Genomic DNA, 46,535 nt, shown 5'->3' on the forward strand with positions numbered 1-46,535 from the left:
CAATGCGGGAGAGTAGGATGCCGCCGCCTTTCATGTTGCCGCCCGCCGGGTTCATCCCCGGTCGGGCGGCATTTTTTGTATCCTCGCCAGCGGCCCCGGCCGCGCATCCCATCCCCCAGGTCTGCTGGGGGCGGCCACGCTGGCCGGATTGCTCCATTGCGCCGGCAGCCGTAAGTGTCGCGGACGCCGCCGCAGCTGCGCCCGATAGGGCTGATGCGGTGCGCTGATGCATTTGTCTGAGAGGCCTGAGCTTTTCAGGTTATGATTGTACTTTAATAAATTGTCTCCTGCTTATGACATAGGCAGTTTTTGTAAAAGTTGCGCTTTGCAACCGTCTTTCAATCTGATATCACACGACTTTCATGAGTCCCGAAGTTTTGTGATGTAACGTGAAGACAGCGTGAAGCACAACATATAGGCTGATTTGATAATATGGTCAGAGCGTCCATGTGCTTAGCATGCAGTAAGAAATATAATATAAAGAAAGAAAATGATAGTATTATTGCTAAAAATCTTTCGATTTGTTTGTTTGTTTGTGTTATTTTGATTAACTTTGCAGTTGTAAAGTAACTTAATTATGGAGAATATGTATATTAATCTATTACAGCTTATTGATATTATTCTACTGCCAGAGATGAAAGGGAGTGGGGAAATAGGCGTGTAATTATGACTCAGATATAGTTTCAGACCTTTTTCACTTCCATTAGTGAGAAAGGTCTTTTAGTTGGATAATACTTAAAATGAATATGATGAGTGACAGATTGTTTATTTTTGACACAACGCTTCGCGACGGCGAGCAAGTGCCAGGTTGTCAGCTTAACACTGTAGAGAAGATACAAGTTGCGAAGATGTTGGAGCAACTCGGGGTTGATGTCATTGAGGCGGGTTTCCCAATTTCCAGTCCCGGAGACTTTAATTCAGTCATCGAAATTTCAAAGGCTGTGACATGGCCGACAATATGTGCCTTGACACGAGCAGTCGAGAAAGACATTGATGTTGCCGCCGAATCTTTGAAATATGCAAAGCATAAGCGTATTCATACAGGCATTGGCACAAGTGATTCGCACATACGTTACAAGTTTAACAGCACGAGAGACGAAATCATTGAGCGTGCCGTGTCTGCCGTCAGATACGCGAAGAAATACGTAGAAGACGTAGAGTTCTATGCAGAAGATGCCGGGCGCACAGAGAATGAATACCTGGCCAGAGTCATTGAGGCGGTAATTAAGGCCGGGGCAACTGTGGTTAATATCCCTGACACAACTGGATATTGTTTGCCCTCAGAGTACGGAGACAAGATAAAGTACTTGGTTGAGCATGTTGACGGAATAGACAAAGCTGTCATATCGACCCACTGTCATAATGATTTAGGTATGGCAACAGCAAATACGTTGAGTGGTGTGCTGAATGGTGCGCGCCAAGTGGAAGTCACAATCAACGGCATCGGTGAGCGTGCAGGCAATACATCGCTTGAAGAGATAGCCATGATTCTGAAGTGCCACAAGGATATTGGCATTGATACGAATATCAACACGGTGAAGATATATCCAGCCAGCCGTATGGTTTCAAGCCTCATGAATATGCCGGTGCAGCCAAATAAGGCCGTGGTTGGCCGCAATGCCTTTGCGCATTCAAGCGGCATCCATCAGGACGGCGTGCTCAAGAACGTCCAGACGTATGAGATAATGAACCCCAAGGATGTTGGACTGGACGACAACTCCATAGTGCTCACAGCCCGTTCTGGCCGTGCTGCGCTTAAGTACAGGCTTGGTGTACTTGGCGTGAAAGTGACGAGCGAGGAAGCAGTTGATAAGATTTACCAGAAATTCTTGAAGCTCGCAGACCAGAAGAAAGAAGTAAATGATGACGATATACTTATGCTTGCAGGAGCCGACACAGCAGAGGCTCATGCCGTCAAGCTTGATTACTTGCAGGTGACAACAGGCATGGGAGTAAGGAGTGTGGCCAGTGTAGGCTTAGACATCTCAGGCCAGAAGTTTGAGGAGTCGTCCACTGGAAACGGCCCGGTAGACGCTGCCATCAAGGCTTTGAAGCGAATCATACGCAAGCAAATGACTCTCAAGGAATTCACCATTCAGGCCATTAGCAAAGGGTCTGATGATGTCGGGAAGGTTCACATGCAGGTAGAGTATGACGGCAACGTCTATTATGGTTTCGGAGCAAACACTGATATAGTTACGGCTTCGGTGGAAGCTTACATAGATTGTATAAACAAATTTAGAAAATAACATCAGCTGATGAACACATTATTTGACAAGATATGGGATAAGCACGTTGTGCAGGCCATAGCAGACGGCCCCACACAATTATACATTGACAGACTGTATTGTCATGAAGTAACATCACCGCAAGCTTTCGATGGCTTGAGGAAGAGAGGACTCAAATGCTTTCGGCCGCAGCAGATATTTTGCATGCCGGATCATAATACGCCTACTCACGACCAGGACAAACCGATAGAAGACCCCGTGTCGCGCAAGCAGGTAGATGCGTTAGCGGTAAATGCACGTGAGTTCGGATTGACTCATTATAGTATGATGTCTCAGGATAATGGCATAATTCATGTCGTAGGGCCAGAGAAAGGGCTATCGTTGCCAGGCATGACCATTGTGTGTGGTGATTCGCATACGTCAACCCATGGTGCAGTGGGGGCTATCGCCTTTGGCATAGGCACCAGCGAAGTGGAGATGGTCTTGGCTTCTCAGTGCATATTGCAGCAAAAGCCAAAGTCCATGCGCATAACCATCGACGGAAAATTGGGCACAGGTGTCACTGCAAAAGACGTCGCCTTGTACCTTATGTCGAAGTTGACCACTTCCGGGGCTACAGGCTACTTTGTCGAGTATTCGGGTCAGGTGGTTCGCGACATGAGTATGGAGGGCAGGCTCACCTTGTGCAACCTGTCTATAGAGATGGGCGCTCGCGGAGGCTTTGTCGCCCCTGATGATACCACATTTGAATATATCAAAGGCCGGCAATTCGCCCCCAAAGGCGACGATTGGGAAAAGGCTGTGGCCTATTGGCGTACACTAAAGAGTGGTGATGACGCCGTGTTTGACAAAGAGCTTGTCTTTGATGCTGCCGACATTGAGCCCATGATTACCTACGGCACAAACCCGGGCATGGGTATGGGCATAACGTCTGCCATTCCGAAACTCAGTGATATCGACGATTCAGGAAGGGCATCTTTTGCCAAGTCGCTCGACTATATGGGCTTTAAACCGGGGGAGCGTCTGCTCGGCCATGATGTAGACTATGTATTCTTAGGCGCTTGCACCAATGGGCGCATAGAAGATTTCAGGGCTTTTGCCTCGATAGTGGAAGGCCGGAAAAAGGCCGACGGCATTGTGGCATGGCTGGTTCCCGGCTCGTGGGCGGTAGAGCGCCAGATACGTGAGGAAGGTATTGATAAGGTACTTCATGAATCCGGTTTCGAGATTCGCCAGCCGGGGTGCTCTGCTTGTCTTGCGATGAACGACGACAAAGTGCCTGCCGGGAAATATGCGGTGTCTACAAGCAACCGTAACTTTGAAGGAAGACAGGGTCCGGGCTCGCGCACAATATTGGCTTCACCGTTGGTTGCCGCCGCCGCAGCAGTAACAGGTAAAATCACAGATCCCCGGATTTTAATGCAATGAACGTATGAAACAGAAGTTTAGTGTTATAACAAGTACTTGTGTTCCACTGCCTTTAGAGAATGTGGACACAGACCAGATAATACCTGCACGTTTTCTCAAGGCCACTGACAAGGCCGGCTTTGGCGACAATCTTTTCCATGATTGGCGTTACAACGAAGACGGTAGTCTGAAAAAAGACTTTGTTTTGAACAACCCTGTCTATGGCGGCTGTATTTTGGTTGCAGGCAAGAATTTCGGGTCGGGATCCAGCCGAGAGCACGCAGCATGGGCCATAGCGGGCTATGGCTTTCGCGTTGTCATCAGCAGTTTCTTTGCCGACATACATAAAAACAACGAATTGAATAATTTCGTATTGCCTGTTGTCGTCACCGACTCGTTTTTGCAGGAGTTGTTCGCCAGCATAGCCGACAATCCGAAGACAGAGGTTGAGGTCGACCTTCCAAACCAGACTGTTTTGAACAAGGCCACTGGCAGGAGCGAAAAGTTTGAAATCAACTCGTACAAGAAGCACTGCCTGATGAACGGTCTTGACGACATCGACTATTTGTTGCAGAATAAGGATAAAATCGAGGCATGGGAACGGCTCAACAAATGAACAACTCTTACCGGCGCATACAGCCTTTTGTCGAGATTATGGACAGCACCCTCCGCGACGGCGAGCAGACCAGTGGCGTCTCTTTTCTGCCGCACGAGAAACTGGTCATTGCCCGCAAGCTCCTTAAGGATGTGAATGTTGACCGCATAGAGGTTGCTTCGGCTCGGGTGTCGGATGGCGAGAAAGACGCCGTTTCCATGATTTGCCGTTATGCCAGGCAGGTGGGGATGCTCGAGCGGGTAGAGGTGCTTGGTTTTGTTGACGGATGCCTTTCTGTCGACTGGATTGACGGTTGTGGCGGAAAGGTTATAAATCTGTTGGCAAAAGGTTCATTGCGCCATTGCACCGGCCAGTTGCACAAGACGCCACAGGAGCATATTGATGATATACTGAGGACAATAGAATATGCTGAGAAGAAAGGCATCACCGTCAATCTGTACCTTGAAGACTGGAGCAACGGCATGAAAGATTCACCAGAGTATGTTTATGCCATGGTCGATGCCTTGGCCCACTGCGGTATACGGAGGTTCATGCTTCCAGACACCTTGGGGATAATGAACCCCTTGCAGGTTATAGAGTATTTCCGCAAGATGCAGAAGCGTTATCCCGGCACCCACTTCGATTTTCATGCGCACAACGATTATGACCTTGCCGTAAGCAATTCGCTTGCGGCCGTGCTGAGCGGAGCTAAAGGAATACATGTCACTGTGAACGGCCTCGGCGAGCGATGCGGCAATGCGCCGTTGTCAAGCGTTCAGGTGATATTGAAAGACCAGTTTCATGCCAAGACCAACATCAACGAGAGCGAGCTCAATGCCATCAGCCGCTTGGTCGAGGGTTATTCCGGCATAGCCGTTGCGCCCAATCAGCCCATAGTGGGCGAGAATGTGTTTACGCAGGTGGCCGGTGTGCATGCCGATGGTGACAACAAAGACAATTTATATTGCAACGACCTCATGCCTGAGCGTTTCGGTCGTAAGCGCGAGTATGCCCTGGGCAAGACGAGCGGCAATGCAAACATTGCCCGCAATTTGCAGGAGCTGGGCTTGGAGCTTACGCCTGAGCAGACCAAGAAAATCACTCAACGAATCACCGAACTGGGCGACCGCAAGGAGATTGTGACGCAGGAAGACCTGCCGTTCATCGTCAGTGATGTGCTAAAGCATACCGCTCCCGAAGACAAAGTGCGGCTTGTCAGTTATATGGTCTCGTCTGCTTATGGCCTCAAGCCATTGGCAAGCGTCAAGGTTTGTATCAATGGCAACGAGTATGAGGGATTTTCCACCGGCGACGGACAGTATGACGCTTTCGTGAAAGCATTGCGCAAGATATACCGCGATTCGCTCGGACGCACGTTCCCGACACTGGCCAATTACGCCGTCACCATACCGCCGGGGGGCCGCACGGATGCATTGGTGCAGACGGTCATCACATGGCGCAATGGAGATAAGATGTTGCGGACACGAGGACTCGACGCCGACCAGACCGAGGCTGCAATCAAGGCCACGTTCAAAATGCTTAATATAATAGAAGAAGGTAACAAACAATAAATTAATAGACAATGAAACTTAAGATTGCTGTATTGCCAGGCGATGGCATTGGGCCGGAAATAATGGAGCAGGGCATTGCTGTCATGGATGCCATTGCAAGCAAGTTCGGCCATGAGTTTGAATATGAGCAAGCTCTTTGCGGGGCACATGCCATTGACGAGGTAGGCGACCCATTCCCCGAAAAGACTTATGATATATGCCGTAATGCAGATGCCGTTCTTTTCGCGGCCGTGGGAGACACGAGGTTCGACAACGACCCAACGGCCAAGGTGCGCCCCGAACAGGGCTTGCTCGCCATGCGCAAGAAACTGGGCCTCTATGCAAATATAAGGCCGGTACAGACGTTCAAGTGCCTTTTGCACAAGTCGCCGTTGCGCTCTGAACTTGTCGACGGCGCCGATTTTGTTTGCATCCGTGAGCTTACCGGCGGCATGTATTTCGGAGAGAAATACCAAGACAATGACAAGGCATACGACACCAACTATTACACCCGACCAGAGATAGAGCGCATACTGAAGGTTGGCTTTGAATACGCCCGCAAGCGTCATCACCACCTCACTGTTGTAGACAAGGCCAATGTCTTGGCGTCAAGCCGGCTGTGGCGCCAGATTGCTCAGGAAATGGAACCGTCATACCCCGATGTGTCTGTCGATTATATGTATGTAGACAATGCCGCCATGCGCATGATAACAGAGCCTACGTTCTTTGATGTCATGATCACCGAAAACACTTTCGGCGACATACTTACCGATGAAGGAAGCTGCATTTCTGGGTCGATGGGCCTGCTTCCGTCGGCTTCAACCGGTGAGAGCACACCTGTGTTTGAGCCTGTGCATGGCTCATGGCCGCAGGCCAAGGGACAGAACAAGGCCAACCCTCTGGCACAGATACTGTCTGTTGCCATGCTTTTGGAGCATTTCAATTTGGTTGACGAGGGGGAGCTCGTACGCAAGGCCGTCGACGCTTCGCTCGACGCATGTGTTCGCACGCCCGAGATTCAGGTCGAGGGTGGGGCCCATTACGGCACTCGCGAGGTAGGCATGTGGATTGTTGACTATATCAAGAAGTCGTAAGCCTTGAAGTCTTCAGCCTTTATCATCGGTGTGTGCCTGTTGGGCAGCCTTTCTGCCTATGGCCAGTCGCTTCAGCAATGGCGTGACTCTTTGTCTGTGTTGAACAGGCAGATAGAGACTTCGCCATATTCATCAGACTTGCACCTGCGTAAGGCTGCTGTCAACCTTGAGCTGGGGCAGTGGGATTATGCCGTGTCGGAGTGCGGCTTGGTGTTGGACAAGGAGCCACGCAACCTTGCGGCCCTTTTCTATAGGGCTTTTGCCAACAACAACCTGCGGCGCTATGACTTGGCGTGCAACGACTATGAGACCTTCCTCGGCATTGCTCCTTACAATATGGAGGCCAGGCTCGGCCTGGCCTATTCATATCGGAAGCTCGGGCGTAAGGCTGCTGCCATGGACGAGATGAACCGTCTTGTTGAGCAGTTTCCCGACAGTGCTGCTGTATATGCGGCCAGGGCCGACTTCGAGAAGGAGCAGAAGGTGTATGGTGCGGCTCTGTATGATTGGGAACAAGCCATACGCCTGGCTCCGGCCAACGTTGACTTCCGCATTTCGCGCGTCGACGTGCTGTTGCTCATGGGCAAGAAGAAAGAGGCTCGTGTTGCGCTCGACGAGATGGTTGGCAGCGGTGTTCCTAAGGGAATCTTGCGCAAGTGGTATGACAAATGCTCCAACTGACGGGGCGAACCTAACCTGCCATTATGCCGCAGGGTGTTTGGATTGACATCTATATGATGGTTTCCAAGCGCTTCCATCCCATAGCCTGCCTATTGTGTGCCGCTTGGTGTAGCCATTGCTGTCGGCGCCTTCTGCATAGGCGCATGCCAATCAGCCCGGCACCAATCCGAATCTCTACGGCCCCCAAATGGCGATTGGAATTATAAGCAAAAGCCTCACAGCAACCGTAAGGTGTCTGTGAGGCTTTTGCTTTGTGCCCCTTATTGTATTTCTGAGAATGCCGTTTTCATTGGGCGTCAACCCATGGTAAGCCCGTGTGGGGACGGTAGAGAGCGGCAGGGCGTGCGTCAGTTGAAGAAGTTCCACGACAACCCGAAGCGCAGAATGCGCCCGTTTTGCGGGTAGTGGGGAGTAAGGAAATACATACTGTTGCCATTTCCGGCCGTCACGTGGCTGAACATAACGAAGAACCTGGTGCGCTTTAGGTGCAGGTTGGCGTAGACATCGACAAACGGATAGCCCCCCAGCTTCACTTTGCTTGCGCTGTTAGACTGCACAGCAAATTGGTTCAGTTGCGGCACGAAGTCAGGCGCGAAGTAGTTGGTGAAAAAATATGCGTCGCCTCCCAGCTCTACTGTAAGCTGCTTTACTATTTTAAACTTGATGTATAAGTTTGTAAACAGGTTCAGCGCAGGCACCGGCAGCACCTCTTGGTTGCTTGAGTGCTGGTAGGTTACGATGTTTTCCCAATTCAATATCCCGAGCCTGAAGTCTTGGCGCAGCTGGGCAGTGAGCAGGTTGATGTTGCCACCATGCTGGTTGATGCTGGCCGTCATGTTGGTGCGCCCGTCGGTAGTGGCGTCGTAAGACGTTGAGAAGTAAGTGTAGTTCTGTATCTCCTCCACCGCCACGCGCAGGCTGGTCTTTGTTTTTCTGTAAGAGAAAAGCCCTTCAATGCGCGTGCGCGTTTCCTTGCTCATGTCGTCGTTGTCCCACCATATATGCTTAGAGTGGTAGCGGCGCTGGTAGAACGTTGGGTTCAGCCTGTAGAAATAGGCTTTGGCTGCCAGCGTCACGGTGTCACCGAACAGGGGGAAGTTGACGTCGGTGCTGAAGTCTACTTTCAGTTGGCCTGCGTCTTCGCCCACCAGCCATGTTTCAGCCATCACATTGTAGTGCAGTGTCTTGCCTTGCGTCTTTGCTATTTGTCCGCCTATGCTCACATTGTTTTCTGTCCAGCTGGCCATCCTCGACAGAGTGTAGTTGCCGTTCTGGAACACGTCGGGCATGTCAAATTTGCGAAGCTCGTGGCTGGCAAACACTTTCAAGCCGGCCTTGGCGTATTTGTTGAACCCCTCAAGCAGGGCTATGGCCAGCGTGTTTTTTATCGAAAGCATCTTTGTGCGGTCGTAGATAGAGTCGCCGCCATAGCTCATGTCGTCGTTGTGGGTGTAGTAAGTGTTTGCGTAGTAATCCTCGGGCGACTCGTATGTCTGGTATATCCTGTCGTACCTGTTTACGTCGGCTGTATGTATGAAACTTGTCACCGGCACAAACTCACGTTTCATGGTTGCGTCGATAGAGTCCTGCCTTTGCTTGGCGGCCAGCAGACTGTCCATTTTCTCTTTAGAGTCTACGCTGAGGCGTGTGGTGTCTATGGCCATTGATGTAGTGTCGGTAGGTTCGTCGCCGGCAATGGTAGCCCCCTCAGGTCGCCCCGACGGAGCCGCCGTGGCCACTTTTTCGCCGCGCTTGCGCCCGGTGGGCGGGTTGGCGTCTTTGCCCTGCTGTTTCTCTGCGTTGTCTTTCTTCGACTCGGCTGCAAATTGCCGCGCTTTCAGTTCGGCTTCGGTAAGCTTAACCATGCGGTAGAAACCAAGGCTGTACCTGTGGGTTAGGAAGAAGTGAAGGCTGTTGTTCCTGTTCCAGTTTTGGCTCAGCACTGTAGGTATCTCATTATCACTGTACGAGTCGTCAAAGCTTTCCGGGTGAGTTACGTAGTTGTCGTCTGTTATGCCTCCGTTCTCCGAAACCTTTTGGTGGTATGTTGAAAAGATGGCATGCATGTTGTATTGGTCGCCAAGGTACGACGCGTAGAGTGTTGCCCCGAAGTGCGACGTGCTTTGGTTTGCATAGTATCCACGGGCGTAGGCATAGTTGAGGTCGAACCCGAAGCCGAACTTCTTGTTGGCGTTCACCGCAAATTTAGCGTCGATGTGGTCTTCGCCGTTGGTCTTGTTGCCGCAGTTGTCGTAAGAGATGTTTGTTATCGGCGACAGGGTGTTGGTGAAGTGAAGCTGTTCGGGTTGCTTGATAATGTAGCTGTACGGTTGTGTGAACATGAACTGTGCGGGCAGCGGGCGGTCAATCACAATCCTGCTTTCGCGTGCGGTGTAGTTGTTGCCTGTGGTGTTGTATTCCCCGTATAGCCCGGTGTTGAATATGGAGTTCATGTACATGTGTTGCATTGTGTCGACGACAGCCGGCGTGATGTCGCCAAACTTGCGGTCAACAGTCCACACATAGATGCCCTTGGGAATCTCCTTGTTTTTTGTCGTGTCGTTGCTGTGCTTGTTGAAATTGCGGTTTTCGTTTTCGTCGCGCTGAGTTATTTGCCCTGTCTCGTCTATCTGGTTGTATGTCTGGGCATTGGCGCCGATGGCCGTGAGGCACAGTAGCGTTATAAGGGTTTTCTTCATTTACATTCTCAATATTCGGATGGCCGCATCTACAAACTTGAAGGGCAATGACGCGATGATTACGTAAAGGCCTATCGTCATGTTGCCGGCAAGATAAATAATCACGCCCGCCATGGCAATGACCATGAACGCAATGTTGAGCCAATTGCGTATCTTCTTCATTTTCAGCTGGCGTTCGTTGGGCCTTCCGTGGTGTTGGGCCTGTTGTCTTTCAACGATTTCGTCTATTTCGTCTTTTATCATCGGGTCGGCTGTGGTTTTACGGGTGTGAAATGTTGTTGTGGTTGCAAGGAAACGGCAAGCCTCTTATTTGAAGAGGTTTGCCATTTTGTTGAACAGGTAGTCCTTGCGGTCTATAGTCTTGCGGCGGAACTTGCCGCTAACCCTCGACAGTTTGTCTTTGTTCTTCTTCAGGCCGTACTCGTCGGTAATCCATTCTTCGGCGTTGTATGTCTGCGGGTTGCGTTCCTCGTCGTATAGGTAGTATATGCGTCTCATGGTTACTTCCGCCTTGCCGTCGCTGCATTCGGCCGTCAGGGTATACATAAACCGTGTGCGGTCGAGCACAAGGGGCTTGTTCTTGAACACGAGCCACTCTTGGTAGTTGGCGGCAAGCTGGTGGTTTACAGAGTCTTTTATGACCACACGGCTTTGTTCAAGCTGGTTGTCTTCCTTGCTCAGCTGTGTGAAGTAGGCCAGCAGGGTGTCGTATATCTGTGCAGCCGACTTGCCGGGCGCAGATATTTCTGTTGAAAACTGCACCTTGCCATCAACCATAGGTACGGCACCGGCCAGGTATTTTTGGTCGGGGTTGGCCTTTGTGCCTTGCTCGTTCTCCGTTTCCCAAGAGTTTTGCGCCATGCCCATGAGCGGCATTAACGCCATTATTGCAACAAATATCTTTTTCATTTGCGTTGAATATAAAAGTGCTGTTTGATTTGCAAAATTACAAAATATCTGACTATTACTTGTTCTGATTACACAGATTAACATTGTTTTTATGATTATGTGGTGCAGGGCGCGTTGCGCCACTGGCCCGTGGGTGGCGTTATGATGCCGTTTCTGCCGCCGCGACCGTCACTTTGCCGCATCTACTCTGATGCTGTCAATGCGCCTTGATATCTTTGGTATAGGCTTGTCGAAGAACACAAAGGTCCTTCCGTTGATTTTTGCCGTATGCCATCTGTCGGCTTCATACGTATCGCTCGCATACGCAAACGGCCGCTTGTAGAATGGTGCACTGTCGTCGCCCAGCATGAATGTTATCTTGTTCACTTCTGTGCCATTGGGTATTTGCATTGCCATCAGTCTGCCTGTTGCGTCCTCGCCGTATTCAATGTAGCTGTCTGGATTGGCCATTATCTTTCCCACCATGTCGTCGGGCAGGAACGACAGGCTGTCGCGGCCAAGCAGATAGGCGGCGCATCTCACGTTCTCGTCGTTTGGGTCGGGGGCGAAATAGTAGGTGTTTGGGCCGAACTCCACCTGCAGGAAGACAAATTTCCTGATGAAATAGCTGTTGCCCAGCATCGGTTTCACTCTTATCATGTCTGTCTGTCCGCCTTTTATTTGGGCCATTAAGTATAGGTTGTTGAGGTGGCCCTGGTATGCATAGTATATTCCCGGAATAAGCACCGCCACGATGGCTGCCGACAGCGCTGCGCCAAGCCTGGCCGAATAGCGTTCGGCGCCAAGTCGCAGCAGCAGGTTGATGGCGAGGAGCATGGCGAAAAACTCGGCGGCGAAACAAACCCGTGGCTGCGTGACACCGCTGGCGAAGATTATGCCGATGCTCAATACCACCGATGAATACAGGTAGCCGTATCTGCTTAAGTGGAGAGCCAGCAACCTCTTGTTTCGCCTTCGGGCATAGGCCATCACCGCCACCAGCACCCATACCGTGCGCATCTCGGTGCAAGTGAACAGTCCGAGGCCCACCTTTACAAGTGGGCTTTCCGCTATGTGGCCGTCGCCGCCTATGGCCCGGAGCAGGGTGGAAGGGGCAAGCGCGCATACAAGCGAGCCCAGCGTAAACCATGCCACATAGGGCAGGGCGGCGCTTTTGCGCATCGTTTTCCGCATAAGCCAGCAATATCCAGCAAGGCTTATGGCAAGCGGCAGGGCCATGCCTTCATGCGTCCAGCCTATGAACAGGGTCAGCGGGCTCAGCAGATAGTCTTTGGTCGAGGCTTCGCGGCCCTTCTTTTTCTCGAAGGTGAACAAGAAAAACATTATGGCGAGCGACACCCACAGGTAATTTACAGAACCCTCAACCCACAGGTATATGTCGGCAAATCCGGGAATCAGCACTATCATGACAAACAAGACCATGATTACCGTGAGTGGCTTGATGGTGGATTTTGACACGAACTTGGAGACGGCCCATACGGTCATTGCAAAAATCAAGGCGTTGGCCACGTCGTATGCCGGCTTGTTGAGCAGGCCGAGAAACGCCTGGGCCACTGTCTGCACGATGGCGCGCCCCGTGAGTTCCATGTAGTGTATGGCTTGCGATTGCACAATGTCGGCAAGGCTGCCTATCCTTACAAAACCCTCGTCGGCCGACCGTCGCCAGATGCAGTGGTATAGAATGTCGTCCGACAGGGTGTATGGCTGCAGGTAGGTGAGCAACAGCATGATTATGCCCGACATGGCTGTGAGCACCAATGATGTTTTTCTCAGGTTTCTTTTGTGCATGATAAGCTTAATATTACAATCTGTGTCTATGGTCTGTTGTTATGGCATCCGGTCTTTGGCGCTGCCGTTTTCGGCCAGCACATCTATGCCGCCGGCCGCGGCACCGCTGCCCTTGGCAAGCGGGTTTGCGGCAATGAGAATGCCCTGCGTGCTTGGTGCGCTTCCGGTATGGGTCGTTTGGCGTGGCTGTTCGGGCTGTTTGGCATGATGAAACGGCTCGTTTTGTATGGTAAAACCACCCGTTTTTACAACTCTCTGTATGCCAGTAGTTTGCGGCGTCGGTTTAAACCTTTTGTTTGGTATGTGCGAATGGCCTGCACAATGTAGCCACATGGCGTGCGGCGACGATGGCGTCAGCCCGTCGGTCGCAGGCAGGGCCATGGCTTGGCTCACTTCAGTTCCAGCTCTTTCTGCAGCCTTATAATCTCATCCCTGTATTGTGCCGCCTGGATGAAGTCGAGCCTCTTGGCAGCCTCCTTCATGAGCTTGGTCGTGTTGGCGATGCTCTTTTCAAGCTGCGGCCTCGTCATCCGTTCCACTATCGGGTCGGCGGCGAATGCAGCCGATTCGGGTTCTATGTATGCCATGCGTGCCGTCGGCTTCTCGTCCTCTTGTTCGCCGCCGCCTATTTCGGCACGCAGCACACCCGTTTTTAGCGATTTCTTGATTTGTGTAGGCGTTATTCCGTTCATCTCGTTGTATCGCATCTGCTTCATTCGGCGCCGGGCTGTCTCGTCGATGGTCTGTTGCATGCTGGCCGTAATGGTGTCGGCATACATTATAACCTTCCCATTTACGTTGCGGGCAGCCCGGCCGGCAGTCTGCGTCAGGCTTCGGTGGCTGCGCAGGAAGCCCTCCTTGTCGGCGTCGAGTATGGCCACAAGCGACACTTCTGGCAGGTCGAGGCCCTCGCGCAGCAGGTTTACGCCCACAAGCACGTCGTAGCGGCCTTCGCGCAGCTCCTCGAGTATCTTCACGCGGTCGAGTGTGGCGACATCACTGTGTATGTAAGCCGTGCTGATGCCGTGGCCGAGCAAGTATTCTGTCAGCTCTTCGGCCATCCGCTTGGTCAGTGTCGTTACAAGCACACGCTCTTTGCGCTCAATGCGCACCCTGACTTCCTCCATCAGGTCGTCTATCTGGTTTTCGCTCGGGCGCACCTCTATCTCGGGGTCGAGCAGCCCCGTGGGGCGTATCACCTGCTCTACAACCACACCCTCGGCTTCCTGCAGCTCATAGTCGGCCGGTGTGGCAGAGACGTAGACCACCTGGTTGATCATGCTGTGAAACTCGTCGAACGTGAGCGGGCGGTTGTCGAATGCAGCCGGAAGCCTGAACCCGAACTCCACCAGGTTGGTCTTGCGCGCCCTGTCGCCTCCATACATGGCGTTGATTTGTGGCACGCTGACATGGCTCTCGTCGATAAACATAAGGTAGTCTTCAGGGAAGAAGTCGAGCAGGCAGTAGGGGCGTTCGCCCGCGTTGCGCCCGTCGAAATAGCGCGAGTAGTTCTCTATGCCCGAGCAATGGCCGAGCTCCTTTATCATCTCCATGTCGTATTCCACCCTCTCCTTGATGCGCTGGGCCTTGATGGGGTCGCCCAGCTCGGTGAAATAGGCCACCTGCTTTGTAAGGTCGTCCTGTATGTTGCGTATGGCAATGTTGGTCTGCTCCTGGGTGGTCATGAACAGGTTGGCCGGATATAGCTTGTATTCTTCAAACGAAGCCAGCCTGTCAAGCGTGACGGCGTCGCGCTCTTCTATGGCGTCGATTTCGTCGTCCCAGAACGTTATGCGCAGAATGGCCTCGTTGTAGGCCATGGCCACGTCGATGGTGTCGCCCTTGACCCTGAACGAGCCACGCTGCAGGTCGATGTCATTGCGCACGTAGAGCGCCTGGACGAGTTTGCGCAACAGCGCATTGCGGTCGATAGACTGCCCGCGCCTTAGCTCAATCACGTTTTCCGACAGGGCCACAGGGCTGCCCATGCCGTAGATGCAGCTGACCGACGAAACGACCACCACGTCTTTTCGGCCCGACAGCAGCGACGAGACAGCCCGCAGCCTGAGGCGGTCTATCTCTTCGTTGATGGCCAGGTCTTTCTCTATGTATGTGTCTGTGGTCGGTATGTAAGCCTCGGGCTGGTAATAGTCGTAATAACTCACATAGTACTCTACGGCGTTTTCGGGGAAGAAGCCGCGCATCTCTTCGTAGAGCTGAGCGGCGAGGGTCTTGTTGTGGCTCAGTATCAGCGTGGGGCGGTTGGCGTTGGCAATGACGTTGGCCATCGTGAAAGTCTTGCCTGAACCGGTCACACCGAGCAACACCTGGGCCTTGTCGCCGCGCTCCAAGCCCTCGGTAAGTTCTCTGATAGCCTCCGGCTGGTCGCCGGTCGGCTTGTATTTAGATGTAAGTTTGAAGCTGCTCATGGTCGGCAAAAGTACTCATTTTCATCGTAATAAACGTTATATTAAAGAACATTTTCCAAAAAAACAAACGAAATACTTGGGGTTTCTATGGAAAATGACTAATTTTGCAATCCAAATCAGCAACGGATGAAGACCAAGATATTCATATTGTTTTGCTTTGCGGCTCTCTTCAGTGGATGCACCACTGAGTTTAACCGCGTATACAAATCAGCCGACTACAGTTATAAGTACGAGTATGCCAAGGAGTGTTTCGCCCGCGGTAAGTATATGCATGCCATCTCGCTATTGCAGGAACTGCTGACCGTGATGAAGGGTACTGACAATGGCGAGGAGTGCCTCTACATGCTGGCAATGGCTGAATACAGCGACCGCGACTACGAGAGCGCGTCGGCAACGTTCAAGAAGTACTTCTCGTCGTATCCCAAGGGCGTTTATGCCGAGCAGGCCGCTTATTACATAGGGCAGTCGCTCTACCAGAGCACCCCGGAGCCACGACTCGACCAGACGCCTACAGTGGGTGCCATAAACGCCTACCAGCAGTTCTTGGACATTTATCCCGACTCGAAGCTACGCCCCGTAGCGCAGCAGCGCCTCTTTGACCTTCAGGACAAACTTGTGATGAAGGAATATCTCTCTGCCAAGCTCTATTACGACCTCGGCGACTATTTCGGCAACTGCACCGGCGGCGGCTCTAATTTTGAGGCTTGCATCGTGACGGCCCAGAACGCGCTGAAGACATATCCGTACAGCAAGATGCGCGAGGATTTTGCTGTGCTGATAATGAAGAGCAAGTTTGAACTGGCCGAGCAGAGCATAGAGGCCAAGCGCGTTGACCGCTACCGTGACGCCGAAGACGAGTGCTACGGGTTCCTCAACGAGTATCCCGACAGCAAGGAAGCTGCCACGGCCAAAAAGTATATTGAGAAGTGCAAGAAGGTCACCAACGACTGATGTTGCATTGTTTTATCGTCGATAAATCAAATTCAGATTAGCAATATTAAAATGGATTACAAGAAATCAAAAGCTCCGGTTAACACCGTTACACGAAACATCATGGACTTGTGCGATGAGACGGGCAATATCTATGAGAGTGTTGCCATCATCGCAAAGCGCGCAAACCAGATTTCAGTTCAGATAAAGGAAGACCTCAGCAAGAAGCTTGCGGAGTTCGCTTCTTACAATGACAGCTTGGAGGAAGTGTTTGAAAACCGTGAGCAGATAGAGATTTCGCGCTATTATGAAAAGCTGCCCAAGCCTACGTTGCTTGCTACGCAGGAGTTTGTGGAAAACAAGGTTTACTGGAGGGACCCTTCAAAGGAGGCTGCCCAGGCTGAGGAAAAATAAGCTGATGTAGCAGATGTCATGATACAGCGCATACAGACAATATATCTGTTGGTGGCAGTTGTGCTCTCGGTGGTTTGCCTCTGCATGCAAATAGGCACTTTCACTGAGGGCGGGGTTGCCGTTTACAGCGAGTATAACTTGTGGGTGACCGGCCCCACCGGCGTCCGCCAATTTGTGACGTGGCCGCTGTTCGCCGTACTGCTGCTGTCGGCGGCTATTGGCCTCTATGCCATATTCATGTACGCCAACCGGTTGCTGCAGGCCCGTTTTTGCATGTTCGCCATGCTGTTGGTGGTTGGCTGGTATATACTTTATGTGGTATATGGCGGCGTTCTGAAGCCGGGTGACGGTTCTGCAGAGTTTGCACCGACGTGGGCAGGGGCTTGTCCGCTGGTGGCATCGGTGTTCTATTTTCTGGCCCGCCGTGCCATCATGGCCGATGAGAGGTTGGTCAGGGCTGCCGACAGGATAAGGTGAATGAAACAATATCGTGATAACAAGAGGGTGCATCATGGTGATGCGCCCTCTTTGTTTTGCCGCGGTATGATTTGGTGGGCGCGGCTGGTTGGCATTGTCGGTGCTTGGCTTGACCCCTCAATGCATTGGCGTCTGCTGCCTTCTGGCATGCCCTTTTATCCGGGTTGCACCCGGTGGTTGTTTATAACGACATACGAATGATTATGGAATATAAAGGTTTGGACTTTGTGGCTATTGACTTCGAGACGGCCAGCGGCAGGCGTGATTCTGTTTGCGAGGCCGGCATCTGTGTCGTGCGTGACGGACAGATTAGGGAGACAAGGTCGTGGCTGGTTAGGCCCAGGGACAATTTTTACAGCAATTTCAACATACAAATACATGGAATAAGGCCTGAGGACACAGAAAATTCACCGGCTTTTCCTTTTGTCTGGGATGAACTGTCGGCCTATCTGGCTGAAACACCGGTGCTTGTTGCACACAATGCGGCGTTCGACATGAGCTGCATACGCAGCTCCCTCGAACAGTATGGCTTGCCAAAGCCTGATGTCACATATTATTGCTCGTTGCGTGCCGCACGTCATCTTTATGACTTCAGCTGCAACAAGTTGGATTATCTTTGCGCAAAGTTTGAGATACTAATGGGAGCGCACCACCGCGCGGGCGACGACGCCGAGATGTGCGCACGGCTTTTCCTTAGGGAAGTCAGGGATGCCGGCTGGTGCGAATTGCACGAGATGGACTATTGCGCCGGCAGGTTGTGAAGCCTCGCGGCAGGCAATGGGGCATGCATGCAGGGGAAGGGGCAGTGCGTGGCGTGGCGCCGCCAGGTGACGTCGGGCTCATTTCTTCTTTAAAACGAGTTTTTGTGGCAGCTTCTGCCATTTCCCGTCGTTGGGCACTTTCAATGCGCTCCCGTCGCCTTGCGTCAGCACATATGTGCTGTCGTCTTTGATAGTGAGGGTTGCTGTCAGGTCTTCGCTGCCGTAATCGTTGATCAACTCAATCTCGGCCTTGTCTTTCCCGACAATCTTTGCCGAGGTGATAAGCCAGTAAAAACTGTTTCGTTGCTTGGCAAGGTATCCCGGCAGCTGTCCCAGTATCTCGTGCCCGGGCACGTTGATTCCGCTGCCGTGGAAGTCGAAGTTTATGTAAATCTTGTATTCGTCATTCGACAGGTTGCCTTTGAATGGCTCTGCATCGCTTTGTGCTATTGCTGAAGCAGCCATCAGTGCAAGTGCTGCTATTGTGAGTATTCTTTTCATGTCGTAATAAATAACGTTTGTTTTGGTGTGGTGGGCATTGCAGGCTCCTGTTTGTTATGCATTTTATTTGTGTTGACGCGCACAAGTATGGGCCTTCTGCAAAGATAGCAAATATAAATCATTAAATCGCTATGTTGCTGAAGATTGTTTTACCTTTTATTGTAAATCTCAATAATTTAATGTATATTTGCGACTGCTAACGAGTAACTTTATGGGAAGATATGATTTGAAACCGGATTATATATTTGAATCAAGTTGGGAAGTATGTAATAAGGTAGGTGGTATCTACACTGTGCTGTCTACAAGAGCCAAGACACTTCAGGACATGATGAAAGACCGAATAATATTCATCGGGCCTGATTTTGGAGGAGATGTTCAGGATTGTTATTTTGAAGAAGACCCAAACCTCATGGCTGGTTGGCGCGAGGCTGCGGCCTCTGAGAACTTGAACGTTAGGATAGGGCGGTGGCGTGTGCCGGGCAGCCCGGTTACTGTCTTGGTCGACTTTAAACCTTATTACCCACAAAAGAATGATATATATACATGGCTGTGGGAGCATTATCAGGTAGATAGCCTCCATGCTTACGGAGACTATGATGAGGCTTCGATGTTCTCATATGCAGCAGGCCTTGTTGTTGAGAGCTTCTATAATCACAATCTTGGGGCTGACGACCGCGTTGTGTATCATGGCAACGAGTGGATGACCGGCCTTGGACTGTTGTATGTCAACAACAAGTTGCCGCAGGTGGCGACTCTTTTCACTACGCATGCAACAAGCATCGGAAGGAGTATTGCTGGCAACATGAAGCCGCTTTACGATTATCTTTTTGCTTACAATGGCGACCAGATGGCCGGAGAGCTTAACATGCAAAGCAAGCATTCTATTGAAAAACAGACTGCGTGGCACGTTGACTGCTTTACCACCGTGAGCGACATTACTGCGAATGAATGCAAAGAGCTGCTCGACAAACAGGTTGATGTAGTTTTGCCGAATGGATTCGACAACAGTTTCGTTCCTGCACCAGCGGTCTTTGCGCGTAAGAGGAAGAAAGCACGCAAGCGCATGCTCGATGTTGCGAGCGCCTTGCTTGGCGAGCGCCTTGGGGATGACACGCTGATTGTGTCGACAAGCGGGCGCTATGAATTCCGCAACAAGGGCGTCGACGTTTACATAGAAGCCATGAACAGGCTGCTGAGGGACAAGGTTTTGCACAAGAAAGTCGTTGCTTTCATTGAAGTGCCGGGATGGGTTGGCGAGCCGCGCAGAGACTTGCAGGAGCGTCTTGCCAGCGGAAAGGATTATGACACTCCATTGGAAGTGCCGCTCGTGACGCATTGGCTGCATGAGATGAGCCACGACTGTGTGCTGGATACCCTTAAGTATTATGACATGCACAACCGTCAGGAAGATAATGTGAAGGTTATTTTCCTGCCGTGTTATCTTGATGGGAACGACGGCATACTGAACATGTCATATTATGATATTGTGCTCGGCAATGACTTGTGCATTTATCCTTCGTATTACGAACCATGGGGTTATACTCCGCTTGAGGCTATTGCATTCAAGGTGCCGTGCATCACGACAGATTTGTCGGGCTTTGGTCTATGGGCAAACAGCATAAAGGGAGGTTACAGCGAGCTTATTGATGGTGTGAAGGTGATTCACCGAACCGATTACAACTACTCGGAAGTAGCCGACAATATAAAGGAGACTGTGGCAGATTTCTCTAATTTCACAGATTCGCAGGTCAAGAAAGCACGCGCCAACGCAGATGCTTTATCGAAGAAAGCACTTTGGAGTGAGTTTATAAAGTATTATTTTGAAGCATACGCCATTGCTTTGGAAAAGGCAGAGAGGCGTGTTGCGGGATTGAAATGAATAGTATTCATCAAATTAAAATATGAAAATTAAAGCAGATTATGTTAACGTTCCTCAGTGGAAAGAGTTGAACGTTAGGTCAGGCATGCCTGAACAGCTTAAGTGTCTGGATGAACTGGCCCACAACATGTGGTGGTCTTGGAACCATGAGGCACGGGACCTCTTCCGTGAACTGTCACCCGAGCTGTACCGCGAGGTAGATCACAACCCCGTTCTTTTGCTTGAGCGGCTTAGCTATGAGCGCAAGGAAGAAATCGTAAAGGACAAGGCTCTCATGAAGAAGGTGAAGAACGTCTATGGGTTATTCCGCGATTACATGGACGTTAAGCCTAATCGCAAGCGTCCTTCGGTGGCATATTTTTCAATGGAATACGGCTTGAATCAGGTCTTGAAGATTTATTCTGGCGGCTTGGGCATGCTTGCCGGCGACTATCTTAAGGAGGCATCAGACAGCAATGTGGATATGTGTGCTGTCGGTTTCCTTTACCGTTATGGCTACTTTAAGCAGTCTCTGAGCATGGATGGGCAGCAGATTGCCAATTACGAGGCTCAGAACTTCAACCTCCTGCCCATCGAGCGCCAGCTTGACAGCGACGGCAACCCGCTCGTTGTTGACGTTCCGTATACTAATTATTTTGTTCATGCATATGTGTGGCGTGTCAATGTTGGGCGCATAAAGCTCTATCTTCTTGACACTGACAACGAGATGAACTCTGAATTTGACAAGCCTATCACTCACTCTTTGTACGGAGGTGATTGGGAAAACCGCCTTAAGCAGGAGATTCTCTTGGGCATTGGTGGTGTTCTCATGCTGAAGAAGCTTGGCATTAGCAAAGATATTTATCACTGCAACGAAGGCCATGCAGCGCTTTGCAACCTGCAGCGTCTGTGTGATTATGTTGAAAGCGGACTGTCGTTCAACCAGGCTATGGAGCTCGTGCGCGCGTCTTCATTGTATACTGTGCACACTCCGGTGCCCGCGGGCCACGACTACTTCGACGAAGGCTTGTTTGGAAAGTACATGGGTGGCTACCCCGCAAAGCTCGGAATATCATGGGATGAGCTTATCGGAATGGGCCGAAACAACCCCAATGATCATTCCGAGAAGTTCTGTATGTCGGTGTTTGCTTGCAACACATGCCAAGAAGTCAACGGGGTAAGCAAGCTGCACGGATGGGTAAGCCAGAAGATGTTCTCAAGCATCTGGAACGGTTATTATCCCGAAGAAAACCATGTAGGTTATGTAACCAATGGTGTTCACATGCCGACATGGGCCGCAACAGAATGGAGAAAGATTTATGCGAAGTATTTTGATGAGTCGTTCATGAGCGACCAGAGCAACCAAAGCATCTGGGAAGCCATATATAAAGTGCCCGATGATGAGATTTGGGACACCAGAATGGCTTTGAAGAAGAAGCTCGTCGATTACATCAGGATGCAGTTTTCTGAGAAATGGTTGCGCAATCAGGGCGACCCATCGCGTGTCGTATCATTGCTTGAGCGAATCAATCCTAATGCGTTGATCATCGGTTTCTGCCGTAGGTTCGCCACATACAAGCGCGCCCACTTGCTGTTTACAGACCTTGAGCGCCTTGAAAAGATAGTGAACAACCCAGAGCGTCCGGTTCAGTTCCTTTTCTCGGGGAAGGCACATCCCGCCGACGGTGCCGGTCAGGGACTGATAAAGAGGATTTACGAGATAAGCCAGCGCCCGGAGTTCCTTGGCAAGATAATATTCCTGGAGGACTACGACTATCAGTTGGCACGCCGCCTGGTAGCTGGCGTTGACATTTGGATGAACACCCCGACACGTCCGCTTGAGGCTTCTGGTACATCAGGAGAGAAGGCTGAGATGAATGGTGTTGTCAACCTGTCTGTGCTTGACGGCTGGTGGTTGGAAGGCTATCGTGAGGGAGCTGGATGGGCTTTGACCGAGAAGCGTACTTACCAGAACCAAAGCTATCAGGATCAGCTTGACGCAGCAACAATCTACAGCATGCTTGAGCGTGAGATCATACCGCTCTATTACGCCAAGAACGAGAAGGGCTACAGCGAGGGTTGGATCAAGGTCATCAAGAACTCAATTGCCCAGATTGCTCCTCATTACACTATGAAGCGTCAGCTCGACGATTATTATAGCAAGTTCTACGAGAAGGAAGCTGCCCGTTTCAAGATGCTTTCGGCAGACGACAACCGTGTTGCCAAGGAGATTGCACAGTGGAAAGAGGTCGTTGCAGAGCGTTGGGATGCCATCGAGGTTGTTTCATGCGAGTGGGACATACCTGCCAGTGGTGTAGAGACAGGCAAGGAATACACCATCAAGTATGTTCTCAACGAGCAGGGGCTTGATGATGCCATCGGATTGGAGTTTGTGTCAGTCAAGAGCGACGACGACGGCGAGGAGCGCATATCCACCATCATACCGCTCAAGGTTGTTTCGCACGAAGGCAACAATTACACATTTGAGGGTAAGTTGGAAGCAAATAGCGCCGGAACTTTCAAGGGTGCCATAAGGATGTATCCGAAGAACTCAAAGCTGCCGCACCGTCAGGATTTCTGCTATGTCAAGTGGTTCACCCTGCCAAACGACAAGTGATAGTGACCGGAAACTGAGTTCATGCCATTGAAGGCATGTGTCATCAAGGCGCAGAAGCATAGCCCATGCAGCATGCTTCTGCGCCTTTTGTTCTTCTGCTGGCAGTGCCTTGCCTCAGTGATGGCCTTGCCATGTCGGTTAAGTCTTGCAGCAGAGCCATGCATTTTGCGTTGCGGTTCACGGCCAGGCACATGTCACAGCAATGGTTGGTAAGTAAAGATAGGGTGAATTGGTTTCTGCAAAACATCAAGGTTTACCATGCAAGGCCATACGTTGCCAGGCATCCTATTGACGCTTTGTCATTCCGTCGCCGGCAAGGTATTTCCAAAAAACAGACTTCGTGGCTTGCCCACAAGTGCCGTTGACGTATTCAACTTCAACTGACCGTTATTGTCAGAACGTTTTTTTGCGCAATTCGCCGGGCATTTTTTGTTCCAGTTCATGTCTTTTATCCCGATTGATGAACCGGTTGTAATATGTCAATAAGAAAGCCCCAAACTCATTGTCGATGTTTTTCGTGGCCTTGCTGATAAGTATTTCTTCAAACATCTTGTTCAGCTCAGTTATAGAGTCCATAATCTCTTGGCGGGCTTGGTGGTCGGCCTTTGTGTCGTAGAGGCGCGATGCAAGCCTGTTTATGTCAAGCCCGATGCCAGCCGTCTCATCGACGAAGTCCTGCCATTTGTTGTTCATCGTTGTGCCCCCAACCTCCATTGTCAGAGGGCTGTCTGCCATGTAGAGCCTTATATTGCCGCCTTCCACAAAGAAAGGCAGCTGGGCTTCCCTGTCTTTTGTTGAGAAAACAATGCAGAAACGTGTAGAATCAGCCTTGCCTTCAAACTCAAATTTGCCGTCTTTCACCACTGCCGTGTCTACAGGCTGCCCTTCGCTGTTGGCCCTTGCCATTATCACTGTGTCTCCATCGACTAGCTTTTCTCCACTGCCGCTTATCTTGAAAGAGCCAGACTGACAAGCGGCAAGCATCATGCTTGCCGCCGTCAGTACAGTTATAGTGTCCTTGCGCATATTTCGCCTTGTTACACCAAGTATTGGCTGCTTATGCTTTCGTTGTTTATCACTCGCCTTATCGTTTCAGCAAACATGTCCGCAACCGATATTTGCTTGATTTTGGCGCAGCGGTTAGAGTAGGGTATCGAGTCGGTGAACACGATTTCTTCGAGTGATGAGTTCTGCACCCGCTCGCTGGCCGGGCCGCTCATGACACAGTGCGAGGCACATGCCCTCACGGTGAGGGCTCCGGCTTCCTTCATTATGTCGGCAGCCTTTGTAATTGTCCCGGCCGTGTCCACCATGTCGTCGATGATTATGACGTTCTTTCCTTTGACGTCTCCTATTATCTGCATGCTTTCCACCACGTTGGCCCTGGCGCGTGTCTTGTTGCAGAGCACCAGCGGGCAGCCGAAGTATTTGGCGTAAGTGTTGGCACGCTTTGAGCCGCCGACATCAGGCGAAGCTATCACCATGTCCTTCAGTTTCAGGCTTTGCAGGTAGGGCAGTAGTACCCCAGAAGCATACAGGTGGTCTACCGGCACGTTGAAGAATCCTTGTATCTGGTCTGCGTGCAGGTCCATGGTGATGAGCCTGTCTATGCCGGCCACGCTGAGCAGGTCGGCAATGAGCTTTGCTCCTATGCTCACCCTCGGTTTGTCCTTGCGGTCTTGCCGTGCCCATCCGAAGTAGGGTATTACGGCGTTGATGGTCCTGGCCGATGCCCGTTTTGCGGCGTCTATCATCAGCAGCAGCTCCATCAGGTTGTCTGAGTTGGGGAATGTGCTCTGTACCAGGAACACATCGCGACCACGGATGGACTCTTCGTATGAGACAGCAAATTCTCCGTCAGAGAACTTCGTTATGAGGAGCTGCCCCAGCGGGCAATCCAAACTTTTGCAGATTTTTTCTGCGAGGTATCTCGTATTGGTACCCGAGAAGACCATGTAAGAGTTTTGTTCGCTCATTTTATTGTTGTTTGTTTATGTAATGTGCTTTCAGTTTGTGGCTTTGCGGAGCCTTTCAAAATGGAGTATGAGTTCCTTGTAGTCGAGCTGGTTGTGGATGTCAAAGCGGTTCCACAGGTCGCCGCACACAACAACCCCGCCGAATCCCAGTTCTCGGGCCGTGCGTATGTTTTCTATGTTCATCCCGCCCAGCGCATACACCTTCTTGTCTATCAGTCCGTGGCTGGCGGCGTCTTCCAATTGCTCAATGGTGAACGAAGCTTTCTCGTTGCCGTTGGTAAGGCTGTCGAACACATTCTTCAGGAACACATAGTTCGACTTTTTCTTCGCGTCCTTCAGTTCGTCCAGCGTGTGGCACGTGCGGCTCACATGTCCTTTGTATCCGTTTGGCGGCAGGCTGGTGGCGTCGTCTATGTGTATGCCTTTAAGTCCGTATTCGTCTTTTAGATAGAAGTGGCCGTGAACGGTTATCTTGTTATAGTAGTCTTCGTGCAGCAGGGTCAGCAGCCTTTCCGAATACATCGGGGCAGCTCCCGGCTTGTAAAGATGCAGGTTGTCAAGGCCCTCGTCGAAGAGTGATGAGAGTATCTTGTCTTCCTCCACGAAGAACGTGGGCTTGGTCATTATTATGAGTTTCATTGTCTGCCTTTTCTCTCTTCTTGTGCAGTGTGGTCTGTGCCGTCAGCATGGCGCTTTGGCGTCGGTTGCGCCCGGCGTCGGCATATTCTCTGCAAAAGTAGCAATTTTATAGGAATAATGCAATTTAACCGTGGCAAAAGTTTCTACTTTTGGTCTAAATCTTTGTCGAGGATTGTTTTTGTGGCATGGTATTAAATGAAGAAGCGGTTTGTTTGCAAATTCTATTTGTTTTCGGGCGGCATGGTGGCAGGTTGCTTCTGCGCCGCCCGTCTGTCGGTGTTGCCGTCGCGGCGTGCGGCTGTTTGCCGTTGCGGCATGTGTCATTAAAGGCAGGCTCCCGCGGCTCTCTGATGAGTGCCGCGGGAGTCTGTTGTTTGTTTGGAATAAGTTGTTGTTTGGTTTTTATTATGCCTCGCCCTCAGGTATTACGGATACGAAGCTCTTGTTTTTCCGGCCTTTCTTGAAGTTGACTATGCCGTCGGTCAGGGCGTAGAGTGTGTCGTCTTTGCCGATGCCTACGTTCTTGCCGGGATTGTGCTTTGTGCCACGCTGGCGAACGATGATGTTGCCTGCTATCACTTTCTGGCCACCCCAGATTTTCACTCCGAGTCGTTGTGAAGCTGACTCGCGACCGTTCTTGGAACTACCAACACCTTTTTTATGTGCCATTTTCTTGTTTCCTCCTTTGGTTTAAGCGATTACTTCCTTAATTCTGATTTCGGTGAACTGTGCGCGGTGGCCGTTCTTCTTGCGGTAGTCCTTGCGCCTTTTCATCTTGAACACGATGACCTTGTCACCCTTTACGAGCGGGGTGATTACCTCGCACACTACTTTTGCGCCGTCCACGGTGGGTGCGCCTACTTCCACGCTGCCGTCTTTGTCTACAAGCAGCACCTTCTCAAACTCAACAGCCTGACCCGCTTCCGAGTTCTTGATGTGGTGAACAAAGAGCTTCTTGCCCTGCTCAGCCTTGAACTGTTGACCGTTAATTTCTACGATTGCGTACATTATTTATTATGTTAAACGGTTTTTTCCGCAAGGCGGAATGGCCTCATGCCATCACTTTCTCAAGCCTCCACGGACTAAATCGGCCGCAAAGTTACTGCTTTTTTGTGAATAATGGGACGTATGGCTTATGGAATGAATTCGTGGTTAACCTTAATTAACTAAAAATGTCGAGGCAAAAAATAAAGCGACGATCCTCACAGACAATCGCTCTATATCTTATAGGTATTAGCCGTTTTAAGGTAAAAAGATTGTTTTCAGGATAACGAGTGCAAATATACGAATTAATTTTGGCAACACCAAAAGTTTTTATTGCGTTTTTTCAATAAAATTTGTTGTGTGGGCACACGGCGGTTTCACGCTGTTTGATTGTGGCTGCCGTTCCTTTTGGCATGCCGTTTTTGCTCTGTTGTGGCTTGTTTGTTGTGTCATTCGGTCGTTATGGCTTCTCCGGGGTGTTTTTAGGGGGTGCTTTTCGTCTTGGCTTATGGCTTTCCCGCCTGTGCCATTAGGGCGTTTGTTTGGCTTGTATGCTATGGCGCTTGCCAACTGGCTGTGTCTCAGGGTGTTGGCAATACGGCACTTTTGGCGTTGCAAAACGGCATGTTTTGCAGTCTGAAACGGCCTGTACTGAGGGGCGATATGGGTCGTATTGCTATTGCGGTTTGCCGGTTGCAGCCGGGCGGTGGTGTGTTGGCTTTGCGCAATGCGCTTGGTTTCAGCGCCGGCTGTGCGCTGTGTGTGCCACTTTTCTCACAGATGTGTTGCCTGTGTGGCCGAAAAGATGTATATTTGCGTGCGCTGTTTCCCCAAGGGTCTTGGCGCTCTGTGCGTTTGTGTTTAATGTAAATTATGCAACAATAATAATGTCAACATCAAGTAATATTGCGATTGTGAGTTACCAATCGCCCTGCGGCAAACTTTTGCTCGGGGCTTTCGACGGTCGCCTGTGCCTTTGCGCGTGGGCCCGTGAGCTGCATCCCGGGCGTGCGCAGGCCAGTTTGGAGCGTCGCTTGGGTGTCGGTGCCTGTGAAATGGCTTCGCCGGTGACAACCGAGGCGGCCTTGCAGCTCGACGAGTATTTTGCAGGCAACCGCGTTGCCTTTACCGTGCCATTGATGCTGGTGGGCACCGAGTTCCAGCAAGAGGTGTGGCGGCAGTTGATGTCGGTGCCCTATGGGCATACCGTGTCTTACGGGTGCCTGGCCCAACTTCTGGGCCGCTCCGGTGCAAGCAGGGCGGTCGCAAACGCCAACGGGGCCAATCCTGTTTCCATTTTCGTTCCATGCCACAGGGTGGTGGGGGCCGACGGCTCGCTCACCGGTTATGCCGGAGGCATCGACGCGAAACGCTTTCTGCTCGGGGTTGAGGGGAGGGCGAACCTATGAAGCCCGATGCTTGCGAGTTCAGGCGTGCGGTGTGCGAAGTAGTGGCGGCCATCCCCGCCGGCATGGTGGCCACGTATGGCCAGGTGGCTTGTCTTGCCGGTTGGCCCAGCCATGCCCGCATGGTGGGCCGGGTGCTCAGCTGTGTCGGGGCGGGCGAGGGCATACCTTGCCACAGGGTGGTCGGCGCTTCGGGCCGTACGGCTCCGTGCTGGCCAGGCCAGGCTGCTGCGCTCAGGGCCGAAGGTGTGGCCTTTCGGGCAAACGGCCATGTCGACATGAAGCGTTGCCAGTGGGACGCCTCGGCCCTGCTGCCTTTATGAGCGTTCCGCCCTGGGCAGTATGCCCGTCATTCATTTGTTTTTCACGCGGATTTTGCGTATCTTTGCGGCGGCTTTCCTGCGGCAACAAACTTGGCAGGGCAAGCCGGAAGTTAAACCATTGCAGCAAAATAAATCATGAAAGTTGACGCAACAACGTTTGAAGGTATGCATACACCTATTTATATATTAGAGGAAACGCTGTTGAGGCGTAACCTCCAGTTGATATCCGATGTGGCCAGGCGGGCCGATGCCGAGATTATACTGGCATTTAAGGCATACGCCTTGTGGAAGACGTTCCCCGTGTTCAGGGAATACATACACTCTACCACAGCGAGCTCATTGAGCGAGGCCAGGCTTGCCTTCGATGAGTTCGGGGCGCCGGCGCACACGTTCTCGCCGGCGTATACCGACGCCGAGATCGACGAGATAGCCCGGTGCTCCAGTCACATCACGTTTAATTCGCTGACACAGTATGCCAGATATTCGTCTCGCGTGCGCGATGTAAACCCACAGCTCTCGCTTGGGCTGCGCATAAACCCGGGCTACTCGGAGGTCGGCACAATGCTTTATAATCCGTGTGCGCCCGGAACCCGCTTCGGCATATCGCCCGACAAGCTCCCCGAACGGCTTCCCGAGGGGGTCGATGGCTTTCATTGCCACTGCCATTGCGAGAGCGGGGCAGACGTGTTTGCGCGTACATTGGTGCATATCGAGGATAAGTTTTCAAAGTGGTTCCCTCAGTTGAGGTGGATAAACTTTGGCGGCGGGCATCTCATGACGCGCGAGGGGTACGACACAGACCTGCTTGTCGATACCATCAGGGGATTCCATTCTCGTTACCCCAACCTGGATGTCATACTTGAGCCGGGCAGCGCTTTCGCATGGCGTACGGGCAGCCTGGTGTCACATGTGGTTGACGTGGTGGAAGACCAAGGCATAAAAACGGCCATACTCGACGTTAGCTTTACATGCCACATGCCCGATTGCCTGGAGATGCCATACCACCCCGAGGTGAGGGGGGCGCAGCTGTTGCCGCTTGAGGCGGCATGTGAGCCTTGCACATACAGGCTTGGGGGCAACAGCTGCCTGGCCGGCGACTTTATGGGGGCGTGGCGTTTTCAGAAGCCGCTCGCCGTGGGCGATACCGTGGTTTTTGAAGACATGCTCCATTATACCACCGTCAAGACCACGATGTTCAACGGTATTTCGCATCCTGCAATAGGCTTCCTGCATGCAGACGGAAATCTCGAAATTATGCGCTCTTTTGGGTATGAAGACTACAAAAAACGCATGAATTGAAAAAAAACGAGAAAAAAGTTGCCGAAAATTTTGCAGGTTTCAAAAAAAGTCGTACCTTTGCACCGCGTTAAGAGAAACGCTCCTTACAAAAGGAAATGCAAAAGCGGAAATAGCTCAGTTGGTAGAGCACGACCTTGCCAAGGTCGGGGTCGCGGGTTCGAGTCCCGTTTTCCGCTCGACATTATGTACAAAAGAGTTTTTGAGCACGGGATGCTCAAGCAAAAGCCCAGGTGGCGGAATTGGTAGACGCGCACGTTTCAGGTGCGTGTGCCGCGAGGCGTGCAGGTTCGAGTCCTGTTCTGGGCACTCTTTTTTCTTGTTTGATGGAGAGGTGGCGGAATTGGTAGACGCGCTACTTTGAGGGGGTAGTGTTAATTGCGACGTGGGAGTTCGAGTCTCCTCCTCTTCACCATTTTTCGCGGAAATAGCTCAGTTGGTAGAGCACGACCTTGCCAAGGTCGGGGTCGCGGGTTCGAGTCCCGTTTTCCGCTCTTCTTTTATTTTACTCAGAAAAACAACATTACCAAATGAATTTGTACTTAAGATATTTCGATAGGGAGATTTTAGTCCATAATGTAGATGATGCCATCGACTTCTTGGCAAGTATTGATGAAATTGGCATGAATCCCATGTTGGAGGAAGATATCCGTGAGTACGCAGCGAGTGATGTGTATTACCCAAAGCGTTACAAGATACGTCCACGTGTATATTTCATTATAATCAAGACCGAGGCAGCTACCATGCTCGACTTCAAGGAGAAGCGTGCGTTGCACAGCGTTTCGCCTGCCAACGACCGCGAGAAGATAGTGTCACCGGTAATAGCCCACCTCAACGAGGAGCTTCCAGGGTGGTATGAGGGCGTGATTGATTTCAAACGCGTGCTTCAGGTGCCCGGCACCGGCAAGTTCCAGTACCGCGATACGCATTTTGTTGCCCAGTGCAAGGCCGTCTCGGGCATGGATTGCTACAACCGTATAGTCGAGCATCTGCGCCAGCGTGTAGACAGTCGCAGCCAGTTTCCGTCGGCAAAAGGCAAGAATTTCAAGTTCCGCTACTTGGGGCAATGCAAGTAATGCTTCATTGGCTCTGTGTGCTTGTTGAGTTTTCTTGTTCATCCTGATTAGGTTTTGTCATGAATAAGGTGATGCTTATTGGTAATGTGGGCAGGGAACCTGAAGTAAGGTACGTTGACCAAGGGGTGGCCGTGGCCAGGCTTACGATGGCTACGACCGAGCGCGGCTACGTGCTCCAGAATGGAACACAGGTGCCAGAGCGCACAGACTGGCATAATGTTGTTTTGTGGAGGCGGCTTGCCGAGATTGTAGAGAAGTATGTACACAAGGGCGACAAGCTCTATGTTGAGGGGCGCATACGGTATACCACGTATAACGACAAGCACGGTGTAAAGCACAATGTGACCGAGGTTTGGGCCGAGAACATAGAGTTGCTGAGCGTCAGGCCTCGCCCCGCGGCAAGCGATGGGGGCGCTGCAGCCCGGCCGTCGCAGCCCGATGGTGGCTCCGTTACGGCTGAGGATAGCCAGAACCCGCCGTTTTGAGGGTTGCCGCAGGGGGCGGTAAAGATATGAAAAAGACATTGGCAAGTCTTCGCTTACGCTCGGTAAGCAGGCTTTGCCAATGTCTTTGTTTTTTGGTAATGGCGCCGTTGCGGGCTTTCAGCTGTTTTTCTTTCGTCTGGCCATCATCCGTTTTATCCACAGATAGTAGCCTGTCAGGGGCAATATAGCGCCAATCAAAGCCATGATGAAATAGATAACCTTTGTTGTCGGGCCCCCCCAAGCTCCGGTGTGGAAGGCATAAAACCATCCTTTTAACTTGGCCTCGCGTGGAGTTTCGCCCCATGTCGTTATGCTTTTCACGAGTCCGTCCTTGGTGTTGAACGTCAGTTTGTCCACGTGCCTGAGGTATCCTTCGCCGTTCTTGCTCACCTGTGCGGTGCCATTGGCAATCGTTATCGACGAGTAGTCGCCCGAGTATAGGGCTGCAATGTTGCGTGCCGCCTTGTCCCATGCGGTGTAGTCGGTTTGGGGTTTGCCGGCCTTCGTTTTTCCATTCTTGCTGTTGTTGTCGGCCCGTGCGTGGCTTTGCTTTTGCGTGTCGGCTCCAAACATGCCGTAGACGGCCGTCCTGTACCATCCGAACGACCATGTGAGGCCTGTCAAAGCCATGACGAGCAAGACCAGGGTAGAGTAGAAGCCCAGCGCCACATGGCAGTCATACCATAGCCGTCGCCACCCTTTGGTGCAGGAAACCCGCAGCCGGTGCTTCAATGCTTTCCTGTTTTTGGGCCACCATACGACCAACCCCGACAGTAGGATGATGGCCATGACCAGAGTTGAAACCCCGACAATGGTCTTGCCGGCCGTTTTGTCGCCTTTCTTAGGCGGCACGTCCATGAGCCAACGGTGCAGCTGTCGCACGGTCTGGAAGAACGGATGGCTTTCCGGCCACCCCAATACTTCGCCGGTGTATTGGTTTACACAGAGCGAGCGCTTGCGTAAGTTGCTGAACGTTACTTGGTAAGAGCGGTCTTTTTCAGCCGGAATGATGATGCTGGCAATGCTCAGCGAGTCGTCTACCTGTTCGCTTACGCGGTGCGCTATTGTTGCAATGTCGAGCGCCCTTGCGTTTTCAGGAGGCTCAATCTCGTAGAGATGGCTGTTTATCGCATCATTGATTTCACGCTCAAAAACCAAGGCTGCCCCCGTCAGGCAGATTATAGAGATAATCAGCCCGAAGGGGACAGAGAGCCAAAGGTGTATTTTTCTGAATGTCTTTTTCATTGTGCAGGCCTTGTTTATTGGTCTTCTTTAAGCAGGCTCACACCCAGGATAGACTCCGTGTTGACCTCCATGCCTCGCACGGCATTGCCGTCTTTGTCTATCGTGTAGAGCGCTGCGCGTGAGCCGTCGGCCAGTTGCATTTCGAAGGTGATGGTGTTGCGGCTTTCGTCGATGGCCACCGGCAGTGCGATGTCCTGTATCTCAGAGGGCGAGGGCAGACCGCTCACCTCGTTGTATTCCATTGTCTCGACGTCGAAAATGCCGAACTTCTTGTGCGACCCCTCGGCCACGCCGCTGTTGCCGGGCTCAGAGAATAGCTGAAGGCAAAACTTGTTGTCGCCTATATAGTAGCATCTCCATAGGTAGTGGCCTGTCTTTTCGGTCAGGTTAACGTAGTAGTCGCTGTCAATACCCACCGGCATCCCGTTGTCGATGTTGCTTCCGCTTATCCTCAGCACGGCCGAAGGCATCTGCGGGGCGGTTTCGTCAGAGTTCTTGATTGTGCTCTGGCAGAACAGGTATATGTCGTCGCCCACCACTTCGATGCCCGTCTCAGTGCGCGATCGGTTGTTGCCTTTTATCTGTCCGGCCTCTTGTCCCGGGTGGTCGGCGCTCTTGCGCACAATCGTGTGTTGGTATTTCAGATACTCTTTCTGGCTGTCTTCTGGGTCAAACTCATATACGCCGATATACAGGTTGTTGGCCAGGTCGGTGCTGTAGGTGGCTTTTGCGCGTGTCGACTGGTCGTCGGGCTCTATGTGTTTTGTGCAGTAAGCCATCAGCACATAGTCTCCGTATCCTGCCAGGTCGCCCACTCCCCATGTCTCGCCTTCCATCAGGCTGGCCGGTTCGGCATCGAGGTTGTCGCAATCTATTATCCCGTCGACAACCGCGCGGTTGAAGTTTTCCAGTTCAATGAACTTCACGCGCTCATAGTGTCCGTCGCCGGTCTGGTCGGAGAGCCCTATGAGGTAGTTTTTGAATATGCCCCTTGCCTTGACATCGCCATCGAGCGCCAGTCCGCTGCCGTGCTGCACCATGGTTCCGTCAGACAGTTTCCATGCCTTGGTGATATAGTCTGACGACGAGCCTCCCTGCGAAGGGTAGTTCATCCCAATCAGATATTTGTTGCCATAGTTCACGAAGTCGGGGTTGTTGCCGCTGAAGAAGATGCGGTTGTTGGTGTTGCTTGTAGCGTCGAGCAGCCCCGACGCAATGCTGTCAACCTGTTGCAGGTAGGCCCCGTTGCTCTCTCCCGAGCTGCTCATCACTATATACTGTTCGGTGCTGTTGCCGTTAGGCGGCGTTGTTGAGCCTGGGTTTGTGTCGTCGTCGCTGGTGCAGGCCGTTATGGCACACGCCAGCATGCCGAGGCCAATGAGTCTTAAGTCTTTTTTCATTTGTCTTTAATGTTTATTGTTTTTTCAATGTCAGTGTCATTGTTTCACTTGTTGAAGTTGTAGGCCACTTTGAAGGCGAACGACCGTCCGGGCTTCTGCATCTTGAAGTTGTCGTAGAGTCTTTCGTCGAAAATGTTGCGGCATTCGGCCGACACCGTAAATTCGCGTTGCCTTCCGAAGCTGTAGCTTATGTTGATGTCGTGCGAAATCTGCGTCGGCACTTCCAGTTCGCTGTTGTTGTATGTGTTCCACTCGTAGTTGAACTCATGCACATAGCTCATCATGTAGTGTATGTCGAGCAGAGTGCCCTTGACCACCACGTCGTTGAGGCTCACGCCAGCTTCAGCGTTTCCATACATGTATGGCATGGCCGGTATGCGCTCTTTGTAGTTGAGGCTCAGGCTTTGTGTGCCCGTTTTGTACTTCATCATGCTGCGCATGTCGAAGTAGCTGAAATTGGCCCCGACAAACAACATGCCGTTGTAGGTGTATCTCAGGCTCATGTCGCCGCCTATGCTGCGCACGCCCCCTTCGTTGCTTGAGCTGGCGCGCCCGTTGTCGTTGTTTGTGGTGCGGCGTATGTAGTCGTTGATGTCGCGGTATTGCAATGCGGCGTCAATGGTAAGCCGGTGTGCCGGCGTGTCCATGGGGCGCACCGTGACCCCCAGGTTGACGTTGTTGCTCGTCTCGGGCTTGAGCGTGGCGTTGCCCCTCTCTATGTCGTCGCCCGAGCCGAACAGTTCGCGGCTCGTTGGCAGCCTGTAGGCATATTCATAAGAAAGGCGCAGCTGCAGGCGCTTGCCTATGAAATAAGTAGTGGCCAGCCCGCCTCCCCAATACGACTCAGTGGAGCTCATGTCGCGGTAGTTGCTTCCGCCGTCGGGGTCGAGCCATGCCTCAAGGTGGTTGACATAGTTTTTCACGAAGGCCGACGTGTTCCATATTCCCCTGTAGTCGTACTTGTAGCTAAGGCCCGATGTGGCCTTGACGCTCTTTTGCGGGTGGTCGTATTCTGGCTTGCTGACGGTCTCATCCTTGCCCGACCGCGAGAAGGTGGTCAGTGTTGAGCTTACAGACACAGAGTGGCCCGGGGCCGGAAACAGCGCTACGGCCAGGTTGGCCGCGCCGTTGTGGTCGCGGTAGTGGTATTTTGTGTACGACAGTTCGCCCGGGGCGCTCTTGTCGGGGCCGCGTTCTCCCAGCCAGTTGTAGTTGCAGCTGGCCGTGTCGGCAGCATACGACTTGCCGAAGTTGTAGTTGCCGTTGAGCGACACATGCAGCCCTTCGAGCACGTCAAACCGTTTCTCGTATGTCAGCGTCGGCATCAGGGTGCTTGCTGTGGTGTATCGGGCGCCGTACACCCAGTTCATGTTCGATGCGTTCTGGGTCTCTTTGTACTCATAGCCGCCGGTGAATCCGAGCAGCAGCCTGTCGGCAAAAGGCTTGTCTACCACGCCCACCTTGAGCACGGCGGCCTCGTTGTGGTACCTGGCGTGGAAGCGTCGCACCTCGAAGTCGCCGTAGACCACGCTGTTGTTGGTGAAGTCCGTGTAGTGGTCGATGTTCACCTTGTAGTCGTTGTCCGAATAGTTTTGGTAGGCGTTCAGCGAAACGTGGAAACCGTTTTGGGCCGTATACTCGGTGTAGACGTTGGTCTTGTGAGTGTTGAACGAGCCAAACGAGTAAGACGCGTTGACCCTGGTGCGCCGGCTTTTGTCTGTCACGATGTTGATGGCCCCGCCCAGGGCGTCGCCTCCGAGCTCTATGGGCACAACGCCCTTGTACACCTCGATGCGCTTGGCCAGCCCGGCAGGTATGTTGTTGAGCCCGAAGGCCGAGCTCATGCCTTCCATCGGAACCCCGTCGATGAACACCTTTACGTGGCGGCCCGAGAATCCGTTGAGCGACACGTCGGCATCTGAGCCCACTCCGCCGCCCTGCCTTATCCTCACGCCGCTTATGCGGTCCATCACGCTTGCCAGGTCCATGGTGGTGTTCTTAAACTTGTCTGTCTCTATAAGTGAAACATTGTATGCCAGCCGTGCCACCTTTTCTGTGGGGCTCAGGCCGTCGACCACCACTTCGCCGAGAGACTTTTCGTCTACCTCCATCTTGATGGCCATCGTTTCAGACGACTTCAAGTCGACCGTGCCACTGTGCTTCCTGTAGCCCAGCAGGCTCACGCTCACGGTGTATCTGCCCGCCTTGCCCAGTTGTATGGTGGCCTTGCCGTCGGCCCCGGTCAGGGCCCCTCCGGCCAAGGCATTGCCTTCGGCGGAGCGCACCTCCACGCGGGCATGGCTCAGCGGCACGCCGTCAGCCTTGTCGGTAACTATGCTTGTCAGCTTTAATGCTTGTTGGGCGCTTGTAAGAGCAAACGCAAATACGGATATGAGTAGAAGGCTATACCGCAATTGATATGGCGATTTATTCATGTCGGTGTATATGAGTTGAGTGATATGATTTTTGATTTCGGGTGCAAAGTTAGGCATAATTCGAGCAGTAGGCAATCGCAATTATTAGTGATATTTGGCACGGAGACGGCCCTGAAATTGGTCTTTTGGGTGGTAATAATACACTGAAATGATGATTTTTCGGTGCCGGTGGCCTTTGTTTGTGCGGCCCATGGCCATCCTTCGGTTGCATGTCATCGCCATGGCGCCATGCCCGCTGCCGGTCTGGCTCCATGGCTTGCCTGTAGCGTCATGGCCTCGGTTGGCGGCCATTTGTTGTAATAAAAAATGCTGCTCGCGGCATCCGGCGCAACAAGCTGGCTGTGAGGCGTTTGCCAAACGGGCCGAATGCTATGGCCAAACGGCCTTTGTCGCTGTGCGAAACGTGCCGTATGGCAGGCCGGAATGTGCCGTCTTGCCATCCTATGGTGCCGCCGGCGTCAGGCATGGCCATAAGTGTAATCTTGTTTTACCGCGGGCCATCCGTTTCGCCCCGCCCCAAACCCTATCTTGCACTGTCCGGAGCGCAGCCGCCCCGTGCGCATCGGGCAGTGTGGGCAGCCCGGCCCTGCATCGTTGACAGTGCCGCCGACAGGGCCGCTTCATTCAGTCGTAGGCTGCCATACACATCGCAAAAACTATTATCGGCTGTTAAAAAGCCATGCCATTTCTTTGTAATTCATTCGTTTTGCCTTAATTTTGCAGTCAAAACAGATAAATAGCGATGGAAATAAATACAGCCGAATTTACTTTGAGCGCGCCGCGTGAGTCGATGTGCCCAAAGGACAACAGGATAGAGTATGCATTCATTGGCCGTTCGAACGTTGGGAAATCGAGCCTAATAAATATGTTGTGCGGCAAGAAAAAGCTGGCTAAGACGTCGGCCATGCCCGGCAAGACGCTGCTGATAAACCATTTCATAATAAACCGTGAGTGGTATTTGGTAGACCTGCCCGGCTATGGCTATGCCAAGCGATCGAAGACAGAGAAGGCCCGCCTGGAGCAGATGATAAGCGGCTACATTCTGCAGCGCAAGCAGTTGGCATGCGTGTTTGTGCTTGTCGACGTGAGGCATGAGCCGCAGCAGATAGACCTTGAATTCATCAACTGGCTGGGCGCCAGCGGCATACCGTTTGCCATCGTGTTTACGAAGGCCGACAAGCTGTCGGCCGGCAAGGTTGCCGGCAATGTCGAGGCATACAAGGCCAAGCTGACGGAGACATGGGAAGAGCTGCCGCCTATATTCATAACATCGTCGGAAACGAGGGTGGGCAAAGAAGAGTTGCTCGGATATATCGACTCGGTAAACAAGTCTCTCAAGGACGCATAAGGACATGGCAAAGGACAAACCGTTTCTTGACGTACAGAACCTGACCAAGACGTTCGGGGCGCTCGTGCTGTTTGAGGACATCAGCTTCAGCATAGCTGAAGGCCAGCGGGTGGGGCTGATTGCCAAAAACGGGACGGGCAAGTCGACGCTGCTCTCGGTGCTCTCGGGCAAGGAGGGGCGCGACGCCGGCGAGATAATATTTCGCCGCGACCTGAAAGTGGGCTTCCTCGAGCAGTCGCCGGTGTTCGACCCGGCTGAGTCGGTGCTCGACGCCTGCTTCAACCATCACGGCGACGACGCCCTGGTGCTTAAGGCGAAGCAGATACTGACGCGGCTTAAGATTCGCGACCTGTCGCAACCGATGGGGCAGCTCAGCGGAGGGCAGCAGAAAAGGGTGGCACTGGCCAATGTGCTCATCACCGAGCCCGACCTGCTGATACTCGACGAGCCCACCAACCACCTTGACTTGGACATGATAGAGTGGCTCGAGGGCTACCTGTCGAGCGGCAACAAGACGCTGCTGATGGTGACGCACGACCGCTTTTTCCTCGACAGGGTGTGCTCGGTGATATTGGAGCTCGACGACAAGCGCATTTATACATACCGCGGCAACTACAGCTATTACCTCGAAAAGCGCCAGGAGCGGCTTGACGCACGCCGGGCCGAGATAGCCAGGGCCAACAACCTGTATCGCCGTGAGCTCGACTGGATGAGGCGAATGCCGCAGGCCCGCGGACACAAGGCCAAATACCGCGAAGACGCATTCTACGAGTTGGAGCGGGTGGCCAAGCAGCGCATGGAGGAGAGGCAGATGAGGCTGAAGTCTTCAAATGTATATATAGGCAGCAAGATATTCGAGTGCCAGTACATATCGAAGGCATGGTCGGGCGAGCATGTCATAATGAAGGACTTCTATTACAACTTCGCGCGTTACGAGAAGATGGGCATCGTGGGCAACAACGGCACCGGCAAGTCGACGTTTGTCAAGATGCTGCTCGGGCTCGAGCAGCCGGATTCCGGGCGGATTGTGATAGGCGACACGGTGCGCTTCGGCTATTTCTCGCAGGAAGGACTTAAGTTTGACGAGGGCCAGAAGGTGATAGACGTTGTAAGGGACATTGCCGATTACATTGACTTGGGCGGCGGACGCCACCTCACGGCGTCGCAGTTCCTGCAGCATTTCCTGTTCACGCCCGAACAACAGCACAACTATGTGAGCAAGCTGAGCGGTGGCGAGCGCCGCAAACTGTATCTGTGCACAGTGCTGATGCGCAATCCAAACTTCCTCGTGCTCGACGAGCCAACCAACGACCTCGACATAGTGACGTTGCAGATATTGGAAGAATATCTTGCCGACTTCCCCGGTTGCGTCATCGTGGTGAGCCACGACCGCTATTTCATGGACAAGGTGGTCGACCATTTGCTGGTGTTCAAGGGCGATGGGGTGATAAAAGATTTCCCCGGCAATTATACCCAATACAGGGCATGGAGCTCGCTCCAGTCGAAGGCAGAGGTGGAGACGGAAGCCAAGGTGCGTAAGGCCGCGCCGCAACAGCCGCGGCATGAGGTCAGACGACGTATGACATACAAGGAGAGAATGGAGTTTGCTGAGCTCGAGAAAGACATAGCCGCCCTGGAAGAAGAGAAGAAGTCAATTGAGGAGGCGCTGTGCAGCGGCACCCTCTCCGTGGCCGAGCTCACAGAGAAGAGCAAGCGGTTGCCGCTGCTTAACGAAGAGCTTGACGAGAAGAGCATGAGGTGGCTGGAACTCAGCGAGATAGAAAACAAATGAAGGAGGCGCAAATATGATACAGCAATATCCTTCACAATTGTTGGAAAAAGCCGTCGACGAGTTTGCCAAGTTGCCCGGCATAGGCCGCAAGACGGCCCTGAGGCTTGTGCTTCACCTGCTCAGGCGAGATGCCGACGAGGTGGAGCGCTTTGTCGGTGCCGTGGGCAAGTTGAGGCGTGAGGTTAAGTATTGCTCCGTTTGCCACAATATAAGCGACGGCGACGTTTGCCCTATATGTTCCGACCACAGCCGTGACGGGGCAACGATATGCGTGGTGGAGAACGTGCAGGACGTCATGGCCGTCGAGGCTACCATGCAGTTTCATGGCCTTTACCACGTGCTGGGAGGGGTCATCTCGCCAATGGACGGCATAGGGCCGGGCGACATCGAGATAGACTCGCTGGTGGAGCGGGTGGCCCGCGGAGGCGTGAAAGAGGTCATACTGGCCCTTGGCTCAACCATGGAGGGCGACACCACCAACTTTTATATTTACAGGAAGTTGGCGCCATACGACGTAAGGTTGAGCGTCATTGCCCGCGGCATATCCGTAGGCGACGAACTGGAATACACCGATGAAGTGACGTTGGGCCGGTCGATACAGAATAGGACATTGTTTGACGGAAAGTAAAATAATGATGAAAAAGACACGAAACATATTGATGGCGGAGTTTTGGACAGGCATAGTAGTGTCGCTTGCACTTGTTGCCGCCTATGAGAGCGATGCGCTCGCAGTGGGCGCCTGCGCTTCGGCAAGCGGTGCCGAGTTTGCTGCCATGACCGCCATGGAGCTGCTCACGCTTGTGGCCATACCTCTGTCTTTGCGCATGTTCAGGTTTGCCCCGGTAAGGCGGGCACTTGCCGTTGGCGCCGACCGGGCCTTGGCCAGGTGGGGAACAGTGCGCATTTTGTTGCTTGCGCTGCCCATGGTGGCCAACACGCTGCTTTACTATCTCTTCATGTCAACAACATTTGGGTACATGGCCATCATCCTGTTTCTGTGTATGCCGTTTGTGTTCCCGGCATTGGGGAAATGCTACTACGAGGTGTCAATGGCCGAAAAAGACATATGAAGCTGAGTGTAATCATAGTAAACTATAACGTAAAGTACTACGTAGAGCAGTGCTTAGACAGTCTTGGGCGGGCGCTCGACGGCATCGAAAGCGAGATTTTTGTGGTAGACAACCACTCGAAAGACGATTCGGTGGGATACATCACACGGCGTTTCAAGAATGTGGCCGTCATTGACTGCAACCATAACCTGGGCTTCGCGAGGGCAAACAACATAGCCATACGCCAGTCGGCAGGCGAATACGTGCTGCTGCTCAACCCCGACACGTTTGTTGGTGAAGACACCATACGCAATGTGCTCGCATTCATGGACCTGCATCCCGCTGCCGGCGGTGCCGGGGTCAGGATGTACAATCCCGACGGTACAAGGGCGCTGGAGTCGAGGCGGGGACTGCCAACGCCAATGACATCGTTCTACAAGATGTTCGGGCTCTGTGCCCGCTTCCCGCAAAGCCGGACGTTCGGCAGGTATTACATGGGCTACCTGAGCTGGGAAGAGCCCGTTTGCATAGAGGTAATCAGCGGGGCGTTCTGCCTGTTGAGGCGCGAGGCGCTCGACAAGGTTGGACTGCTCGACGAGGATTTCTTTATGTATGGCGAAGACATCGACCTGTCGTACAGACTGCTGCAGGGGGGCTATGAAAACTGGTATTTGCCTTACCCGATACTGCATTACAAGGGGGAGAGCACACATAAGACATCTTTCCGCTACGTGCATGTGTTTTATCAGGCAATGCTCATATTCTTCAGGAAGCATTACGGCCATCTCAGCTTCTGCATAACGGTTCCCATCAAGGGGGCCGTATATGTCAAGGCGCTGGTAGCTCTGGTCAAGATGCTCTCGTACAGGCTGCGCAAGTCGCTTGGGCTGATATACAAGCGGGGCGACGACCCGAGGTATCTGTTCGTCGGCGGGAAGCAGATGACCGACCGCTGCAGGCTCGTAGCGAGGCGGAAGGGGCTCTCGGCCGACTTCTGCAGCGGCGATGAGAACAACTATGTGTTGGCCATCGACATGGTGAACCGGTATCTGGAAAAAACGCCTCTCTATGTCGTGTTCGACACAGACGCCTTTTCTTATAAGTCTATGCTGGGGATAATGGCGCAAGTGTCGAGGCCCGACGTGAAACTCGGGACGTTCTCCAACAAGACAAAGATTATTATTACACCCGACGAGATAATTAAATGACAACTCTTGGCGCAAAGCAGCAGATAAGGTTGAGGGCCATGGAGCCCGAAGACCTTGATTGGCTGTATAAGATTGAAAACGACACCACGCTTTGGAACGTGGGGGCGACCAATGTGCCGTATTCACGGTATGCGCTTCACGATTATATAGCAAATGCGGCAAACGACATATACATCGACAAGCAGGTAAGGCTTATAATTGATGATGGACTTGGCGTTCCGGTCGGGGTGGTTGACCTGGTGAACTTTGATCCGAGGCATCTTAGGGCAGAGGTCGGCATTGTAATAGAGTCAAAATACAGGCGCTGTGGCTATGCGGCCATGGCCCTGAGGGAGGTGGCGGCCTATGCCTCTGATGTGTTGCATCTGCATCAATTATATGCGGTGGTTGCTGAGACAAATGTAGTCTCGGTCAGACTGTTTGAATGCATGGGCTATACGGGCTGCGGAAGACTCAAAGATTGGCTCTTCGACGGCAAAAAGTTTGTCGATGCAAAGGTTTTGCAAGTTTTTTTGTAAATTTCTCGTGAAAAGTTTTGGAGATTCAAAAAAAATGCCTACCTTTGCACCCGCAATCAGAAATGAAGACAAGAGGTGCGTTAGTTCAGTAGGTTAGAATGCCTGCCTGTCACGCAGGAGGTCACGAGTTCGAATCTCGTACGCACCGCTTGAAGAGAGCGGAAAAATTGAAATGGTGCGTTAGTTCAGTAGGTTAGAATGCCTGCCTGTCACGCAGGAGGTCACGAGTTCGAATCTCGTACGCACCGCACAAAGGCTTCAAGAGGTCTTCGGCAATGAAGATAAAATGCCTTCAAAGCAATGCAAAACGTTGTAAAACATCTGTTTTACAACGTTTTTTTATAAACCTATATCATCAGTGATGCCGTTGGATGGAGTACCCCAATTTCGGGTTGTGCGCTTATTCGGTGGCTAAATCACGATTATGATTCATTGTTTTATCGGGTCAGTCCGAAAAGCCGGTTGCAATCCTTGCTCCCGTTTTCAGTACTATGCACACAATTTGGACAGTCTAAACAAGAAGAATGGAATGTCAGCTACTCCCCTGAACTGGCTTCTGAAAGCCTTTACTTTGGCATTGAACGACTCTGCCCCGGCATTGGTTTGCCTGTTCACGAAAAAATTAAGTATGGTATCATAGTGATTTACAAAAGTGCCAATGACGGTCTGAAAGGCATTTCCAGCCAACTTTTCAACTTCATTGAACCATCTTGCCAGTTTGAGCCTTGCCACATCCTTGATGCATTTCCTGTTGAAGATGTCCGTCAGTTCCATGGCAAGCTCATAAGCCCGCTTTAGTTCGGGATAGAACTCAAAGATAATGTCCGCCCTCCATCTTTGTGATTTTGTCCATTTGGATTCGTGTTTGGTCAGAATATATTTGGCTCTTGCCAACAGCTGTTTGCGCGTATCTCCGTTTGCATGCCTGAAAGGGACGTACTTTATGCCCTCTTCCCGGCATCTCTGCATTTCCCCGTTCTCCAAATCCCTTGCCATCCAACGCAATGACACCCGCAAGTCATCTATGGCATCATAATACAGTTTCTGCACGTGAAAACGGTCGTTGGTGATGCGTGCTTTTGGGAAAACAGTGCGTGCTATCAGCATCATGGAAGAGGAGAGGTCTAATGTTATCTCCTTCACTTGAAGACGTTTATGAAGTGAAATTTTCTCAATTACGGCAATTACCGTTTCGGCTTTCGTGCCATGTATGACAGCCACCAAAGTTCCAGGTCCGCCGTGCCCTTCCTTGTTGGTCAGGAAAGTGTAGACTTCGTCACTGCTCAGGCAGGATTCGTCTATGCTCAGACAGGGGCCTATGTTTTCAGGATAAATCAGATACTCCGAGGCATGGTCCAATTGCTCCCACTGGCGGAAGTCGCTGAAATGCTCCTTGTATTGGGCATTGAGGAGTTTGCCGTTCACTCCATAATGACTGGCTATGCCTTTTATGCTCTCAGCCGTGCTCTCAATCCTCTTCTTTTAAAAAAGCAACAAACTCGGGGGAGAGTTTGGAGCCGGATTCCGTCAAGCCGTCGAAGTCGTAAGTGAATATCTCGCCGGTGGAACGGTCTATCCATTTACGGCGGCGGACATGAAGATAAACACTGCGGCCACGGATCGGAAAATCCTCTATGGTCTTATAATCAGTAAAACCATACGGACGGACTGTACCCTTTTTGTAATCTTCGCGGGACATATACTCACGTTCATCAAGCCAATATTCCAAACGGTCGGCTTGTTCAATATAATCTGTAAACTCGAAATTATCCGTAATAACCTCAGGGAATACGGTTCGTAATACTTGCCATTGCTTCATGGGGCAGATAATGTTTTTACACGATTATAGCAAGGATTGCAACCGGCTTTTCGGACTGACCCTTTATACACGGCTTTTAGTGTAATGCACTATAAGCGTCAATAGATCCAGGCAGGCTCACTATGAAACTGTAAAGTACCCTTACCAATAATGGCCGCAATGTGCTATGCAATCAAATTCGCCGTTATGCCTCCGTGGCATGATTAGCATAATCCATGGCCTTTTTCTGTGGCTAAATCACGATTATGATTCATTGTTTTTATCGGAATTATATGTATATTTTCCCAATATTTTTCGGAATGACGGCCAATTTCATTTGACATCAAAAGTAAATATGTATCTTTGTTGCTCGTGGTCATGGCAATTATTGCTTGATACTCAGTATGGTAGAGTTACAATGTCGTTTTGCCAATCAACAAATTGACATGTGTAAGTAATTCATATAGCTCATTCAAACACGATATTAATAATATGGAAGATTTGAAAAGATTTATTGCAAGAAACAAGGATACTTATGTAAGGCATTCCGATGTATCAGAAGAAATGATTTCTAAGTATGAGCAAATGTTTCGTGGAAAATTCCCAAAAGAACTGGTTTGGATATGGCGAAATATGGGCTTTGGAGTTTACGAAAACGGATATTTGCAAATTGTAAATCCGGAAGAATATGATTTTGTGTTTGATTATATCGACAAATTATTAGAACCAACCATAGTTTGAGGTATTACCGCCTTGGGGGATTTATTATTATGGGAAGGGAATGATAATTGGACCATAGCTCCAGATGAAGGTAATAGAGGGGCGTTTATGAATATCAGGTTTTTAAAAAAAGAAATAACAGGGAGCGATCCTTCTGTATATCTTGATATTCTTATATTAGAATATACAAGCTCAGACTTTCCGTATTGGGTATCTTGTCGTTTGTATGACGCATACGGCAAAGAATGGCTCTTTGAAGAAAAGTTGTCAATAGTATCGTGTAAAGCAAAAATTACATCTTTCCCATGTAAAGGATTTATACGGGGTAAAATTATTTCAGAACAAAATGATATGGTGGAGTTTTGCACTAAAGAGCCTGATGGTGTGGAAAGCATAGACGGTTGTAACATATTTTGGATTGCAAAAAATCAATTGATAGATAACAAACAGCAAATCGACTGAATAAGCGGAACGCTGACAGTCATTATGTGCAATTAAAAAACGATGTAAATATGAAAACTGAAAAAATTAGTGATGTCCTGCAAGGAATGGATGTCAATACAGAAGATGCGATTGTAACCTTATCAGATAAGGTTTGGGAGATAGGCGAATTAAGTGAAATTAAAAATCAAGTGTCCGACGCTGTATTTGCATTTCACATAGTAGCTAATGTTATAGGTATCTATAAAGGTGATGGGTGGCAAGCGATTATATATAAAAATCCGATATTAAAATAGGAATGGATTAGAAATAAGCTATTTATGAGCTTTTCTCAAAGGGTGAGGTAATGACTTGGCAACGGTCGCAAATTCTGCGATTTGCGGTGTATTTCCGTCAAACAACTCTTATTCGATGCAAATGTACACAAATAAAGCGGACGAAAAGAAGAATATGGCATTTTTCTTTCGTCCGCCTTACATTTAATCTATGATTTCAAAACGTACTTGCATGGAATAGCTCTTCTTGATGGTGCGGAAGTTGTCGAATGAGGCAGCATCGGATGACAAGACATTGCTTTGCGCAAACGGGAAAATATTACTGTTCCTTTCCTCCACAATACGTATCACATCACCCAATTTCTTACCCAATGCCTCTACCAAATAGGTCGCTTTCCTTTGGGCAGCTTTCAATGCCTCAATCTTTCCCATTTGGTGGTATGCAAACATATCTTTGTTTTCCAGTTCGCCGATGCGCATGGAATTGATACCTTTCGTATCGATGCGCTTGACGATTTCGTTTATCTGATTGAAGTCGGTCAATGTAATGTCAAATTTCTTGGAAACCAAGAAGTCCTGCCCTTGTTGCCGCCAATAGTCACCGATTTCTTGCGTGCGAATAGCATTTTGTGGAATGTCTGCGTTGGCAAGGGCTTCTCTCAGTCCTTGTTCTATCTCTGATAAAGGTACTTTGGTGCGATATTCTTCGGGTTTCGACTTCCCGTCAAACTCTTCCTTGAAGTATTCTCGGATTTCAATCAGATAATGAATTTTGTCGGGTACGATTTCTATTTCCGATGTGCCCGTCACTTCAATATAGCGTTCGTTGGTTTGCGCTTGTAGCGAAAGAACGGCCAGCAAGCAAATTACAGACAAAAAGATTTTATTTTTCATATTCTATCATTTTACTTCAAATTCCGTATCCATATAGATTGCCAATTGTTGGCCTATTTTATATTTTCCTGGCAACAATTTTCCAGACATGAACCGCTTTTTATAGTTCTTATCTGTAATTCGGTTTATGTCCCATGAGATAGGGATGGTGAACAACATCGCTTCTCCACCTTTTAAACGAGCACAGTTTCTCATATAATCGGCCTCACCACTCCAACCGGAACGGGCAAACGGATGCGCCATATACAATTCATCTGTACCTACACTTGGCAAGAAAACGGGTTGAACA

The 46,535-nt window shown here is 51.2% G+C and carries 43 protein-coding genes, 6 tRNA genes and 1 pseudogene; 32 read left to right on the forward strand and 18 right to left on the reverse strand.

Going from position 1 to position 46,535, the window contains the following annotated elements:
- The first annotated feature begins 749 nt into the window (after positions 1–749).
- Genes H6B30_RS13360 through H6B30_RS13385 form a run of 6 tightly spaced genes read left to right on the forward strand, consistent with a single transcriptional unit; the run spans position 750 to position 7,555 of the window.
- Entirely contained in the window at positions 750–2,249 is a 1,500-nt protein-coding gene (locus H6B30_RS13360) for a 2-isopropylmalate synthase (protein WP_205111499.1), read from the forward strand.
- 9 nt (positions 2,250–2,258) lie between these two features.
- A complete protein-coding gene (leuC, locus tag H6B30_RS13365; RefSeq protein ID WP_205111421.1) occupies positions 2,259–3,656 on the forward strand; it encodes a 3-isopropylmalate dehydratase large subunit in 1,398 nt (465 codons plus the stop codon).
- 4 nt (positions 3,657–3,660) lie between these two features.
- Positions 3,661–4,251 (forward strand): 3-isopropylmalate dehydratase small subunit, encoded by a 591-nt coding sequence (gene leuD, locus H6B30_RS13370; protein WP_205111424.1) that lies wholly within the window; start codon positions 3,661–3,663, stop codon positions 4,249–4,251.
- Positions 4,230–5,801 carry a hydroxymethylglutaryl-CoA lyase-like TIM-barrel protein gene (locus H6B30_RS13375; RefSeq protein ID WP_205111426.1) on the forward strand — a complete coding sequence of 524 codons (1,572 nt, stop codon included), beginning with the start codon at positions 4,230–4,232 and terminating at the stop codon, positions 5,799–5,801. The genes leuD and H6B30_RS13375 overlap by 22 nt, the downstream gene beginning before the upstream one ends.
- Positions 5,802–5,812: 11 nt before the next feature.
- Positions 5,813–6,874: a 3-isopropylmalate dehydrogenase gene (gene leuB, locus H6B30_RS13380; protein WP_205111428.1), complete on the forward strand. Its 1,062-nt coding sequence runs from the start codon at positions 5,813–5,815 to the stop codon at positions 6,872–6,874.
- Positions 6,875–6,877: 3 nt separating this feature from the next.
- Positions 6,878–7,555, forward strand: coding sequence for a tetratricopeptide repeat protein (locus H6B30_RS13385; protein ID WP_205111430.1), 678 nt, complete (start codon positions 6,878–6,880; stop codon positions 7,553–7,555).
- A gap of 347 nt (positions 7,556–7,902) precedes the next feature.
- On the opposite strand, the gene H6B30_RS13390 is transcribed toward H6B30_RS13385, so the two are convergent.
- The 5 genes from H6B30_RS13390 to uvrB form a co-directional block, all read right to left on the reverse strand.
- Positions 7,903–10,254, reverse strand: a complete 2,352-nt coding sequence (locus H6B30_RS13390) for a putative porin (protein WP_205111432.1) — start codon at positions 10,252–10,254, stop codon at positions 7,903–7,905.
- Positions 10,255–10,497, reverse strand: coding sequence for a hypothetical protein (locus tag H6B30_RS13395; protein WP_205111434.1), 243 nt, complete (start codon positions 10,495–10,497; stop codon positions 10,255–10,257).
- Between the two features lie 63 nt (positions 10,498–10,560).
- The gene (locus H6B30_RS13400; protein WP_205111436.1) at positions 10,561–11,163 is read right to left on the reverse strand and encodes a DUF4468 domain-containing protein; all 603 of its coding nucleotides are present in this window, start codon (positions 11,161–11,163) and stop codon (positions 10,561–10,563) included.
- A 168-nt stretch (positions 11,164–11,331) separates the two neighbouring features.
- Positions 11,332–12,951, reverse strand: a complete 1,620-nt coding sequence (locus tag H6B30_RS13405) for a DUF6056 family protein (protein WP_205111438.1) — start codon at positions 12,949–12,951, stop codon at positions 11,332–11,334.
- A gap of 389 nt (positions 12,952–13,340) precedes the next feature.
- Positions 13,341–15,380 carry an excinuclease ABC subunit UvrB gene (gene uvrB, locus H6B30_RS13410; RefSeq protein ID WP_205111440.1) on the reverse strand — a complete coding sequence of 680 codons (2,040 nt, stop codon included), beginning with the start codon at positions 15,378–15,380 and terminating at the stop codon, positions 13,341–13,343.
- 126 nt (positions 15,381–15,506) lie between these two features.
- Here uvrB and H6B30_RS13415 point away from each other — a divergent pair, with 126 nt between their 5' ends.
- The 4 genes from H6B30_RS13415 to H6B30_RS13430 all read left to right on the forward strand — a co-directional run bounded on the left by H6B30_RS13415 (position 15,507) and on the right by H6B30_RS13430 (position 17,962).
- A complete protein-coding gene (locus H6B30_RS13415) occupies positions 15,507–16,331 on the forward strand; it encodes an outer membrane protein assembly factor BamD (protein ID WP_205111441.1) in 825 nt (274 codons plus the stop codon).
- Positions 16,332–16,382: 51 nt separating this feature from the next.
- Positions 16,383–16,724: a DNA-directed RNA polymerase subunit omega gene (locus tag H6B30_RS13420; protein WP_205111443.1), complete on the forward strand. Its 342-nt coding sequence runs from the start codon at positions 16,383–16,385 to the stop codon at positions 16,722–16,724.
- An 18-nt stretch (positions 16,725–16,742) separates the two neighbouring features.
- Complete coding sequence (locus tag H6B30_RS13425; RefSeq protein WP_205111445.1) at positions 16,743–17,201, forward strand: DUF4293 domain-containing protein; 459 nt, start codon at positions 16,743–16,745, stop codon at positions 17,199–17,201.
- A 203-nt stretch (positions 17,202–17,404) separates the two neighbouring features.
- Positions 17,405–17,962: a 3'-5' exonuclease gene (locus H6B30_RS13430; RefSeq protein ID WP_205111447.1), complete on the forward strand. Its 558-nt coding sequence runs from the start codon at positions 17,405–17,407 to the stop codon at positions 17,960–17,962.
- Positions 17,963–18,040: 78 nt separating this feature from the next.
- On the opposite strand, the gene H6B30_RS13435 is transcribed toward H6B30_RS13430, so the two are convergent.
- Positions 18,041–18,463 carry a hypothetical protein gene (locus H6B30_RS13435; RefSeq protein WP_205111449.1) on the reverse strand — a complete coding sequence of 141 codons (423 nt, stop codon included), beginning with the start codon at positions 18,461–18,463 and terminating at the stop codon, positions 18,041–18,043.
- 211 nt (positions 18,464–18,674) lie between these two features.
- Here H6B30_RS13435 and H6B30_RS13440 point away from each other — a divergent pair, with 211 nt between their 5' ends.
- Positions 18,675–20,342 (forward strand): glycosyltransferase, encoded by a 1,668-nt coding sequence (locus H6B30_RS13440; protein WP_205111451.1) that lies wholly within the window; start codon positions 18,675–18,677, stop codon positions 20,340–20,342.
- A 22-nt stretch (positions 20,343–20,364) separates the two neighbouring features.
- Positions 20,365–22,938: an alpha-glucan family phosphorylase gene (gene glgP, locus H6B30_RS13445; RefSeq protein ID WP_205111453.1), complete on the forward strand. Its 2,574-nt coding sequence runs from the start codon at positions 20,365–20,367 to the stop codon at positions 22,936–22,938.
- A 393-nt stretch (positions 22,939–23,331) separates the two neighbouring features.
- Here the strand turns inward: glgP and H6B30_RS13450 are convergent, their stop codons facing one another.
- The 5 genes from H6B30_RS13450 to rplU all read right to left on the reverse strand — a co-directional run bounded on the left by H6B30_RS13450 (position 23,332) and on the right by rplU (position 26,561).
- The gene (locus H6B30_RS13450; RefSeq protein ID WP_205111455.1) at positions 23,332–23,964 is read right to left on the reverse strand and encodes a DUF4369 domain-containing protein; all 633 of its coding nucleotides are present in this window, start codon (positions 23,962–23,964) and stop codon (positions 23,332–23,334) included.
- Between the two features lie 11 nt (positions 23,965–23,975).
- On the reverse strand, positions 23,976–24,914 hold the full coding sequence (locus H6B30_RS13455) for a ribose-phosphate pyrophosphokinase (RefSeq protein WP_205111457.1): 939 nt from the start codon (positions 24,912–24,914) through the stop codon (positions 23,976–23,978).
- A gap of 30 nt (positions 24,915–24,944) precedes the next feature.
- Complete coding sequence (locus H6B30_RS13460; protein WP_205111459.1) at positions 24,945–25,553, reverse strand: thiamine phosphate synthase; 609 nt, start codon at positions 25,551–25,553, stop codon at positions 24,945–24,947.
- Positions 25,554–25,958: 405 nt separating this feature from the next.
- Entirely contained in the window at positions 25,959–26,222 is a 264-nt protein-coding gene (gene rpmA, locus H6B30_RS13465) for a 50S ribosomal protein L27 (RefSeq protein WP_205111461.1), read from the reverse strand.
- 21 nt (positions 26,223–26,243) lie between these two features.
- Complete coding sequence (rplU, locus tag H6B30_RS13470; protein WP_205111463.1) at positions 26,244–26,561, reverse strand: 50S ribosomal protein L21; 318 nt, start codon at positions 26,559–26,561, stop codon at positions 26,244–26,246.
- Positions 26,562–27,424: 863 nt separating this feature from the next.
- Here rplU and H6B30_RS13475 point away from each other — a divergent pair.
- The 9 genes from H6B30_RS13475 to H6B30_RS13515 all read left to right on the forward strand — a co-directional run bounded on the left by H6B30_RS13475 (position 27,425) and on the right by H6B30_RS13515 (position 31,123).
- The gene (locus H6B30_RS13475) at positions 27,425–27,946 is read left to right on the forward strand and encodes a methylated-DNA--[protein]-cysteine S-methyltransferase (RefSeq protein WP_205111465.1); all 522 of its coding nucleotides are present in this window, start codon (positions 27,425–27,427) and stop codon (positions 27,944–27,946) included.
- Positions 27,943–28,266 carry an MGMT family protein gene (locus H6B30_RS13480; RefSeq protein WP_205111467.1) on the forward strand — a complete coding sequence of 108 codons (324 nt, stop codon included), beginning with the start codon at positions 27,943–27,945 and terminating at the stop codon, positions 28,264–28,266. The genes H6B30_RS13475 and H6B30_RS13480 overlap by 4 nt, the downstream gene beginning before the upstream one ends.
- 135 nt (positions 28,267–28,401) lie before the next feature.
- Positions 28,402–29,565 carry a carboxynorspermidine decarboxylase gene (nspC, locus tag H6B30_RS13485; protein ID WP_205111469.1) on the forward strand — a complete coding sequence of 388 codons (1,164 nt, stop codon included), beginning with the start codon at positions 28,402–28,404 and terminating at the stop codon, positions 29,563–29,565.
- Positions 29,566–29,668: 103 nt separating this feature from the next.
- Positions 29,669–29,741, forward strand: a tRNA-Gly gene (locus tag H6B30_RS13490).
- A gap of 48 nt (positions 29,742–29,789) precedes the next feature.
- Positions 29,790–29,871: transfer RNA gene (locus tag H6B30_RS13495), tRNA-Leu, on the forward strand.
- A gap of 19 nt (positions 29,872–29,890) precedes the next feature.
- Positions 29,891–29,977, forward strand: a tRNA-Leu gene (locus H6B30_RS13500).
- 6 nt (positions 29,978–29,983) lie between these two features.
- Positions 29,984–30,056 (forward strand) — tRNA-Gly (locus H6B30_RS13505).
- A gap of 36 nt (positions 30,057–30,092) precedes the next feature.
- The gene (locus H6B30_RS13510; protein ID WP_205111471.1) at positions 30,093–30,638 is read left to right on the forward strand and encodes a hypothetical protein; all 546 of its coding nucleotides are present in this window, start codon (positions 30,093–30,095) and stop codon (positions 30,636–30,638) included.
- 59 nt (positions 30,639–30,697) lie between these two features.
- On the forward strand, positions 30,698–31,123 hold the full coding sequence (locus H6B30_RS13515; protein WP_205111473.1) for a single-stranded DNA-binding protein: 426 nt from the start codon (positions 30,698–30,700) through the stop codon (positions 31,121–31,123).
- Positions 31,124–31,240: 117 nt separating this feature from the next.
- Here the strand turns inward: H6B30_RS13515 and H6B30_RS13520 are convergent, their stop codons facing one another.
- The 3 genes from H6B30_RS13520 to H6B30_RS13530 are packed head-to-tail and all read right to left on the reverse strand — an operon-like array spanning position 31,241 to position 36,203.
- Positions 31,241–32,368 (reverse strand): PepSY-associated TM helix domain-containing protein, encoded by a 1,128-nt coding sequence (locus H6B30_RS13520; RefSeq protein ID WP_205111475.1) that lies wholly within the window; start codon positions 32,366–32,368, stop codon positions 31,241–31,243.
- 14 nt (positions 32,369–32,382) lie between these two features.
- Positions 32,383–33,768, reverse strand: a complete 1,386-nt coding sequence (locus H6B30_RS13525; protein ID WP_205111477.1) for a DUF4374 domain-containing protein — start codon at positions 33,766–33,768, stop codon at positions 32,383–32,385.
- Between the two features lie 44 nt (positions 33,769–33,812).
- Positions 33,813–36,203: a TonB-dependent receptor gene (locus H6B30_RS13530; protein ID WP_205111479.1), complete on the reverse strand. Its 2,391-nt coding sequence runs from the start codon at positions 36,201–36,203 to the stop codon at positions 33,813–33,815.
- 742 nt (positions 36,204–36,945) lie between these two features.
- On the opposite strand from H6B30_RS13530, the gene yihA reads away from it, so the two are divergent.
- From yihA to H6B30_RS13570, 8 genes are all read left to right on the forward strand, one after another.
- Positions 36,946–37,551 (forward strand): ribosome biogenesis GTP-binding protein YihA/YsxC, encoded by a 606-nt coding sequence (gene yihA, locus H6B30_RS13535; protein WP_205111481.1) that lies wholly within the window; start codon positions 36,946–36,948, stop codon positions 37,549–37,551.
- 4 nt (positions 37,552–37,555) lie between these two features.
- On the forward strand, positions 37,556–39,343 hold the full coding sequence (locus H6B30_RS13540; RefSeq protein WP_205111483.1) for an ABC-F family ATP-binding cassette domain-containing protein: 1,788 nt from the start codon (positions 37,556–37,558) through the stop codon (positions 39,341–39,343).
- A 13-nt stretch (positions 39,344–39,356) separates the two neighbouring features.
- Positions 39,357–39,971, forward strand: a complete 615-nt coding sequence (recR, locus tag H6B30_RS13545) for a recombination mediator RecR (protein WP_205111485.1) — start codon at positions 39,357–39,359, stop codon at positions 39,969–39,971.
- 4 nt (positions 39,972–39,975) lie between these two features.
- Complete coding sequence (locus H6B30_RS13550; RefSeq protein ID WP_205111487.1) at positions 39,976–40,413, forward strand: hypothetical protein; 438 nt, start codon at positions 39,976–39,978, stop codon at positions 40,411–40,413.
- Positions 40,410–41,600: a glycosyltransferase family 2 protein gene (locus H6B30_RS13555; RefSeq protein WP_205111489.1), complete on the forward strand. Its 1,191-nt coding sequence runs from the start codon at positions 40,410–40,412 to the stop codon at positions 41,598–41,600. The genes H6B30_RS13550 and H6B30_RS13555 overlap by 4 nt, the downstream gene beginning before the upstream one ends.
- Positions 41,597–42,118 (forward strand): GNAT family N-acetyltransferase, encoded by a 522-nt coding sequence (locus tag H6B30_RS13560; protein WP_205111491.1) that lies wholly within the window; start codon positions 41,597–41,599, stop codon positions 42,116–42,118. Before H6B30_RS13555 ends, H6B30_RS13560 begins: the two co-directional genes overlap by 4 nt.
- Before the next feature lie 74 nt (positions 42,119–42,192).
- Positions 42,193–42,266, forward strand: a tRNA-Asp gene (locus tag H6B30_RS13565).
- A 26-nt stretch (positions 42,267–42,292) separates the two neighbouring features.
- Positions 42,293–42,366 (forward strand) — tRNA-Asp (locus H6B30_RS13570).
- A 241-nt stretch (positions 42,367–42,607) separates the two neighbouring features.
- Here the strand turns inward: H6B30_RS13570 and H6B30_RS13575 are convergent.
- Both H6B30_RS13575 and H6B30_RS13580 read right to left on the reverse strand, forming a co-directional pair.
- Complete coding sequence (locus tag H6B30_RS13575; protein ID WP_439116970.1) at positions 42,608–43,591, reverse strand: ISAon1 family transposase; 984 nt, start codon at positions 43,589–43,591, stop codon at positions 42,608–42,610.
- Positions 43,587–43,937: an ISAon1 family transposase N-terminal region protein gene (locus H6B30_RS13580; RefSeq protein ID WP_205111493.1), complete on the reverse strand. Its 351-nt coding sequence runs from the start codon at positions 43,935–43,937 to the stop codon at positions 43,587–43,589. Before H6B30_RS13580 ends, H6B30_RS13575 begins: the two co-directional genes overlap by 5 nt.
- A 471-nt stretch (positions 43,938–44,408) precedes the next feature.
- Between H6B30_RS13580 and H6B30_RS16410 the strand changes: the two genes are divergently transcribed.
- The 3 genes from H6B30_RS16410 to H6B30_RS13590 all read left to right on the forward strand — a co-directional run bounded on the left by H6B30_RS16410 (position 44,409) and on the right by H6B30_RS13590 (position 45,373).
- The gene (locus tag H6B30_RS16410; protein ID WP_239484049.1) at positions 44,409–44,657 is read left to right on the forward strand and encodes a GAD-like domain-containing protein; all 249 of its coding nucleotides are present in this window, start codon (positions 44,409–44,411) and stop codon (positions 44,655–44,657) included.
- An 87-nt stretch (positions 44,658–44,744) separates the two neighbouring features.
- Positions 44,745–45,098: a hypothetical protein gene (locus H6B30_RS16415; protein ID WP_239484051.1), complete on the forward strand. Its 354-nt coding sequence runs from the start codon at positions 44,745–44,747 to the stop codon at positions 45,096–45,098.
- Between the two features lie 50 nt (positions 45,099–45,148).
- The gene (locus H6B30_RS13590) at positions 45,149–45,373 is read left to right on the forward strand and encodes a hypothetical protein (RefSeq protein WP_205111495.1); all 225 of its coding nucleotides are present in this window, start codon (positions 45,149–45,151) and stop codon (positions 45,371–45,373) included.
- Between the two features lie 183 nt (positions 45,374–45,556).
- On the opposite strand, the gene H6B30_RS13595 is transcribed toward H6B30_RS13590, so the two are convergent.
- Positions 45,557–46,246, reverse strand: coding sequence for an SIMPL domain-containing protein (locus H6B30_RS13595; protein WP_205111497.1), 690 nt, complete (start codon positions 46,244–46,246; stop codon positions 45,557–45,559).
- 6 nt (positions 46,247–46,252) lie between these two features.
- Positions 46,253–46,535: pseudogene (locus tag H6B30_RS13600) on the reverse strand (hypothetical protein); the annotation flags it as partial.

This window comes from Marseilla massiliensis, from assembly GCF_016899955.1.
GTDB lineage: Bacteria > Bacteroidota > Bacteroidia > Bacteroidales > Bacteroidaceae > Prevotella > Prevotella intestinigallinarum.

Coding starts and splice junctions, on each gene's coding strand:
- H6B30_RS13360 (WP_205111499.1), top strand. CDS start 750: ATGAGTGACAGATTGTTTATTTTTGACACAACGCTTCGCGACGGCGAG.
- leuC (WP_205111421.1), top strand. CDS start 2,259: ATGAACACATTATTTGACAAGATATGGGATAAGCACGTTGTGCAGGCC.
- leuD (WP_205111424.1), top strand. CDS start 3,661: ATGAAACAGAAGTTTAGTGTTATAACAAGTACTTGTGTTCCACTGCCT.
- H6B30_RS13375 (WP_205111426.1), top strand. CDS start 4,230: ATGGGAACGGCTCAACAAATGAACAACTCTTACCGGCGCATACAGCCT.
- leuB (WP_205111428.1), top strand. CDS start 5,813: ATGAAACTTAAGATTGCTGTATTGCCAGGCGATGGCATTGGGCCGGAA.
- H6B30_RS13390 (WP_205111432.1), bottom strand. CDS start 10,254: ATGAAGAAAACCCTTATAACGCTACTGTGCCTCACGGCCATCGGCGCC.
- H6B30_RS13395 (WP_205111434.1), bottom strand. CDS start 10,497: ATGATAAAAGACGAAATAGACGAAATCGTTGAAAGACAACAGGCCCAA.
- H6B30_RS13400 (WP_205111436.1), bottom strand. CDS start 11,163: ATGAAAAAGATATTTGTTGCAATAATGGCGTTAATGCCGCTCATGGGC.
- H6B30_RS13405 (WP_205111438.1), bottom strand. CDS start 12,951: ATGCACAAAAGAAACCTGAGAAAAACATCATTGGTGCTCACAGCCATG.
- uvrB (WP_205111440.1), bottom strand. CDS start 15,380: ATGAGCAGCTTCAAACTTACATCTAAATACAAGCCGACCGGCGACCAG.
- H6B30_RS13415 (WP_205111441.1), top strand. CDS start 15,507: ATGAAGACCAAGATATTCATATTGTTTTGCTTTGCGGCTCTCTTCAGT.
- H6B30_RS13420 (WP_205111443.1), top strand. CDS start 16,383: ATGGATTACAAGAAATCAAAAGCTCCGGTTAACACCGTTACACGAAAC.
- H6B30_RS13425 (WP_205111445.1), top strand. CDS start 16,743: ATGATACAGCGCATACAGACAATATATCTGTTGGTGGCAGTTGTGCTC.
- H6B30_RS13430 (WP_205111447.1), top strand. CDS start 17,405: ATGGAATATAAAGGTTTGGACTTTGTGGCTATTGACTTCGAGACGGCC.
- H6B30_RS13435 (WP_205111449.1), bottom strand. CDS start 18,463: ATGAAAAGAATACTCACAATAGCAGCACTTGCACTGATGGCTGCTTCA.
- H6B30_RS13440 (WP_205111451.1), top strand. CDS start 18,675: ATGGGAAGATATGATTTGAAACCGGATTATATATTTGAATCAAGTTGG.
- glgP (WP_205111453.1), top strand. CDS start 20,365: ATGAAAATTAAAGCAGATTATGTTAACGTTCCTCAGTGGAAAGAGTTG.
- H6B30_RS13450 (WP_205111455.1), bottom strand. CDS start 23,964: ATGCGCAAGGACACTATAACTGTACTGACGGCGGCAAGCATGATGCTT.
- H6B30_RS13455 (WP_205111457.1), bottom strand. CDS start 24,914: ATGAGCGAACAAAACTCTTACATGGTCTTCTCGGGTACCAATACGAGA.
- H6B30_RS13460 (WP_205111459.1), bottom strand. CDS start 25,553: ATGAAACTCATAATAATGACCAAGCCCACGTTCTTCGTGGAGGAAGAC.
- rpmA (WP_205111461.1), bottom strand. CDS start 26,222: ATGGCACATAAAAAAGGTGTTGGTAGTTCCAAGAACGGTCGCGAGTCA.
- rplU (WP_205111463.1), bottom strand. CDS start 26,561: ATGTACGCAATCGTAGAAATTAACGGTCAACAGTTCAAGGCTGAGCAG.
- H6B30_RS13475 (WP_205111465.1), top strand. CDS start 27,425: ATGTCAACATCAAGTAATATTGCGATTGTGAGTTACCAATCGCCCTGC.
- H6B30_RS13480 (WP_205111467.1), top strand. CDS start 27,943: ATGAAGCCCGATGCTTGCGAGTTCAGGCGTGCGGTGTGCGAAGTAGTG.
- nspC (WP_205111469.1), top strand. CDS start 28,402: ATGAAAGTTGACGCAACAACGTTTGAAGGTATGCATACACCTATTTAT.
- H6B30_RS13510 (WP_205111471.1), top strand. CDS start 30,093: ATGAATTTGTACTTAAGATATTTCGATAGGGAGATTTTAGTCCATAAT.
- H6B30_RS13515 (WP_205111473.1), top strand. CDS start 30,698: ATGAATAAGGTGATGCTTATTGGTAATGTGGGCAGGGAACCTGAAGTA.
- H6B30_RS13520 (WP_205111475.1), bottom strand. CDS start 32,368: ATGAAAAAGACATTCAGAAAAATACACCTTTGGCTCTCTGTCCCCTTC.
- H6B30_RS13525 (WP_205111477.1), bottom strand. CDS start 33,768: ATGAAAAAAGACTTAAGACTCATTGGCCTCGGCATGCTGGCGTGTGCC.
- H6B30_RS13530 (WP_205111479.1), bottom strand. CDS start 36,203: ATGAATAAATCGCCATATCAATTGCGGTATAGCCTTCTACTCATATCC.
- yihA (WP_205111481.1), top strand. CDS start 36,946: ATGGAAATAAATACAGCCGAATTTACTTTGAGCGCGCCGCGTGAGTCG.
- H6B30_RS13540 (WP_205111483.1), top strand. CDS start 37,556: ATGGCAAAGGACAAACCGTTTCTTGACGTACAGAACCTGACCAAGACG.
- recR (WP_205111485.1), top strand. CDS start 39,357: ATGATACAGCAATATCCTTCACAATTGTTGGAAAAAGCCGTCGACGAG.
- H6B30_RS13550 (WP_205111487.1), top strand. CDS start 39,976: ATGATGAAAAAGACACGAAACATATTGATGGCGGAGTTTTGGACAGGC.
- H6B30_RS13555 (WP_205111489.1), top strand. CDS start 40,410: ATGAAGCTGAGTGTAATCATAGTAAACTATAACGTAAAGTACTACGTA.
- H6B30_RS13560 (WP_205111491.1), top strand. CDS start 41,597: ATGACAACTCTTGGCGCAAAGCAGCAGATAAGGTTGAGGGCCATGGAG.
- H6B30_RS13580 (WP_205111493.1), bottom strand. CDS start 43,937: ATGAAGCAATGGCAAGTATTACGAACCGTATTCCCTGAGGTTATTACG.
- H6B30_RS16410 (WP_239484049.1), top strand. CDS start 44,409: ATGGAAGATTTGAAAAGATTTATTGCAAGAAACAAGGATACTTATGTA.
- H6B30_RS16415 (WP_239484051.1), top strand. CDS start 44,745: ATGAATATCAGGTTTTTAAAAAAAGAAATAACAGGGAGCGATCCTTCT.
- H6B30_RS13590 (WP_205111495.1), top strand. CDS start 45,149: ATGAAAACTGAAAAAATTAGTGATGTCCTGCAAGGAATGGATGTCAAT.
- H6B30_RS13595 (WP_205111497.1), bottom strand. CDS start 46,246: ATGAAAAATAAAATCTTTTTGTCTGTAATTTGCTTGCTGGCCGTTCTT.